A 49,683-nucleotide genomic window follows, 5' to 3' on the forward strand; every position below is an offset into this window, starting at 1 on the left:
GTAAAAGACATTGATGTTGGACTTATCGTTGACTCTGCAAACGATGTTATTGATATTGAAAGAGATCTTATTGAACCGCCGCCGGAAGTTGTTGATACGATTGAGGCAGAGTATATAAAAGGTGTCGCAAAAGTAGGAAGAAGACTTATTATGATGATTGATCTAGAAACTGTATTAAATCCGGAAGAGGTAAGTGTTTAAAGCAGTTGTTCACTAAATAACACACAGGGGTAAAACAATGGATTTCTTACAAAAAATTTCACATGTACATTTAGATGTTTTACGCGAAGTTGGGAACATAGGAGCGGGACATTCGGCTACTGCTTTATCAAAGCTTTTAAATAAAAAAATTGATATGACTGTGCCGAATGTAAAACTTGCCTCATTTACTGAGTTAACAGAATGGATAGGCGGTCCCGATGTCGTAATTGCAAGTGTTTTTTTAAGGATTGAAGGGGACGTGCCTGGTTCATTATTCTTCGTTTTAGATGTGAAACAGGCAGAGAGATTTATTCAGCAGTTAATTGGTGACCGTCAGTATTCCTTGGCGGATTTAGATAATCAGGAGTTGGGGTTTTCCGCTTTTCTAGAACTGGGAAATATTTTAACAGGATCTTATCTTTCCTCCTTATCTGATCTCACAAATTTAAATCTATATCCATCAGTCCCTTCTATGTCTATTGATATGTTTGGTGCGGTTATCAGCTACGGATTAATTGAGCTTTCAAAAGTAAGTGATTATTGCATTATTATTGATACAGCAATCATTGAGGAAGATGAGCCGGATACGACTGTTAAAGGGCATTTCTTTTTATTACCTGACCCGGATAGTTTTTCAGTTTTATTTAAAGCTTTAGGGGTCAATGCCAATGATTGAACAGAGAGATGTTATAAAAGTAGGAATAGCTGAATTAAAAGCAGTAAAAGCACCAAAATGTATTAGAACATCAGGGCTCGGTTCGTGTGTTGGTCTCATTATTTTTGATAAATACAGTGAAGTGGCAGGACTTGCACATATTATGCTGCCAGATTCGACCATTGTAAAAGGCGGGGACATTAATAGATCAAAGTATGCGGATACAGCTGTGAGCGATTTAGTAAAATCAATTATTACGATTGGAGGAAAACAGCGTTCTTTACGGGCAAAAATGGCTGGGGGAGCGCAAATGTTTCACTTCCATTCCCAAAATGAAATGATGCGAATAGGACCGCGTAATGTAGACGCAATAAAAAAACAATTGAAGGTTTTAAGTATCCCGCTAATCAGTGAGGATGTAGGGGGAAATAACGGTCGAACAATTGAGTTTGATCCAGTCACTTGTGATCTTGTTATTCGGACTGTTAATGAAGGAGTCAGGAAAATTTAACGATCGCTTTTGGAGAAAAACATGCTTTAGGGGGACTTCTTATGGAAAATACAATTTCAACAGAAGAACAATCGGTTTGGAAAAAGTGGACAACATCAAGAGATAAAGAAGCAGGCGATATCCTTATTAAACGTTATATGCCGCTTGTCACATACCATGTTCAACGGATTGCTGTAGGATTGCCCAAAACAGTCAGCAAGGACGATCTCATTAGCTTAGGGATGTTTGGTTTATACGATGCTTTGAAAAAATTTGATCCTAATCGTGATTTGAAATTTGATACGTACGCTTCATTTCGGGTAAGAGGAGCGATTATCGATGGATTGCGAAAAGAAGACTGGCTTCCCCGCAGTTCAAGAGAAAAGGCGAAAAAAGTAGAAGTAGCCATTGAAAAATTAGAGCAGAAATATTTGCGTAATGTATCTTCAACTGAAGTAGCCAAAGAGCTGGGTATCCCTGAAGATGAGGTTGTAAATGTTGTAAATGAAGGGTTTTTTGCAAATATATTATCGATTGATGATTATTTGCATGATCATGAAGACGGTGATAATATTGGCATCATTATTAAGGATGAAAAGCAGGAGACTCCGGAAGAAAGAATTCTTAAAGATGAATTAATCGGGCAGCTTACAGATGTTATTACAGAATTAAATGAAAAGGAACAACTAGTTATCAGTTTATTTTATAAAGAGGAATTGACACTTACGGAGATTGGACAAGTGATGGGCTTATCAACATCGCGTATATCTCAAATCCATTCAAGGGCTTTATTCAGGTTGAGAAAAATCCTTGAAAATATTGTTCATTAATTTAAACGGAGATTGGCTTATGTAAAGATAAGTATCTTTTCCATTAAGAGTTCCAGCACTCATAGTTATAAAGAGGAACTTCTGTCTATTATCTTTCCCTTTTAGATGGGAGTCTTGCCTGCCTATTAAAGAGCGGGATAAATGAAGGTGAAAAAAGAGAGGTAGTATATGACACCGATTCTATTAGTTTTAAGTTTAATTTTACATGTCATTACGTTTTATTTTCTAATTTTACTTTCGACTAAATACAGTTCGATGAAAGAAATTGCTTCTAATCAAGAGCGGCTGTTCGAAGAGACCGAACAGGCACTTTCAACATATTTAATTGAAATTAAAGAGGAAAATGAAAAGCTCATTAAGGAATTAAAAAATGGGAAAGAAGCTTTTGTTAAACGATCTGAACCGATACGAGAAGCAATAAATGAACGGAAGCATGAAAGCGCGGCGGAGGCAGAGCTTACAGAGGATGAACTGCCACCTCATTTACAGCAGTTAATCATACAAAATGATAGGCTCGAAATTAGTAAAGATTCAGCTGCTTTAGAAAAGAAAATCGTTCCCCTTTCTTTTGAAGCAGAAGTGATTGAACTTTATGAAAATGGACATACTGTTGAACAAATTGCGAAAAAGTTTAAAAAAGGCAAAACAGAAATTGAACTTCTATTGAAATTTAAGCAAAAGTAGTCATTTGTAACTTGATTGTCGGTTTTTATTATGTTATATTAATTTTCGGTGTTAATACACACGTTCATAGATTTAAGCATTGGTGCTGTTTGAATTTTTTCACATGACAGTGATGTTTGAAGATGATATGAGCGGAGGAGAAAAAACCATTAGGAGGAAACAAACATGTCAGTAATTTCTATGAAACAATTGCTTGAAGCTGGTGTTCACTTCGGTCACCAAACACGCCGTTGGAACCCAAAAATGAAACGTTACATTTTCACAGAGCGTAACGGTATCTACATTATCGATCTTCAAAAAACAGTGAAGAAAGTGGAAGAAGCTTATAACTTCACTAAAGGTCTTGCTGCTGAAGGCGGTACAGTACTATTCGTTGGTACGAAAAAACAAGCACAAGAATCTGTTAAAGAAGAAGCAGAACGTTCAGGTATGTACTATGTAAACCAACGCTGGTTAGGTGGTACATTAACGAACTTTGAAACAATCCAAAAACGTATTAAACGTCTAAAAGACATTGAAAAAATGCAAGAAGATGGAACTTTTGAAGTTCTACCTAAAAAAGAAGTTGTTCAACTTAAAAAAGAATTAGAACGTCTTGAAAAATTCTTAGGTGGAATTAAAGATATGAAGCAACTTCCAGATGCTTTATTCATTATCGACCCACGCAAAGAGCGTATTGCTGTTGCAGAAGCTCGTAAATTAAACATTCCAATCGTTGGTATTGTTGATACAAACTGTGATCCAGACGAAATTGATCACGTTATCCCTGCAAATGATGACGCAATCCGTGCTGTTAAACTTCTTACTGGTAAAATTGCTGATGCAATTTTAGAAGCAAAACAAGGGGAAGAAACAGCTGCTACTGAAACAACTACTGCTTAAGAAGAGTGAAAGGTGATAAGAGGGAGCTGCCTTTTATCACCTTTTTTAAAAAGTGATTTTAAAATTTACATAATCATATATGAAATGATTAAAGGAGGAATATCGTAATGGCAGTTACTGCACAAATGGTAAAAGAATTACGTGAAAAAACAGGCGCTGGAATGATGGATTGTAAAAAGGCGTTAACAGAAACAAATGGTGATATGGATAAAGCGATCGACTTCCTTCGCGAAAAAGGGATTGCTAAAGCTGCTAAAAAAGCAGACCGCATCGCTGCTGAAGGTTCAACTGTAGCAAAAGTAGAAGGTAATGAAGCAGTTGTTTTAGAAGTAAATTCTGAAACAGACTTCGTTGCAAAAAATGAAGGATTCAAAGAATTAACAGAAGGCTTAGCTTCACATCTTTTAGCGAAAAAACCTGCTAACTTAGAAGAAGCATTAGCACAGGAAATCGAAGCTGGTGTAACTGTTGAAGAATACATCAATGCTGCTATCGCAAAAATCGGTGAGAAAATTTCTTTACGCCGTTTCACAATCTTAACAAAAACTGATAACGATGCATTTGGTGCATATTTACATATGGGCGGACGTATCGGTGTTCTTACACTATTAGAAGGTACAACAGACGCAGAAGCTGCTAAAGATGTTGCAATGCACGTTGCTGCTGTTAACCCTAAATATGTGTCACGTGACGAAGTTTCTCAAGAAGAAGCAGATCATGAGCGCGAAATTTTAACACAGCAAGCATTAAATGAAGGTAAACCAGAAAACATCGTAGCGAAAATGGTAGAAGGCCGTTTAAGCAAATACTTTGAAGACATTTGCTTAAATGATCAAAGCTTCGTTAAAAACCCTGATTTAAAAGTGAAACAATTCGTTGAATCAAAAGGCGGAATTGTAAAAACATTTATTCGTTACGAAGTTGGAGAAGGTATCGAGAAACGTCAAGATAACTTCGCTGAAGAAGTAATGAACCAAGTGAAAAAATAATTAGCATTTAATTAAATTTAACTTATTCAATAGAAAAGGGAACACTTTCGTCGTGTTCCCTCTTTTTGAGAAGCAATGAAAGAAACTTCATTGGCTTTCTTGCACCAGTGGAGATGATGAATAAATAGGAGGTTATGATGAGCATTCCAAAATATAATCGAATTGTACTAAAATTAAGTGGTGAGGCACTTGCGGGTGATAACGGATTTGGAATTAACCCGACAGTGATCCAATCTGTTGCAAAACAAGTGAAAGAAATTGCTGAACTGGATGTTGAAGTTGCCGTTGTTGTTGGCGGCGGAAATATTTGGAGAGGTAAAATCGGCAGTGAGATGGGAATGGACCGAGCGACTGCTGACTATATGGGAATGCTTGCAACCGTTATGAACTCTCTCGCTTTGCAAGACAGTTTAGAAACATTAGGCATTCAAACAAGAGTACAGACATCCATTGAAATGAGACAGGTTGCAGAGCCCTACATAAGAAGAAAAGCAATTCGCCACTTAGAGAAGAAAAGAGTCGTTATTTTTGCTGCTGGTACTGGTAACCCTTACTTCTCAACAGATACGACAGCAGCACTTAGAGCGGCTGAAATTGAAGCTGACGTCATTTTAATGGCGAAAAACAATGTTGACGGTGTTTATAACGCAGATCCGAGAAAAGATGAAAATGCAACTAAGTATGATCATTTATCTTATTTAGATGTTATTAAAGAGGGTCTGGAAGTGATGGATTCAACAGCATCTTCATTATGTATGGATAATGATATTCCATTAATTGTTTTCTCTATTATGGAAGAAGGCAATATTAAAAGAGCTGTTTTAGGAGAAAATATCGGAACGATTGTGAGGGGAAAATAATTATGAGTAATCAAGTTATTAGCACAACGAAAGAAAAAATGGAGAAAGCAGTTGCTGCATATGGCCGTGAACTTGCTACTGTCAGAGCAGGCCGCGCAAGCGCATCTTTATTAGATAAAATTACTGTTGACTATTACGGTGCACCGACACCTGTTAACCAAATGGCTTCTATTAGCACTCCAGAAGCACGTCTTCTTGTGATCCAACCTTATGATAAAACGATTATCGGTGATATTGAAAAAGCTATTTTAAAATCAGATTTAGGCTTAACACCAACGAGTGACGGTTCAATTATTCGTCTTTCTGTTCCTGCACTTACAGAAGAAAGAAGAAAAGAGCTTGTGAAGTTAGTAAAAAAATACGGTGAAGAAGCAAAAATTGCTGTACGTAACGTTCGTCGTGACGGCAATGATGATTTGAAGAAATTAGAGAAAAATGGCGACATTACAGAGGATGAATTAAGAGGTTTAACGGATGATATTCAAAAGTTAACAGATAAGTTCATCGAGAATGTGGACAGCCTTACGAAAGATAAAGAAAAAGAAATCATGGAAGTTTAATAAAAAAATATGTACAATAGATAATGTATGAAAGACCCTCTATCGTTTACAGGGGGTTTTTTTGTTAATACTGTTAACAACTGAGCAGTATATAGAGATGATGAATTATCGGGTGATGGAGGAATCTCATGCTCAATCTATTAAAGAGATGGAATGGTAAAAATACACCTTCCATAGACAGGAAAGATTTAAAGGAAGAAATTAAAAAAGGTGAAATACCTTATCATGTTGCAATCATTATGGATGGTAATGGACGCTGGGCAAAAAAGCGTGCACTGCCGCGAATTGCTGGCCATCATGAAGGTATGAAAGTCGTAAGGAAAATTACAAAGCTTGCCAATGAATTAGGAATTGGTGCATTAACTCTTTATGCATTTTCTACTGAAAATTGGAAGCGGCCAAAAACAGAAGTTGATTATTTAATGAAACTTCCGCAAGAATTTTTAATGACTTATTTACCGGAATTAATCGAAGAAAATGTTCAAGTTCGAATTATTGGCGAAAAGGAGAGGCTTCCGCGCCATACACTTGGGGCAATTGAACAAGCGGTTAAAGATACGGAAAACAATGATGGATTAATTTTGAATTTTGCACTAAATTATGGAAGTCGCTCAGAAATTATTCAGGCTGTCCAGCATATTGCTGCTGATGTCAAAAGCGGCAAGATGGAGGAAGATGAAATTGATGAGACCACTTTTTCCAGCTATTTGATGACAGGAGCATTAAAAGACCCGGACTTGCTCATTAGGACGAGTGGTGAAATTAGATTAAGCAATTTTATGCTTTGGCAGCTTGCTTATACAGAGTTTTGGTTTACAGAAGTACTCTGGCCTGATTTTAATGAAAATCATATGCTGGAAGCTTTAAAAGCTTATCAACAAAGAGGACGCAGATTTGGCGGCGTATAGAAGGTGATGAAAAGAGAATGAAGCAAAGAATCATAACAGGAGTCGTAGCAGCAGCTGTATTTCTTCCTTTCGTTATGTATGGAAATTTACCGTTTACGATCTTCGTTTACGTATTAGGTGTCATTGCTCTTAAGGAATTATTAAGAATGAAGAAAATTCATTTATTATCTGTTCCAGGTTTTATTAGTTTGTTATTATTAACAATTCTACTAATACCGAGTAAATATATGACAATGTTAGGTGATTTAAATTTATCAAAAGTGGAAATTGCTCTTTTAAGTCTTTTGTTATTTTTAACATATACAGTCGTGACTAAGAATAAATTTACTTTTGATGATGTCGGTTTTTCTATTCTTTCTACAATGTACATCGGTGTCGGTTTTTATTATTTAATTGAGACGAGAACAGAAGGGATAGAATACATCTTTTATGCATTATTTTTAATATGGGTAACGGACTCTGGTGCCTACTTTGTCGGACGCTCTTTGGGTAAGAGAAAGCTTTGGCCCGAAATCAGTCCGAATAAAACGGTAGAAGGGGCTATTGGCGGGATTATTTGTGCCATTGTTTTTGCATGGATATATCGCATATTTACAGATTTGCCAATGACTTTTATTGAAATGACAATTATTACTGCTTTATTATCGGCTTTTGGACAAATTGGTGATTTAGTTGAGTCAGCTTTAAAGCGTCATTATCAAATTAAAGATTCAGGTACAATTTTACCAGGCCATGGCGGTATTTTAGATCGTTTTGACAGTCTTTTATTCGTCTTGCCGATCTTACATTTATTGCTTTTATTATTTAAGTAGTGATTGAGGGTGTCTTAGTGAAGAAAATAAGCTTATTAGGAGCGACGGGTTCAATTGGTGAGCAAACGTTGGATGTTATAAACAGCTACCGTGAGCGATTTGAACTCATTGCGATTTCCTTTGGCAGCAATATAGAGTATGGACGGAAAATTATTCAGCAATTTAAACCGAAATTCGTCGCTGTTAAAGAGAAAAAAACTTGTGAACAGTTGAAACTTGAATTTTTAAATGAAGGCATTACATTTTCTTACGGAGAAGAAGCTTTAATGGAAGCGGCTATGCTGGAAGAAGTGGAAATCGTCGTCAATGCGCTCGTTGGAAATGTTGGATTAGTACCAACACTAAAAGCGATTGAAGCGGGAAAAAAAGTGGCAATAGCGAACAAAGAACCGCTCGTTACTGCTGGTCATCTTTTAACAGAACATGCAAGGCGCTACAACGTTCCGCTTCTGCCGGTAGACAGCGAACATTCAGCGATCTTTCAATGTCTGCAAGGAGAAAACCCAAAAACAATTGAGAGACTGATTTTAACCGCATCTGGAGGAAGCTTCAGGGATAAAAGAAGAGATGAGCTCGACGGGGTAACTATTGAAGAAGCGTTAAGCCACCCGAACTGGTCAATGGGAGCTAAAATTACGATTGATTCAGCGACGATGATGAATAAAGGCTTTGAAGTAATTGAGGCACATTGGCTTTTTGATATACCTTATGAAAAAATTGATGTATTATTACATAAGGAAAGTATTATACATTCTTTAGTTGAATTTCAGGATACGAGTGTGATCGCACAGCTTGGAACTCCAGATATGCGTGTGCCTATTCAATATGCATTAACATATCCGAACAGGCTTCCTTTAACGAACACAAAGCAGTTAAAATTATGGGAAATCGGCCAATTACATTTTGCAAAAGTGGATTTTAACCGTTATCGTGCGTTAAAATATGCATATGATGCAGGAAAAATTGGTGGAACGATGCCGACTGTTCTTAATGCGGCAAATGAAGTTTGTGTGGAAGCCTTTTTAGCAAATCAAATAACATTTTTGCAAATTGAGGAATTGATTGAAAAATCACTTTCAAGACATGATGTTTTGCCACATCCAAGTCTGGAAGTTATTCAAGAGGTAGATATCGAAACGCGCCAGTTTGTTAAAAACTTAATTTCTTAAAGGTGGTCATACTTATGAACACGGTAATAGCGTTTATTTTGATTTTCGGTTCGCTTGTTTTTTTCCATGAACTAGGTCATCTTGTTTTGGCGAAAAGAGCAGGTATTTTATGCCGTGAATTTGCAATCGGTTTTGGACCGAAACTTTTGTCTTTTAAAAAGGATGAGACAGTTTATACGATCAGACTTTTGCCGATCGGCGGATTCGTTCGTATGGCAGGAGAAGATCCGGAAGTAGTGGAAGTAAAGCCGGGTTTTAATATCGGCCTTCTTTTTAATCGTGAAAATAAAGTGGAGAAAATTATTTTAAATAATAAAGAAAAATATCCACAGGCTAAAATTATTGAAGTGGAACATGCTGACTTAGAGCATGAAATGGTAATCACAGGTTTTGTTCATGGGGAAGAAGAGGAATCATTACAAAGGTTTGAAGTAAGTGAGGAGTCTTATTTCGTTTCAGACGGACAAGAACTGCAAATTGCGCCGTATAATCGCCAATTTGCTTCAAAAACATTAGGTCAAAGGGCAGCTGCAATTATTGCAGGTCCTGCGATGAACTTCATTTTAGCATTTTTCCTTTTAATCGCTTTAGGTTTTATTCAAGGTGCTCCAGTTAATGAATCAAGACTTGGAGAGTTAACGACCGACAGTGCTGCAACAAAAGCGGGATTAGTAGAAGGGGACTATATCCAGTCCATCAGTGGGCAAGAAACGAGTACATGGAGTGATGTTGTTAGCATTATTCGTGCAAATCCTGAAAAGGAACTGACATTTGTCGTTACGCGCGGAGACAAGACATTTGAAACAACGGTTGTACCTGCTGCAGTAAAAGAAGACGGGGAAACATTCGGCAGACTGGGGGCATACAGCCCTGTTGATAAATCATTTTTCGGCTCCATTAAATACGGATTTGTCGAAACATTTGTATGGTCAAAAGAGATTTTAGTTAATTTCGGTAAACTTATTACAGGCCAGTTTTCAATTGATGCACTTTCAGGTCCTGTCGGTATTTACGATATAACAGATAAAGTTGCTGAATCAGGAACGATTAATTTATTGCGCTGGGCAGCACTTTTAAGCATTAACTTAGGGATTGTGAATTTATTGCCAATTCCAGCTCTTGACGGCGGAAGATTACTATTTTTCCTTATTGAAGCTTTAAGAGGAAAACCAATTGACCGTCATAAAGAAGGACTCGTCCACTTAATCGGCTTTGCATTATTAATGCTTTTAATGCTTGTCGTTACATGGAACGATATTCAAAGACTATTTTTGTGAGGAAAATTGAGGTGCGCTAAAAATGAAACAAAGTATAGCATTTATTCCGACTCTTAGAGAAGTTCCATCTGATGCGGAAGTGAAAAGCCACCAGCTCATGCTTAGAGCCGGTTTTATTAGACAAAATGCAAGCGGTGTTTACAGCTATTTGCCGCTTGCTAAAAAAGTGTTAGAAAAAATCGAGAAAATTATTAGAGAAGAACTTGAAAAAGCAGGTGCGGTTGAACTTCTAATGCCAGCCCTTCAGCCTGCGGAACTTTGGCAGGAGTCGAGCCGCTGGTATTCATATGGACCTGAGTTAATGCGTATGAACGACCGCCATGGCCGTGAATTTGCTTTAGGAGCAACACATGAAGAGATGATTACGAGCCTGGTTCGTGATGAAATAAAATCATATAAACGTCTGCCTTTAACTTTATATCAAATCCAAACAAAATACCGTGACGAAAAAAGACCTCGCTTCGGTGTGCTGCGTGGAAGAGAGTTTATTATGAAAGATGCGTATTCTTTTCATGCAACAAAGGAAAGCCTTGATGAAGTATATGATAAACTTTTTACAGCATATCAAAATATCTTTACACGCTGTGGGTTAAACTTCCGTGCTGTTATTGCAGACTCAGGAGCAATGGGTGGGAAAGATACACATGAATTTATGGTATTATCTGATATTGGCGAAGACACAATCGCATACTCAGATACGTCACAATATGCAGCAAATATTGAAATGGCGCCAGTTGTTAATCAATATGAGAAAAGTAATGAGCCTTTAGCTGAACTTAGAAAAGTCGAAACTCCAAATCAGAAAACGATTGAAGAAGTTTCCGGTTTCTTAAAAACAGACAAGGAAAAATGTATTAAATCACTTTTATTTAAAGTTGATGATGAATTTAAACTTATCCTTGTTCGTGGCGATCACGAAGTAAATGATATTAAAGTGAAGAATTTATTGGAGGCTTCATCAGCAGAGCTTGCAACACATGAGGAAACAGAAGAAATAATCGGATGCGTACCGGGATTTATTGGTCCTGTCCATGTTTCTGAAAAGGTAGAAGTAATTGCAGATAATGCAGTTGCGGCAATTGTAAATGGTGTTTGCGGGGCGAATGAAGAAAATATTCACTATGTAAATGTAAATATGGACCGGGACGTAAAAATTTCTCAGTATGCTGATATTCGCTTTATTGAAGAAGGCGATCTTTCACCGGATGGAGAAGGAATCATTAAGTTTGCGCGGGGTATTGAAGTTGGACATGTCTTTAAGCTTGGAACGAGATATTCAGAAGCAATGGGTGCAACATTCCTTGATGAGAACGGCCGCTCACAACCAATGATTATGGGCTGTTACGGCATCGGTGTTTCAAGAGCAGTTTCTGCCATTATCGAGCAGCATCATGATGAAAATGGTATCGTTTGGCCAGAGCAAGTATCGCCATTCCAAGTACATGTCATCCCTGTTAATGTGAAAAATGAAGAGCAAAAAACATTAGGTACGGAGCTTTATGAACAGTTGAAAGAGGCTGGTTATGAAGTTCTGCTCGACGATCGTGAGGAACGTGCCGGTGTGAAATTTGCTGATTCGGATTTAATTGGTTTACCAGTCCGCATTACAGTTGGTAAAAAAGCTGCTGAAGGTATTGTTGAAGTGAAAGTTAGAAAAACAGGCGAGAGCTTTGAAATTGCTGTTGCAGAACTTCAGACAAAGCTTTCAGAAATGTTTGTTAAGTGAAAAAGCAGCTCATTTCATGGTATGATTAATTAGACAAAATGAGGTTGCCTATGATAGGGTCTGACTTCTCTTAGAGAAAAATCATCTTAGAGAGTCCGGCCCTTTTTTTGAAGAAAGGAGAGGGGAAATGAGTATTGCAAATATGAAGCTTGAAAAGTTTCAACTTCTGCTCCAGCAAATTAATCTGACGGAAAATGAAGTCGTTGATTATTTTCGCAATGGGTCAATCGCAAAGCTTATCGTTCATAAGAAAGAGAAGAAATGGCATTTTCAATTTCAATTTGAAAAAATTCTTCCATATGAAGTATTGCAATTATTTACGATGAGATTAAAGCAGGCATTTTCCCATATTGCTAATGTTACCTTTTCGATTGAAGTATCGGATCACGTATTTGATGAGAAATTAGTGCAAGATTACTGGTCGATATGTATTGAAGAATTAGATGGAATTGCACCGCCGATTTTATCTTTATTACATGAGCAGCGCCCACAAGTTCGAGGTGTGAAACTTCTTATAAAAACGAGAAATGATACAGAAGCTGCTTCTATTAAGAAAAAGTATGCACCGATGATTCAGGAAAGCTACCAGCAGTTTGGCTTTCCGCTCCTGCAGCTTGACACGGAAGTAAATATTTCTGAAGAAGAAATTCAGAAATTCCAACAGCAAAAAGAGCAGGAAGATAAAGAAAGAGTCATTCTCGCTATGACAGAAATGGAAAAACGCGAGAAGGAAAGTGATCAGATCCAAGTTACAGGCCCGCTTACGATCGGTTATACGATTAAAGGAGACGAAGAAATCCGTACGCTCGCTTCGATAGAAGATGAAGAAAGAAGAGCCGTTGTTCAAGGATATGTATTTGATGCAGAAGCAAAAGAGCTCAGAAGCGGGAGAACACTTTTAACCTTTAAAATTACGGACTATACGAGTTCCATTATCGTTAAGATGTTTGCCCGTGATAAGGAAGATGCTGCCCTTCTTGCAGCAGTAAAAAAAGGTATGTGGCTAAAAGTGAGAGGAAGCGTTCAAAACGATACATTCGTTCGTGATCTCGTCATGATCGCAAATGATATAAATGAGGTAAAAGCAAAAGGGCGCGAAGATAAAGCACCTGAAGATGAAAAACGTGTAGAGCTTCATCTTCATTCGCCAATGAGCCAAATGGATGCAGTCACTTCGATAAGCAAATATGTTGAACAGGCGAAAAAATGGGGCCATAAAGCAATCGCTCTTACCGATCACGCTGTCGCGCAGTCTTTCCCTGAAGCATATTCGGCGGGGAAAAAGAACGGAGTAAAAATCATTTACGGTATTGAAGCGAACTTAGTAGATGATGGTGTGCCGATTGCCTATAATGAAGACCATAGAAATTTAGTAGAAGCGACATATGTCGTCTTTGACGTAGAAACGACCGGTTTATCTGCTGTTTACGATACGATTATTGAGCTTGCGGCGGTGAAGGTTCGCGGCGGAGAAATTATCGATCGTTTTGAATCATTCGCAAATCCGCATCACCCACTTTCAGCGAAAACGATTGAATTAACGGGGATAACAGATGACATGGTAAGAGATGCACCCAATGTCGATGCTGTCCTGCAAAAATTTAAAGAGTGGATCGGAAATGATGTATTAGTTGCACATAATGCAAGCTTTGATATGGGATTTTTAAATGTCGGTTATAAAAATTTGCTGAAAACAGGAAAAGCGGAAAATCCTGTTATCGATACATTGGAATTGGGACGATTTTTATATCCAGAATTAAAAAATCACCGTTTAAACACATTATGTAAAAGATTCGATATTGAACTGACTCAGCATCACCGTGCGATATATGATGCGGAAGCAACCGGATATTTATTAATTAAAATGCTAAAGGATGCTGCTGAAAAAGGGATCGAGTTTCATGATGAATTGAATGATAATATGGGAAGCGGTAATGCATATCAAAGATCAAGACCGTATCATGCGATATTAATTGCTCAAAACGATGTTGGACTTAAAAACTTATTTAAGCTTGTCTCCCTTTCCCATCTAAACTATTTTTACAGAGTTCCACGTATCCCGCGTTCACAGCTGAAGAAATTCAGAGAAGGGATTTTAATCGGCTCTGCCTGTGACAAAGGGGAAGTATTTGAAGGAATGATGCAAAAATCTCCTGAAGAAGTCGAAGATATTGCAGCATTCTATGATTATTTTGAAGTCCAGCCGCTTGATGTGTATAAACATTTAATCGAGCTTGACTATATTAAAAACGTCGATGCATTAAAAGAAATTATTAATAATATTATTAAACTTGGTGAAAAACTGGAAAAGCCTGTCGTCGCTACAGGAAATGCACATTATTTAAATCCTGAAGACTATATTTACAGAAAGATTCTCGTTCGTTCACAAGGCGGGGCAAATCCTTTAAACCGATATGAACTGCCGAAAGTTCATTTCAGAACGACAGATGAAATGCTTGACTGCTTCTCATTTTTAGGGGAAGAGAAGGCGAAGGAAATCGTCGTAACGAATACAAATATGATTGCTGACATGATCGGCGAAGTAAAACCGATTAAGGACGATCTTTATACACCGAAAATTGAAGGTGCTGAGGAAGAAATTCGGGAAATGAGCTATAACCGTGCAAGAAACATCTACGGAGAACAATTGCCGGAGATTGTGGAAGCGAGACTTGAGAAAGAATTAAAAAGTATTATCGGCCATGGTTTTGCTGTTATTTATTTAATTTCTCATAAGCTGGTAAAAAAATCATTGGATGACGGCTACTTAGTAGGTTCACGTGGTTCTGTCGGTTCTTCATTAGTTGCAACGATGACCGATATTACAGAAGTAAATCCGCTTCCGCCGCATTATGTGTGTCCTAATTGCCAGCATTCTGAATTTTTCAACGATGGTTCTGTCGGTTCAGGATTCGATTTACCGAATAAAGACTGCACAGAATGTGGCGAGAAATATAATAAAGACGGCCATGATATTCCGTTTGAAACATTCCTTGGCTTTAAAGGAGATAAAGTTCCGGATATCGATCTCAATTTCTCCGGAGAATATCAGCCGCATGCACATAACTATACGAAAATCCTATTTGGTGAGGAATATGTGTATCGTGCCGGAACGATCGGTACGGTTGCTGAAAAGACGGCTTACGGTTATGTAAAGGGCTATGCAAATGATAATAATTTAATTATTCGCGGTGCTGAAGTTGATAGGCTTGTTCAAGGTTGTACTGGTGTAAAAAGAACGACTGGACAGCATCCCGGTGGAATTATTGTTGTTCCTGATTATATGGATATTTATGATTTCTCACCGATTCAGTTCCCTGCCGATGCGACAGATTCTGAATGGAAAACGACTCATTTTGACTTCCATTCGATCCATGATAATTTATTAAAACTTGATATACTCGGACACGATGATCCGACTGTTATTCGTATGCTGCAAGATTTGAGCGGAATCGATCCAAAAACAATTCCGACTGATGATCCTGAAGTAATGAAAATTTTTAGTGGAACAGAAACACTCGGTGTAACACAAGAGGAAATTATGTGTAAAACCGGAACGCTCGGTATTCCTGAATTTGGAACGAGATTCGTCCGCCAAATGTTAGAAGATACGAAGCCGACAACATTTTCTGAGCTCGTTCAAATTTCGGGGCTTTCCCACGGAACAGACGTATGGTTAGGTAATGCACAGGAGCTGATTCATAATAAAACATGTACATTAAGTGAAGTAATCGGGTGTCGTGACGATATTATGGTTTATTTAATTTATCAGGGATTAGACCCGTCATTTGCCTTTAAAATTATGGAATCTGTTCGTAAAGGAAAGGGCCTTACAGAAGAAATGGAAGCGGAAATGAATGATAAAGGTGTACCGAAATGGTATATCGAATCATGTCTTAAAATAAAATATATGTTCCCGAAGGCGCATGCTGCTGCATATGTTTTAATGGCAGTAAGAATTGCTTATTTCAAAGTACATCATCCGCTTTTATACTATGCTGCGTACTTCACAGTGCGTGCAGATGATTTTGATGTTGATGCGATGGTTGCAGGCTCGAATGCCATAAAAGCAAAAATTGATGAAATTAATCAAAAAGGACTGGAAGCATCAACGAAAGAGAAAAACCTTTTAACTGTTATGGAAATTTGTTTGGAAATGTGTGCAAGAGGGTTCTTCTTCCAAAAGGTTGATTTATATCGTTCAAGTGCCAATGAATTTATTATTGATGGAAATACATTAATTCCGCCGTTTAATTCTATTCCGGGACTTGGAACGAATGCTGCCTTTAATATTGTAAAAGCGAGAGAAGATGGAGAGTTTTTATCAAAAGAGGACTTGCAGAAGCGTGGTAAAGTATCAAAAACAGTAATCGAATACCTTGATAATCAAGGATGTTTAGAAGATCTGCCAGATCAAAATCAGCTGTCATTTTTCTAAAAAATACGAGTTACACAAGAGGACAACTTTTAACGAGTTGTCCTTTTTTGTTATAGAGATGTTGAATAATCGGTATTTTTAATCTTTTACACATAAATATCTCTTAATTGAATGAGGAGATAAGTTTGCATAAACTAGCCGGTTATGTTATGCTTCTAATGAAAACACTGACGATAAGCAGAGGAAAAGAGTGGGGAAACCCACTCTTTCGTATTGTAGTAGTTTTTAAAGGCTTAGATTTCATGTATATTCGCGAATGTTTATTTGTGTTTGTACGAACTTAAACTTTAATCCCCTGCTTATTTAAAAGCAGGGTTTTTCAGCACATAAGTGCTTTAGTTATTTTGGCTTTTCGTTCACAAGGAGGAAATTATGAGCAAAAAAGTGACGGAAATCGTTGAACAATTAGTCCAACCGATTGTTGAACAAATGAATTTAGAATTAATACATATTGAATATGTAAAAGAAGGAAAGAACTGGTTTCTTCGCGTTTTTATTGATTCAGAATCAGGCGTTGATATTGAAGAATGTGGAATAGTAAGTGAGAGATTGAGCGAAAAACTTGATGAATTAGATCCGATTACACATAATTACTTTTTAGAAGTGTCTTCTCCAGGTGCAGAAAGACCGTTAAAAAAAGAAGCAGATTTTACGAAAGCGATCGGCAAAAATGTCCATATTAAAACATATGAGCCGATTGATGATGAAAAACTGTTTGAAGGTGTGCTAACAGATTTTAATGGTGAAGTCGTAACGATTACAATTACTATTAAGACAAGGAAGAAAACAATCCAAATTCCTTATGAGAAGGTAGCGAGTGCAAGATTAGCTGTATCATTTAATTAGTCCTAATATGAGTAGTTTTGTTTTTTCACACTTCACACTTGTTTCTTCAAAAGGGTTAAATCAAAATCGAAGCTGCTTTCATTTATGTAAAAATTGCTTATTTATTTAAGGGGGAAGTCGTTAACATGAGTAGTGAACTGTTAGATGCCTTAACAATATTAGAAAAGGAAAAAGGTGTCAGTAAAGAAATTATTATTGAAGCAATCGAAGCTGCTTTAATCTCTGCTTATAAACGTAATTTTAGCCAAGCGCAAAATGTCCGTGTGGATTTAAACCGGGAAACGGGAACGATGCGTGTATTCGCAAGAAAAGATGTCGTTGATGAAGTATATGATTCCCGCCTTGAGCTTTCAATTGAGGAAGCGAAAAGCATTAATCCAAATTATCAAGTAAATGATGTTATTGAAATCGAAGTAACACCAAAAGATTTCGGACGAATTGCCGCACAAACTGCAAAGCAAGTCGTTACACAACGTGTACGCGAAGCTGAGCGTGGAGTTATCTATAGTGAATTTATTGATCGTGAAGAAGATATTATGACTGGTATCGTACAAAGAATCGATTCAAAATTCATTTATGTAAGCCTAGGAAAAATTGAAGCACTTCTTCCAGTAAGTGAACAAATGCCGAATGAACAGTATAAACCGCATGATCGTATTAAAGTGTTCATTACAAAGGTGGAAAAGACGACAAAGGGTCCGCAAATTTATGTTTCCCGCAGTCATCCAGGCCTTTTAAAACGTTTATTTGAAATAGAAGTTCCTGAAATTTATGACGGTACGGTTGAAATTAAATCTGTTTCAAGAGAAGCCGGTGACCGCTCGAAAATTTCTGTTCATTCTGATAATGCTGAAGTAGATCCGGTCGGCTCTTGCGTTGGACCTAAAGGACAGCGTGTTCAAGCGATCGTTAATGAACTGAAGGGTGAAAAAATTGATATCGTTCGCTGGTCGGAAGACCCAGTTGAATTTGTCGCAAATGCACTTAGCCCATCGAAAGTAATGGAAGTAATCGTCAATGAAGAAGAAAAAGCGACGACGGTTATTGTGCCGGATTATCAATTATCACTTGCGATTGGTAAAAGAGGTCAAAATGCGAGACTTGCTGCGAAGTTAACAGGCTGGAAAATCGATATCAAGAGTGAGACAGATGCTAAAAATGCAGGGATTTTTGAAGCAGCGGAGCCGATGCATTTCGATGAAGATGATATCGATGAACCGCTTCTGAAATTTGATGCAGATGATGTAACTGAGTAAGAGGTGAATTCATATGAATAACCGTAAAGTACCACTGCGCAAATGTGTTGTGACAGGTGAAATGAAGCCGAAAAAAGAGCTCGTTCGCATCGTTCGTACGAAAGAAGGGGAAGTCTCCATTGATTTAACCGGGAAAAAAAATGGGCGCGGTGCTTATCTTACGTTAGATGAACAATGTATTATTCAGGCGAAAAAGAAAAATATTTTAGCTACTCAGCTTAAAGCGAGTCTTGAAGATGAGCTTTATGAGGAACTCATACAGCTGGCCAAGAAGGAGAAACAGTAATATTGATGAATGATCAAAAGTGGATGTCCTTATTAGGTCTGGCAAATCGAGCGCGAAAAATTGTTTCAGGGGAAGAACTTGTTGTAAAAGAAGTAAGGCAGCAAAAAGTCAAACTCGTTCTCCTATCTCAAGATGCATCCAATAATACGGCAAAGAAAGTAACTGATAAATGCAAGTCATATCATGTGCCAGTCGTAACGGTTCAAGATCGTTATATATTAGGGAAAGCGATCGGAAAAGATGCAAGAGTAGTTGTAGCTGTTACAGATTTAGGCTTTGCGACAAAGCTTAAAACGTTGCTCGATTAATATTCTTGGAGGTGAACGTATGACAAAAATGCGAGTATATGAATATGCAAAACAACATAATCTTTCAAGCAAAATGATCATATCGGCATTACAAGAAATAAATATTGACGTAAATAATCATATGTCAACGATTGATAAAGATACGATGATGAAATTGGACGGTAAATTCAATGTAAATAAACAACAAAAAATAGAGAATCCTAATCAGGAACGGTCAGAACAAAAAGAAAAGCAAAAAGTAGAACAAATTAGACCGAGATCAGGAGAAAAAGAGGTAACTGTGACTAAACAAACGAATAACCAACAACCAACAAAGAAAAATGATAAAAAACAACAAGGTGCCAACAGACCAGTTAATAAAAATAACAACAATAATAATAAAAATCGCAAAAATAATAAAGGACCGGGCGTAAAGCAGGTTCCACAGCAACAGCCGAAAAAAGAATTGCCGAGTAAAATTACTTTTACTGGGAGTTTAACAGTAGGGGAATTAGCGGGTAAATTAGGGAAAGAACCATCAGAAATTATTAAAAAACTTCTTCTGCTTGGTGTTATGGCGACAATTAATCAGGATCTTGACAAAGATACAATTGAATTAATTGCTTCAGAATATGGTGTGGAAGTAGAAGAAGAAATTGTGTTTGAAGTAACAGAATTTGAGAAATATGAAGAAGAGGACCGTGAAGAAGATCAACAAATCCGTCCTGCTGTCGTTACAATTATGGGCCACGTTGACCACGGAAAAACAACTCTTCTAGACTCAATTCGTAATACGAAAGTGACAGCTGGTGAAGCCGGCGGGATTACACAGCATATTGGTGCATATCAAATCGTTGCGAATGATAAAAAAATTACGTTCCTTGATACACCTGGACATGCGGCATTTACAACGATGCGTGCCCGTGGTGCACAAGTAACAGATATTACGATTTTAGTTGTTGCAGCCGATGATGGTGTTATGCCACAAACGGTGGAGGCAATTAACCATGCAAAAGCAGCAGAAGTACCAATTATCGTCGCTGTTAATAAAATCGATAAACCGTCAGCAAATCCTGACCGCGTGATGCAGGAACTGACAGAGCATGGTCTTGTTCCTGAAGATTGGGGCGGTGAAACGATTTTCGTTCCAGTTTCTGCTCTTCAAGGAGAAGGAATCGATGATCTTTTAGAAATGATCTTACTCGTAAGTGAAGTGGAAGAGTTAAAAGCAAATCCGAAACGCCGTGCAACAGGTACTGTTATCGAAGCACAGCTTGATAAAGGACGCGGTTCTGTCGCAACATTATTAGTGCAGAACGGAACACTTCGTGTCGGTGATCCGATTGTTGTAGGTCATGCTTATGGACGTGTTCGTGCGATGGTAAATGATCTTGGCCGCCGTGTGAAAGAAGCAGGACCATCAACACCGGTTGAAATAACTGGATTAAGTGATGTTCCACAGGCTGGGGACCAGTTCATGGTATTCGGTGATGAAAAACAGGCACGCCAAGTTGGGGAAGCGAGAGCACAAAAGCAAATTGATGAGCAAAGAAGCAGTGGCTCAAAATTAAGCTTAGATGATTTATTTGAGCAAATTAAACAAGGTGAAATTAAAGATATTAATCTTATTGTAAAAGCAGATGTACAAGGTACTGTTGAGGCATTGTCAGCATCCCTTCAAAAGATTGAAGTTGAAGGTGTACGAGTAAAAATTATTCACTCTGGAGTAGGTGCGATCACAGAGTACGATATTATGCTTGCGGCAGCATCAAACGCAATCGTTATCGGATTTAATGTTCGTCCTGATAACAATGCAAGAAGTGCGGCAGATGCAGAAAAAATTGATATTCGCTTACACCGTATCATCTATAAAGCAATTGAAGAAATCGAAGCGGCAATGAAAGGTATGCTTGATCCTGAATATGAAGAAAAAGTAATCGGTCAAGCAGAAGTCCGTCAAACGTATAAAGTATCGAAAATCGGTACAATTGCCGGAAGTTATGTAACAGAAGGTAAAATAACACGTGACAGCGGCGTCCGCCTTATCCGTGACGGCATCGTTATTTTTGAAGGTGAAATTGATGCATTAAGACGATTCAAAGACGATGTAAAAGAAGTAGCAAGAAACTATGAATGCGGAATTACAATTAAAAACTTTAATGATATTAAAGAAGGCGATGTTATCGAGGCATTCATCATGCAGGAAATTGAACGCAAATGATCGGCTCTGTAGACTGTGAATATATAATCTATGACGCGGGGTCGCTAAAAGAGAAAAGAGCAGTCTTACAAAGGATTATGACGCGTGCAAAACAAAAGTACAATATTTCAATTTCAGAAATCGGCTTTCAAGATACATGGCAGCGGACAAAAATCGGTATCGTTGCCATTACCTCTTCGAAAATGGCAACAGAAAGAGAGTTAAATAATGTTTTAAAATTTATTGACTCTTTTCCTGAAATTGAGCGGACACAGTCTGTGTTCGAGTGGTTTTGAAAAATGAGGTGATAGTATGAGTTTAAGGTCCAACCGTGTCGGCGAGCAAATGAAGAAAGAATTAAGTGAAATTATCGGCCGTAAAATAAAAGATCCGCGTATCGGTTTTGTAACAGTAACAGATGTAGAGGTATCTGGTGACTTACAGATCGCAAAAGTGTATATTTCTGTTTTAGGCAATGAAGAGCAGAGAGAGAATACATTAAAAGGTCTTTCAAAAGCAAAAGGGTTTATCCGTTCAGAAATCGGCAAACGGATCCGTTTAAGAAAAACTCCTGAAATACAGTTCGAATTTGATGAATCGATTGATTACGGCAATCGAATTGAAACATTAATAAATGAACTAAATGTTCAGGACCGTCACGAAGATTAAAGAAAAGGATAGACATTTGTCTATCCTTTTTTAAGGAATAAGCGAAGGAGAAATGTCTGTGGAAGGTGTTTTATTATTACATAAGCCAATCGGCATGACTTCACATGATTGTGTTGCAAAGATGAGAAAGCTGGCAAGAACGAAAAAGATTGGGCATACAGGAACGCTTGATCCTGATGTATCAGGAGTATTGCCCCTTTGTATTGGCAGGGCAACGAAGATTGTGGAATATTTAACAGCGGAATCAAAGACATATGAAGCGGAAGTAACGCTTGGTTTTTCAACAACGACAGAAGATGCTTCTGGTGAAATTGTCTCTGAAAAAGCTGTGGACCGCGAGATACTTGCTGAGGAAGTGTTAAACGTTTTTTCAAACATGACAGGAGAAAGAGAGCAAACTCCTCCGATGTACTCCGCAATTAAAATAAATGGGAAAAAATTATACGAATACGCTCGTGCCGGTATTGAAATAGAAAGACCGACTAGGAAAATTACAATTCACGAGCTCATACTGTTAAGCGGGATTAATCAGGATGATAAAACAGTAAAATTTCGTTTTCGTGTCACGTGCTCGAAAGGCACGTATGTTCGGACATTAGCTGTTATGATTGGCGAACAGCTGGGATTTCCTGCACATATGTCCCATTTAATACGGACAAAATCAGGAGACTTCAGTTTGGAACAGTGTTTAACATTTTCAGAAGTAGAGCAGCTGGTGGAAGATGATCGTTTAGCAGAGTCACTTATTTCCATAGGAGAGGCATTGAAATATTTGCCGAAATGTATTATCCATGATAATCTAGCAGAGAAAGTGAAGAATGGTGCTGTGCTTCCATTACCAGAACAGTTTGTACATCTGCATTCGGGCGAACCGCTCATCATTTATGATGAAAATGATACATGCCTGGCGATTTATACAAAACATCCGGAGAAAATGCACTTAATGAAGCCGATAAAAGTCATTAAAAATGACTTTGTCTAAATACATGTTCTAAAGAAGAAAAAGGTGAAGTTACCCGTGAAAATAATTACACTTTCATATCCCCATCCATATGAAACATCCGATTTTGAAAGAATGGTATTAGCGTTAGGCTATTTTGATGGTCTTCATAAAGGACATCAAATGGTTATTAACAAGGCAAAGGAAATTGCAGCGGAAAAAGGATTAAAAAGTGCTGTTATGACTTTTGATCCCCATCCATCTGTTATTTTGAAAAAAGCCGATCAGCAGGCAGCTGCTATTATTACGTTGGATGAAAAGATCCGTCTCTTAGAAGAAATGGATATTGACGTATTAATTATTGTGAAGTTTACAGAACAGTTTGCAGCTTTAAGACCGCAGGAATTTGTTGATGAGTTTATTATCGGACTGAATGTAGAGCATGTCGTTGCAGGCTTCGATTTTACATATGGGCATATGGGCAAAGGAACGATGGAAACACTTCCTTTTCACTCGCGCAATGAATTTCTGCAGACGACGGTTGAAAAACAGACGGACCATGACCGTAAAATTAGCTCCACATTAATTAGAGAAGTATTAAGAAGCGGGGATGTGTCCTACGCAATGTGCTTGCTTGGAAGACCGCATTATGTAAAAGGCACTGTCATTCATGGAGATAAAAGAGGAAGAACAATCGGTTTTCCAACAGCAAATGTAGATGTCGATGAATCATATATTGTACCGCCGACAGGTGTGTATGCTGTTAAGATTGTGATTGATGGAACAGAGTATGAGGCTGTATGCAATATTGGATATAAGCCGACATTTAAGGAAGAAAGAGCAGTAAAACCAAGTATTGAAGTTCATATTTTTCAATTTGATTATGAAATTTATGGAAAAGAAGTCATTATTTCCTGGTATAAGCGAATAAGAAGTGAACAAAAGTTCCATAATGTAGAAGAGCTTATTTCACAAATTGGAAAAGATAAAGATGCAGCAGAGCAATACTTTATCGAAAATAATAAATAAAAAATCTTGCTTTTTTCATGTAAAAATAGTATTCTAATTGTTGTAACTAAAAACCATTGCTTGGCTTTGCGATTCACCAACGCTTGCTCGGTAATTGGGGCTTTTAACATAAGGAGGTGAATAGGATGGCTATCACACAAGAACGTAAAAATGAAATTATCGCGGACTTCAGAACACATGATTCTGATACTGGTTCTCCAGAAGTTCAAATTGCTGTCCTTACTGAGGAAATCAATACATTAAACGAACACTTACGCGTTCACAAAAAAGATCATCATTCACGTCGAGGTCTTTTAAAAATGGTAGGTAAGCGTCGTAACTTATTAACTTACTTACGTAATAAAGACGTAACTCGTTATCGTGAGTTAATCAACAGACTTGGTTTACGTCGTTAATTAGAAAAGCGGGATAATTCCCGCTTTTTTATCGTATTAAAAAGAGAACTTATTAGAAAAAATAGATCATTTTTTCTTTACATAGGGTAACAACATTGATATGTTGAAATTAATTGGTTCATACTATTTACATAGAAGTAAATTTTATCATTGTGTTTTGAGAGGAGTTTTTAATTTTTATGGAACAAGGCAAACAAATTTTCTCCATGGACTGGGCTGGCCGTAAGCTTTCTGTTGAAATTGGTCAACTTGCAAAGCAAGCAAACGGTGCAGTAATGGTTCGTTACGGAGATACTGCAGTATTAAGTACAGCAACAGCTTCAAAGGAGCCAAAGCCTTTAGACTTTTTCCCGCTCACTGTTAACTATGAAGAGCGTTTATATGCTGTTGGTAAAATCCCTGGTGGTTTTATTAAAAGAGAAGGCCGTCCAAGTGAGAAAGCAATCTTAGCAAGCCGTCTAATTGACAGACCGATTCGTCCGCTATTTGCTGACGGTTTCAGAAATGAAGTTCAAGTTATCAGTATCGTCATGAGTGTGGATCAGAACTGTTCATCAGAAATGGCCGCAATGTTCGGTTCATCACTTGCACTTACTGTTTCTGATATTCCATTTGAAGGACCGATCGCAGGTGTAATCGTCGGAAGAATTAATAATGAATATGTTATTAACCCGACTGTGGAAGAATTAGAAAAAAGTGATATTCATTTAACGGTAGCTGGTACAAAAGATGCAATTAACATGGTTGAAGCTGGTGCAGATGAAGTACCGGAAGAAACGATGCTTGAAGCGATTATGTATGGGCATGAAGCGATTAAGGAATTAATTGCGTTCCAAGAGGAAATCGCAGGAAAAGTTGGAAAAGAAAAACTGAGTATCGAATTATACGAGCTTGATAAAGAGCTGGAACAAGAGATCCGCAATACAGCTGAAAAAGATTTACTGGCTGCAATTCAAGTGCAAGAAAAGCATGCAAGAGAAGCTGCGATTAATGAAGTGAAGCAGGCTGTCGTTGCGAAATATGAAGAAGCAGAAGCTGCTGAAGAAGTAATGAAGCAAGTAAAACAAATTTTATCAAAACTCGTAAAAGAGGAAGTTCGCCGCCTTATTACAGAAGAAAAAGTTCGACCTGATGGCCGTAAGCCTGAGGAAATCCGTCCTTTATCATCTGAAGTAGGACTTCTTGCACGTACACACGGTTCTGGTTTATTCACACGTGGACAAACCCAGGCACTCAGCATTTGTACACTTGGTGCATTAGGTGATGTGCAGATTTTAGATGGACTTGGCATTGAAGAATCAAAACGTTTCATGCATCATTATAATTTCCCGTCATTCAGTGTCGGTGAAACAGGACCAATGCGCGGACCTGGCCGCCGTGAAATCGGTCATGGTGCATTAGGTGAGAGAGCGCTTGAGCCGGTTATTCCATCTGAGAAAGATTTCCCGTACACAGTTCGTCTAGTATCTGAAGTTCTGGAATCAAATGGTTCTACATCACAGGCAAGTATTTGTGCAAGTACACTTGCGATGATGGATGCTGGGGTACCGATTAAAGCACCGGTTGCAGGTATTGCAATGGGTCTTGTAAAAACTGGGGAACATTACACAGTGCTTACAGACATTCAGGGAATGGAAGACCATTTAGGTGATATGGACTTTAAAGTAGCTGGTACAGAAAAAGGTGTAACAGCTCTGCAAATGGATATTAAAATTGAAGGACTATCACGCCAGATTTTAGAAGAAGCATTACAGCAGGCAAAAGCCGGCCGGATGGAAATTTTACAATCAATGCTTCAAACAATCAGCGAGTCAAGAACAGAGTTATCTAGATACGCTCCAAAGATCTTAACAATGACGATCAATCCGGATAAAATCAGGGACGTTATTGGACCGAGCGGAAAACAGATTAATAAAATTATCGAGGAAACAGGCGTTAAAATCGATATTGAACAAGATGGTACAGTGTTCATCTCCTCTGTTGACCAAGCAATGAACGAAAAAGCGAAGAAAATTATTGAAGATCTAGTTCGTGAAGTTGTCGTTGGCCAAATGTATTTAGGTAAAGTAAAACGAATTGAAAAATTCGGATGCTTCGTTGAAATATTTACTGGAAAAGACGGACTTGTGCATATTTCTGAACTTGCTGAGGAACGTGTCGGCAAAGTGGAAGATGTCGTTGCAATCGGTGATGAAATTCTTGTAAAAGTAACAGAAATCGATAAGCAGGGCCGTGTTAATCTTTCCAGAAAAGCTGTTCTTAAAGAGCAGAAAGAAAAAGAAGAACAAAATTCATAATAAATCTATGATAAAGCAGCTTCTATGTGTTAAAGCGTAATTCGTATTATTATTAGATGAAACGGAGCTAGGGGAAACCCAGCTTCTTTTATTAACTTAACTACATGAATAACTTTATATCAAAGTTCTACCTTGTCCCTTTCCTACATATTTTTTACTAAAAAGGGGGAAGGATAGAATGAAGCGGAAAGTTATTCAAATTACCGGTTTTATTATTATGCTGTCACTTAGCATCGGATTCTTTCAAAATCCGTATACTAATTCATATGTAGATGATATGAAGCAAACGAGCGTGATGGTCGCAAATTATCAAAATGATTTATATCAAGAAATTATTGATAAAAAAATAGAACATGAAATTGCTGCCCAAGATGCTCAAATACATAAAATTTGGAAAGCGATACCCGGATATAATGGAATTGAGGTAGATGTCGATAAATCATATGAAAAGATGAAGAAAAAAGGGATTTTTAATGAAAATCTTCTTATCTACCGGCAAATAAAGCCGAAAGTTCATCTATCTGATTTACCGCCTGAACCAATTTACCGAGGTCATCCTGATAAGCCGATGGTTTCATTTGCCATTAATGTCGCCTGGGGAAATGAATATATTCCAAATATGCTTACAACTTTAAACAAGCATCATGTGAAAGCAACTTTCTTTCTTGAAGGCAGATGGGCGAAGGAAAACCCTGAGATGGCAAAAATGATCGTCGATGCGGGTCATGAAATTGGTAATCATTCGTACAGACATCCTGATATGAGTAAAATTACATCAGCAAGTATCAGGGAAGAGCTTGCAAAAACCAATGATGTCATTAAGGCAACGACAGAGCAGAAAGTTACTCTATTTGCTCCGCCAAGCGGGAGTTTCCGTAAAGAGGTCGTTGATATTGCAGCGGAAATGGATATGAAAACGATTTTATGGACAGTTGATACAGTAGACTGGCAAAAGCCTCAGCCGCATGTACTCATTGAACGGGTCGTTAGTAAGGTCCATAACGGGGCAATTGTTTTAATGCATCCGACTGATCCGACTGATAAATCTTTAGAAAAATTGATTTTATTAATAAAAGAAAAAGGTTATTCTTTTGGTTCAGTATCCATGCTTTTAGATGAGGAAAGACTGAATATAAATCTTAGAAAAGAGTCAAAAGAATGAATTATTATCATTTGAAGGCTGCTTGACAACTAGGAGGAAATAGTTTGATCAAAAAATATACTTGTCAAAATGGAGTAAGAATAGTTTTAGAAAACATACCGACAGTAAGATCAGTTGCAATTGGAATTTGGATTGGCACAGGTTCTAGAAATGAGAACAAAGAAAATAATGGAATCTCCCATTTCTTAGAGCATATGTTTTTTAAAGGTACAAAAACGAGGACAGCTCGTGAAATTGCTGAATCTTTTGATAGTATTGGTGGTCAAGTGAATGCATTTACATCAAAAGAATATACTTGCTACTATGCAAAAGTTCTTGATGACCATGCGAATTACGCACTAGATGTGCTTGCAGATATGTTCTTTCATTCTACATTTGATGAAGAAGAATTAAAAAAAGAGAAGAATGTCGTCTATGAAGAAATTAAAATGTATGAAGATACACCAGACGATATCGTTCACGATATGCTAAGCAGGGCAACATACGGCGATCACCCGCTAGGTTACCCGATTTTAGGAACAGAAAAAACATTAGAAACATTTAATGGTGATTCTTTAAGAGAGTATATGAGTAATAATTACACTCCTGAAAATGTCGTTGTTTCTGTAGCGGGTAATATTACAGAGAAGTTTATTTCTGATATTGAAAAGTTATTCGGTTCCTTTGAAACGAAAGGGAAAGAACAGACTTCTGAAAAACCAGTATTTATGAATGATAAGCTTGCACGTAAAAAAGAAACGGAACAAGCACATTTATGTATCGGTTTTAACGGTTTGGAAGTAGGGCACGAAGATATTTATGATCTTATCGTCCTGAATAATATATTAGGCGGCAGTATGAGTTCAAGGCTTTTCCAAGATGTGAGAGAGCAAAAAGGTCTTGCTTACTCCGTATTCTCCTATCATTCATCATATGAAGATAACGGGATGCTGACGATCTACGGAGGAACAGGTGCTAATCAGCTGGATGTTCTCTTTGAAACAGTTCAGGAAACACTTGCGAAGTTTAAAGGAGAAGGCATTACAGCAAAAGAGTTAGCAAACAGTAAAGAGCAAATGAAGGGCAGCCTTATGCTGAGCCTTGAAAGCACAAACAGCAGGATGAGCCGAAACGGTAAAAATGAACTTTTACTTGGTATTCACCGCTCATTGGATGATATTATTGAAAAAGTTAATCGAGTAAATGAAGAAAGTGTTCATACTTTAGCAGAAGCAATTTTCAATGATAATTACTCTGCTGCTGTTATTAGTCCAGAAGGAAAACTGCCTGCAGAACTTAATTAATTCGTACTTGCTAACAATCATTATAATTGTTAGCATTTTTTATTGTCTTCTTTCAATATGATAGTACAAAGGAGGAGGTCAATATGAGGCTTAGCGAGTTAAGTGGAAAAGAAATTGTTGATGTTAAACAAGCGGAACGTTTAGGAGTTTTAGGGCAGACAGATCTTGAAATAAATGAACAGACGGGGCAAATAACTACTCTTATTATTCCTTCATTAAAATGGTTTGGCTTAAGGAAGCAAGGAGAAGAAGTGAGAGTACCGTGGCAGCATATTAAAAAAATTGGAACAGAGATGATTATTTTAGAAATTCCTGATGAGAATATCGGCGATGACGACGTTTAAGACTAACCAATCTGGTTAGTCTTTTTTCATTTAAAGGAGTATTCACCTCTAGGTAATGATTTACATAGTATGTGGCAGTAAGATATTTAACTAATTAAAACGAACGTTGCAATCAGCTCAAAAAAAAGAAGGTGAATTTACAGCATGTTAACTGAATTGAACATAGCTGTCATTGGAGGAGATGCCAGGCAGTTAGAAGTGATAAGAAAACTGACAGAACTTGATGCGAAATTATTTCTCGTCGGTTTCGATCAGTTAGATCATGGCTTTGCCGGAGCTAATAAAGTGAAGCTGGATGAAATTTCATTGGAACAGCTTGATGCGATTATTTTACCTGTTCCGGGAACTGACCTGAATGGAAATGTGGAAACTGTGTTTTCTAATGAAACAGTCCTCTTAACGGATGAAGTTCTTTTAAAAACACCTGAACATTGTGTTATATATTCAGGTATTACGAATGATTATTTATCTAAAATCGTTGATAAAGCAAATCGAAAACTCGTTCAGCTGTTCGAGAGGGATGATGTTGCTATTTATAATTCCATTCCAACGGTTGAAGGAACGATCATGATGGTTATTCAGCATACAGATATAACGATTCATGGTTCAACTATAGCTGTTTTAGGTCTTGGCCGTGTCGGCATGAGTGTTGCAAGAACATTTTCAGCACTTGGAGCAAAGGTAAAAGTAGGTGCAAGAAAAACCGCAGATTTAGCACGAATTACAGAAATGGGATTGAAACCATTTCTATTAAAAGATATTGAAGAAGAAGTAACAGATTTGCATGTGTGCATTAACACGATTCCGCATATGATTCTCACGGCGAAAGTAATTTCAAGAATGCCGGCAAATACATTAATTGTTGATTTAGCATCAAAGCCTGGTGGAACCGATTTCCGTTATGCGGAAAAAAGGGGAGTGAAGGCATTGCTTGCACCGGGACTTCCTGGAATTGTCGCCCCAAGAACAGCAGGTCAAATTATTGCGAATGTATTATCACAAATCCTCGTTGAAGTTTTAGACAAACGAAAGGAGTCATCATCATGAGTTTAAAAGGAAAACGAATCGGTTTTGGATTAACTGGGTCACATTGTACGTATGACGCGGTGTTTCCACAAATAGAAAAATTAGTGGAAGAAGGCGTAGAAGTATTACCGGTTGTTTCACATACTGTTCAATCAACGACGACTAGATTCGGTGAAGGGGCAGAGTGGATTAAGAAAATTGAAGAAGCAACTGGCAATAAAGTAATTGATTCGATTGTGAAGGCTGAGCCATTAGGACCGAAAATTCCATTAGACTGCATGATTATTGCACCGCTTACTGGAAATACAATGAGTAAATTTGCAAATGCCATGACAGACTCTCCTGTTTTAATGGCAGCAAAAGCAACATTAAGAAATCAAAAACCAGTCGTTCTGGGAATTTCAACGAATGATGCGTTAGGATTAAATGGAGCCAATTTAATGAGATTAATGGCAACGAAAAATATTTATTTTATTCCTTTCGGGCAGGATGCACCAGATAAAAAGCCGAATTCCATGGTTGCACAAATGACACTTTTACAGGCAACAGTGGAGGCAGCGCTGGAAAATAAACAATATCAGCCTGTTATTATTGAAAAATATAAATATGAACAGTAAAATTGAATGAATTTTTAGACCAATTAACTTGTTTATGTGATACAATAATACGTAAAAGATTTTGTTTGTATATCAACATAGGATATACGTGGGAGGAGTTATAACAATGAACGCAAAAGGTTATCATGTAGCAGTAGTTGGAGCAACAGGTGCAGTAGGAGAGCAAATGCTTCAAACTTTAGAAAAACGTAATTTTCCAATTTCAAAATTAACACTATTATCTTCAGCACGTTCAGCAGGAACGAAGCTGACATTTAAAGGTGAAGAATATATAGTTCAAGAAGCAACACCTGAAAGCTTTGAAGGCGTACAAATCGCTTTATTCAGTGCTGGAGGCAGTGTATCATTAAAATTTGCGCCAGAAGCTGTAAAACGCGGCGCAATCGTTATTGATAATACAAGCGCATACCGTATGGATGAGAATACTCCGCTTGTTGTTCCGGAAGTAAATGAAGACGATCTTAAAAAACATAACGGAATTATTGCAAATCCGAACTGTTCAACAATTCAAATGGTTGTTGCTCTTGAGCCGCTTCGTGAGAAATACGGCTTAAATAAAGTAATCGTTTCAACATACCAAGCGGTTTCAGGTGCAGGTGTTCAAGCAATTAATGAATTAAAAGAGCAAGCGAAAGCACTTTTAGAAGGGGAAGAAATCAACCCTCAGATCTTACCGGTTGGAAGCGATGAAAAGCATTATCAAATCGCATTTAATGCAATTCCGCAAATCGATAAGTTCCAAGACAATGGTTATACTTTCGAAGAAATGAAAATGATTAATGAAACAAAGAAAATTATGCATTTACCAGAGCTAGAAGTTGCAGCTACTTGTGTTAGATTACCGGTAGCGACTGGTCACTCTGAATCTGTTTACGTTGAAATCGGTGCAGACGATGTATCGGCTGAAGAAATGAAAAACTTATTAAATGATTTTGAAGGTGTTACGCTTCAAGACGATCCATCACAGCAAATTTATCCAATGCCAGCTGACTGTGTCGGCAAAAATGACGTATTCGTTGGACGTATCCGTAAAGATTTAGACCGTCCAAACGGCTTCCATATGTGGGTTGTTTCAGACAATCTATTAAAAGGTGCTGCATGGAACTCTGTTCAAATTGCTGAAAGCTTAATTAAATTAAACTTAGTTTAAGTTTTAAAAAGAAGAGAGTATGGTTTTTTTAGCCCAGCTCTCTTCTCTCACGTATGAACATGAGGTGTTTCTATGAAAATTATCGTTCAAAAATTTGGTGGCACATCCGTAAAAAATGAACAAGGTAGAAGTATGGCATTAAAACATATAAAAGAAACTGTTCATGAAGGCTATAAGGTTGTCGTTGTTGTTTCTGCAATGGGCAGAAATGGTGATCCCTATGCGACGGATACGCTTTTAAACTTAATTTATGGAGATGTTCATAATATATCTAATCGCGAACAAGATATGCTTTTATCATGCGGTGAAATCATCTCCGCTGTTGTTTTTACAAGCATGTTAAATGAAAATGGTTTAAAAGCAGCTGCTTTAAATGGAAAACAAGCAGGTTTTATTACGAACAATGAGCATACGAACGCAAAAATAATTGATATGAAATGTGACAGATTAAGTTCGATGCTTGAGGAAAAAGACGTTGTCGTTGTCGCAGGTTTTCAAGGGGCACATTCCGAAAATGGCGATATAACGACGATTGGGCGAGGTGGAAGTGACACATCGGCAGCAGCGCTCGGCGCAGCACTGAAAGCTGAATATGTCGATATTTTTACAGATGTGGAAGGTGTCATGACAGCTGATCCAAAAATTGTAGAAAATGCAAAACCTCTTTCTGTTGTCACATATACGGAAATTTGCAATCTTGCTTATCAAGGAGCGAAAGTCATTCATCCAAGAGCCGTAGAGATCGCAATGCAGGCAAAAGTTCCAATTCGAATAAGATCCACATACTCAAATTCTTCCGGTACATTAGTAACGGCAGATTCTAGTGTTCATGAACGATTAATTACAGGAATAACCCATGTTACAGGTGTAACACAAATAAGAGTGTCTGCAAAAGAAGGACAATATAATGTGCAGCGAGAAGTATTTAAAGCGATGGCAAATGCTAATATAAGTGTCGACTTTTTCAATATCACGCCAAAAGGTGTCGTCTATACAGTGACAGAACAAGTAACAGATCTTGCGGTTACTATTTTAGGGGAATTTGGATATGATCCGGTTGTGAAGAGAAACTGTGCAAAAGTATCGACAGTTGGCGCCGGAATTAGCGGTGTTCCCGGGGTTACGTCGAAAATTGTAACAGCTCTGTCAGAACAAGGTATCCAGATCTTGCAATCGGCTGACAGCCATACGACAATATGGGTGCTCGTGAAAGAAGAAGATACGGAAATAGCAGTTAATGCTTTACACGAAGCTTTTAATCTAGCAAAATGAAAGAGAATAATAATGTTCGCGCATAATTATATAGCATTAGGAGTGAGATAGTTAATGAGTCAGTTTGGAAAAATTTCGACTGCAATGGTGACCCCATTTGATAAAAACGGAAATATTGACTTTCAAAAAACAACAAAGCTGATTGATTATTTAATTAGCAATGGGTCTGATTCTTTAGTCGTTGCTGGGACAACAGGAGAATCAGCAACGTTAACTTCAGAAGAGAAGCTTGCATTATTTAAACATACGGTAAAAGAAGTAAACGGACGCGTACCTGTTATTGCGGGTACTGGCAGCAACAATACAAAAGCGTCGATTGAACTAACGGAGAAAGCAGAAGAAGTTGGCGTCGATGCAATTTTACTCGTTTCACCTTATTATAATAAACCGAGCCAAGAGGGCTTATACCAGCATTTTAAAGCGATCGCAGAAAGTACAAAACTGCCTGTTATGCTTTATAATATTCCAGGTCGTACAGCTGTTAATATGTCTGTTGATACGATCGTGCGTTTATCTGAAATTTCGAATATTACCGCTGTGAAAGAAGCGAGCGGCAATATTGATGCAATGAGTGAAATTATTGAGAAAACTCGTGATGAGTTTGAATTATATTCAGGTGATGACGGTTTAACTTTACCGGTAATGGCAATTGGCGGAGTTGGAGTTGTTTCTGTTTCTTCTCATGTTCTCGGTAATGAAATGCAGGAAATGATTTCATTATTTGAGAGTGGAGATCTTGCTTCAGCTGCGAAGAAACATCGTCAGCTGTTACCTGTAATGAAGCAGATGTTTTCTGCACCAAATCCAACACCAGTAAAAACTGCTTTACAAGTAAAAGGACTTGATGTTGGACCAGTTAGACTGCCGCTTGTTCCGTTAACAGAGGCAGAACGCACTAATATATTAGATGTAATGAATAATTTTTCGAAATAAATATATTGCTGACCATCAGTGGGAAATATTAAAATTCCCGCTGATGGAAAATAAATCTCCTCAAAATTAATCCATTTCTTAAAATATCGGCTATTTTTCCGCATTTACATATAATCTACATGAATTTCCCTTGTATTCCATTTCTTCCATCAGTTATAATATTCCTAAGTGATATTGGACGGGTACATATTAAGGAAAGATAAAATACATTTAGCTTCCTTATAAATTATCGGGAATAATGGGCAGCAAGACCCGACTTCAAGGAAGTAATAGAGAAGAGCCTAAGTCGGGTATAAACTATCTAAAAACCCCGATTGGTTCATGCTAACCATCAGCAAGGGATATCACGAAAATCCTCACTGATGGGAGTTTCACTTTACAACAGCATTATTAAACATGAGTGCAAAGATATGTATAGCAATCTGATCAATTGAAAAGATTTCATACAATCTTTTAACAATATATAAAAAGAACAATAGGTAAAAAACGATGACAATCAGGGACTTAAATTAAAGGAGGTGCAACCCCTGATTACTTAAACTAACCAAGTAATGGACGTGTCTCCTTTCCTGATTGTGAGACAACTATATAGTTTTATTAGTTTTTAGTAATCAGGATTACATTGAACATTGAAAAGACAGAGAGTATTAAACTTATCGCCTTAGGGGGCGTTGGAGAAATCGGTAAAAACATGTTCGTGGTAGAAATTAATAAAGATATTTTCGTTGTAGATGCAGGATTAATGTACCCGGAGCGAGGAATGCTCGGCATAGATGTCGTTATACCAGACATTACGTATTTAAAGGAAAATATCAATCGGGTAAAAGGAATCTTCTTAACACATGGTCATGATGAGAATATCGGCGGGATCAGCTATCTTCTCCATCATTTAAATATTCCGATTTACGGAACAAAGCTTACATTAGCGCTTGTTAGTGAAAAGCTTAGAGAGCATGGAATGAAGCAGACGGTTATGGTAAAAGAAGTTTATCCTTCCTCTGTATTAACATTTGATTCCACAACGATCACATTTTTTAGAACAAATCACAGCATACCGGATTCGGTTGGAATTGCATTTCAAACGACAATGGGTGCGATTGTGCATACAGGTGATTTTAAATTTGATCAAACACCGGTTGGAAATCAATTCAGTGACATTGCAAAAATGTCCGAAATTGGGCAAAAAGGTGTTCTATGTTTAATGTCAGACAGTATAAATGCGGAAAAACAGGGTTATTCCGGGTCAGAAGCAATTGTCGGTGAAGAAATTGCAGATGTTATATACAATGCTCCAGGGCGGGTCATTATTGCTGTATTTGCATCAAATTTTAATCGTATTCAACAAATTATTGATGCAGCTGCAAAAAATAGCCGCAAGCTTGTAATTGTCGGGAAAAATATGAAAAATACGATTAATTTAGCAATTAAGCTTGGCTATATTTCAGTGGAAGAAGATTTCTTGATTTCTGTTAATGACATGGATAAGTATTCTCCACATGAAATTGCTGTTTTAACGACGAGCAACAAGGGGAATCCGCTTGCTGTTCTTGCAAAAATGGCAAAGCAAGCGAACAAGCATGTCAATGTAAATGAAGATGATACTGTATTAATTGCAGCGACACCAATTCCAGGACATGAATTAGCTTTCTCTAAAACGATTGATTTAATATGCAGAGCAGGAGCAAATGTTGTATTTGAAGAACGTGCGGTACATGTGTCAGGACATGGGAATCAAGAAGAGTTAAAATTAATGTTAAATATTATGAAACCAAAATATTTTATCCCTGTTCAAGGTGAATTTAAAATGCAAAAGGCACATGCTAAACTTGCAGCAGAAGTTGGAATTGCTAATGATCATATTTTCCTCGTTGACAAAGGTGATGTTATCGAGTTTAAAGAAAAGGAAGTAAGCACAAGCGGGAAAGTTCCTGCAGGTAATATATTAATTGACGGACTCGGTATCGGGGATGTCGGTAATATTGTATTAAGAGACAGACGGCTTCTTTCACAAGACGGTATTTTAATTGTCGTTGTTACATTGGATAAACGTAAGAAACAAATTTTATCCGGGCCAGAAATTATTTCCCGAGGCTTTGTATATGTTCGTGAGTCGGAAGGATTAATTGTAAAGGCAACCGACATTGTAAAAAATATTATCGAACGATCAATGGAAGAACATGTGATTGAATGGTCATCATTGAAATTAAACATACGTGAGGCATTAAATCAGTATCTTTTTGAACAAACGAAAAGAAAACCGATGATTTTGCCGATTATTATGGAGCAGTAAGTAAGAAAGGAGACGGCGATCGTCTCTTTTTTTAATTCCAAATTTTTAAGGTAATGAGTAAAAGGTCTTCCTTTCGAATGAAATATAAAGCGTAGTAAATACTACAATAAGACTCGTTTGAAAGGAAGGATTTTAAATGACAGATCATAGACATTATACAAATGATGAAATAAACGAAAATGAAGCTGCACCAGATAAACAAGAAGCGAAGGAAGGTTCGCTTATTGAGAAGATTCAGCAATTAGGACAAACGAATGTACCACAAATGGCACAAGATTCAAAAATTCATTGTTTAACGATTATCGGACAAATTGAAGGACATTTGCAGCTGCCCCCACAAAATAAAACAACAAAATATGAGCATGTCATTCCGCAAATTGTTGCCATTGAACAAAATCCAAATATTGAAGGACTGCTTATTATTTTAAACACTGTTGGAGGAGATGTAGAGGCGGGACTTGCAATTGCTGAGATGCTGGCATCATTATCTAAGCCGTCTGTATCAATTGTATTAGGGGGAGGACATTCCATCGGTGTACCGATTGCTGTTGCTTCCAATTATTCTTTTATCGCGGGTACAGCAACGATGACGATTCATCCAGTACGCTTGACGGGCCTTGTAATTGGGGTGCCGCAAACATTTGAATACTTGGATAAAATGCAGGACAGAGTTATTAATTTCGTTACAAGCCATTCCGGAATAAGCGAGGAAAAATTTAAAGAGCTTATGTTCTCAAAAGGGAATCTAACGAGAGATATCGGAACAAATGTCGTTGGGAAGGATGCTGTTGAATACGGATTGATCGATGAAGTCGGGGGCGTTGGTCAGGCGATTAAAAAGTTGAATGAGCTTATTGAACAAAATGGTAAGAAAGATGGGGTATTGCAATGATTCTTTATACGATGATGCCGGAAGAAATGGTTTTTCCAACTTTAGAATCAGAGTTTGGGAAGCAATCAATTGTTCAAGTAAATGATATGGAGCTTTTAGTAAGACAGACTGATACATCCGACTATGAAATATTACGAATATTAAGCAGTAACCCAAATCATTTTTTAAATGGGCAATATTGCCCAGGGCAAAAAATATCTGCACATCTCGTATGTGGCTCACAATAAAAGGATGTAGTATGATATAATGAAGCAAAGATGATTAGCAGCCAATTTCGGCTGCTTTCTACATTTATACATAGGTGATATAGATGCCAAAAACAAAACAACAGAAAAAGAAGGAAGACTGGAAGCAAATATTAAAGTTTGAGCTGATAGGAATAAGTTTATTGGCAATTTCTTTTATTGCAATTGCAAAACTTGGTTTCGTCGGCAATACACTTGTACATTTTGCCCGCTTTTTTACCGGTGAATGGTATATGCTCCTTTTAATCGGGCTGCTCATTTCCTCTCTCTTTTTAATTTGGAAAAGGAAACTGCCCCCATTTATTACGAGAAAGATGCTCGGCGTATATTGTGTTACTGCCGCTTTATTGCTGCTCAGTCATGTAACGCTGTTCAAAATGCTTTCGAACAATGGAACGTTCGCATCGCCAAGTGTTATTTCTAATACACTGGAAATATTTTGGATGGATGTAGAAGGAAAAGCACAGACACCTGATTTGGGTGGAGGAATGATTGGAGCGATTCTTTTTGCAGTTTCTTATTATTTATTCGCTGAAGCCGGTTCTCGAATTATTGCATTCGTTACTATCATTATCGGCATTCTTCTCATTACGGGAAGGTCTTTACAAGGTACTGTAGCGAAAATATTAGGACCAATCGGTCTCTTCATTAGAAATCAGACAATTGGTTTTTTTCAGGACATGAAAAATGTCGGTACGTCTATTGTGAAATCAGGCGAAGAAAAAAAAGAAAGACGCAAGCAGGCCAAGCGTGAACGTGATGAACAGAGACAAGAGGAAGAAGATGATCTAGAGGCTGCTGCAGTTGAACCTGAACCGATTAATATTTCCAGTTTTGCAGATGAAGAAGAACCTCCTGAACAAGAGATAATTATTAATACGATGGATGATGGCAAACAAGCTCAGCCTGAAGAAGAAATAGCAGAAAAGCAGAAGCAACCAGAAAAAGAAGAACCACCGCTTGCTCCAATAACATTTGTGGAAGTAGAAAATAAAGATTATAAATTGCCGTCGATTAACCTTTTAGCAAAACCGAAGCATAATGGACAGCTGCAAGATAAGAAGAACTTGAAAGAAAATGGAAAGAAGCTTGAGCAGACCTTCCAAAGTTTCGGTGTAAAAGCGAAAGTTACTCAAGTTCATTTAGGACCAGCTGTTACAAAATATGAAGTATATCCCGATGTTGGTGTAAAGGTAAGTAAAATTGTTAACTTAAGTGATGATTTAGCACTTGCACTTGCAGCGAAGGATATTCGGATTGAGGCGCCGATCCCTGGGAAATCAGCAGTTGGTATCGAAGTCCCGAATGCTGAAATTGCAATGGTATCATTGCGTGAAGTACTGGAATCAAAAGCAAATGCGAGACCTGAGGCAAAACTGCTTATCGGCTTGGGACGCGATATCGGCGGAGATGCTGTTCTTGCTGAATTAAATAAAATGCCGCATCTATTAGTTGCAGGATCAACAGGGAGCGGTAAAAGTGTGTGTATTAATGGGATTATTACGAGTATTCTAATGAGAGCAAAACCTCATGAAGTAAAACTGATGATGATTGATCCGAAAATGGTAGAGCTTAATATGTATAACGGAATACCACATTTACTCGCACCGGTTGTAACAGATGCGAAAAAAGCTTCACAGGCACTTAAAAAAGTCGTGAATGAAATGGAGCGCCGTTATGAGCTCTTTTCCCATTCAGGAACGAGAAACATTGAAGGGTATAATGATATCATCAGGAAAATGAATCAAACGGAAGAGGCGAAGCAGCCTGAGCTTCCTTATATCGTCGTTATCGTCGATGAGCTTGCTGACTTAATGATGGTCGCCTCTTCAGATGTGGAAGATTCGATTACAAGATTATCACAAATGGCCCGAGCGGCCGGTATTCATCTGATTATTGCCACACAAAGGCCATCAGTCGATGTTATTACAGGAGTCATCAAAGCGAATATACCATCAAGGATTGCCTTTAGTGTTTCCTCCCAGACGGATTCCAGAACGATTTTAGATATGGGAGGAGCGGAGAAATTACTCGGACGGGGAGATATGCTCTTCCTTCCAGTCGGTGCATCTAAACCTGTAAGGGTGCAGGGAGCATTTTTATCTGATGATGAAGTGGAAAAAGTAGTTGATTTCGTCATTGCTCAGCAAAAAGCACAATACCAGGAAGAAATGATGCCAAGTGATACACCTGAAGTTATGGAAGAGGTAAATGATGATTTATATGACGAGGCGGTAAAACTTGTTGTTGATATGCAAACAGCATCTGTTTCCATGCTTCAAAGACGTTTTCGTATCGGTTATACGAGAGCAGCCAGATTAATTGATGCAATGGAAGATAGAGGTGTCGTCGGCCCTTATGAAGGCAGTAAACCCCGTGAGGTGCTTCTATCGAAAGAACAGCATGAGGATGTTATTTCATAGTGAAAAAGGGGCGTAGTCGTCCCTTTTTTCATTACAAAAAATACAGAGCCGGGCTTCATTGAATGAATGTCTGTTTTCTACAAAAAATAAATTATCTATTTATCCGAGCTTTAAAGGGCAGTAGGACTCCTGATAATTCAAGGAAGTGTAAAGGTCTGAACAATAGAATACATGCTAAATTAGCCACTTCATGTGAGTAACGTATGTATGACATGCCTCGGACGGGTCTTAGTGGGGGATGAAAAACCTTCTCTACTGATAGAATTTTCACTTTATTTATATAATAAAAAGTGATATAGTATTTTATTAAAATAACATGTATAACATCAGATGTCTGATTTCTAATTATAATTCGGAATAATGGAGGTTTGCAGATGACGATAAAGTCAGATAATCGGCTTCTATACTTGCAAGTAATTGAACGAATAAAAAAGGATATTGAAAAAGGTGTGTACCGGGAAAGAGAAAAGTTACCATCTGAATTTGAATTAGCAAAAGATTTAGGAATTAGCCGGGCAACACTTCGGGAAGCACTTCGCATCCTTGAAGAGGAAAACGTTATCATTAGAAGACATGGTGTTGGTACATTCGTCAATTCAAAGCCGGTATTTAATTCAGGGATTGAACAGTTAAACAGTGTGACTGCGATGATTGAGCAAGCTAATTTGAAGCCTGGAACGATCTTTTTATCATCCTCGATCACAGATGCTTCTGATGAAGATTTGAAGCGTTTTAATCTTGATGAAGAAGATGAAGAGATCTTTTTGCTTGAGCGGGTTCGTACAGCGAACTGTGAGCCTATCGTTTACTGTATTGATAAGATTCCTCGATTTTTATTACCTGAAACATTTGATCATGAACAGGAGTCTCTTTTTAACTTAATACAGGAAGAAGCGGGAAGATACATAAGCTATGCGATCACCCATATTGAGCCAATCGGTTATCACGAAAAAGTTTCTCCTATTCTTCAATGTGATCCGGAAACAGCATTATTATTACTAAAACAGATGCAATATGATGAAAATGATGTGCCAGTTCTTTATTCATTGAATTATTTTAGAGCCGATCAATTCAATTTTCACGTCGTCAGAAAAAGATTATAAAATAAAAAACAAAAAGTCTGTTCTATAGATTATTAGACAATCTATAAGACAGGCTTTTTGTTTTTAAAGGTAAGGCTATCTATTTTGCTCATTTATTGAAGGAGCTATAATGTCGATTCGATTCGTCCATATGATGCCATTATAATTTTCGGGAAGTCGTTTTAAGTCCTCTTTTGAATCAAAACCTTCTGACCAGCCGCCATCTCCTGCTACAATAACTACTCGTGCATCAGCATTGTTCATCCGGTTTATGAACTTATTTGGCCAGCCCCATATGAAAGAACTGAATTTTTCCGGAAGATGGATTTGTGTATTTTCACAAGAAGAAGGAACATACCCTGTCCATCCCAGAGCAATATAAGGAAGCATACAGCTTTTCATCGTATCCATCGACATAACGCGGATTTTAGGGAGCTGTTCTTTTAACACTTTGATCGCTTCGTTTCCACCATAAACAGTTAATTGGTTTAGGCGTTCTTTTGGAAAGGAGGAAAGATATTCGGCAAGCTGCTCTCCTTCCTTTTTCTCATTTCCTTTTATATGAATAAGAAAGCTTTCTTTTGGAAAATGAGATAATACTTCGTTTAATGAAGGCATGAGCCCGACACCTTTGCCACGAAAAGGATATGTTTGTCCATTATCAGAAGTGTAGCCGTATCCTATATCTAATTGTTTTAATTGTTCCATTGTATGTCCCCTGGTGACACCTTTACCATCCGTTCTGCATTCTAAAGTCCAATCGTGGAAAACAGCAAACTGTCCATCTGTTGTTGGCTGGATATCAAATTCCACAATATCCGCTCCTGCTTTGAAGGCTGCTTCCATTGACGGAATTGTATTCTCCAAGTATGGATGTTCTGATTTATAAATTATTTTAGCAGTACAAGTATCATTACCGACACTTTCCATAGGAAATGGTTGAGCCATCCCTCTATGTGCGAGTAATAATGGAGTTTCATCGTTATCCTTAGTAAACAGGGAGCTGTTATTCACATACATGAAAGCTATTAAAATAAATAAGAATATAAATATCTTTTTTATATTTCTCTTAAATTTCTTCATATTTCCTCCGATGAAGTTTATTTAATTGATGGATTATCTCAATCTCTGTATAGAAACAGTAATCTTTGGACTGCATACTGAATTATAGCAAATATAATACTATTTTTCAGACTTTCCAAGCTGGAAAGCAAGCTATTTTAGGACGGGAGAAAAGCGGAATTGAACAGGACTAGCTATTCAATCTTTCTCTATCATTAAAAAGAGATCCATGTTCTTACATAGCAGGATATTGTTAGTGCATAGTAGAATATTGTTATTATGTGGAAAGGAGAGAAAGGGGGGAGAGAACAGATGAAGGTGCATAAAGCTTGTAAATTCCGTTTGTACCTCACAAATGACTAGGTAATGATAATCAACAAAACTATCGAGGGCTGCCGCTATGTTTTTTTAATCAGACATTAGGAGAGTATAATGTCAAGAATGTCTATCGGTAGATCGTACAGGAAATAGATCAAAATGGGCAGCTCAATAAAAAAGAATGGAAATCAGAATAGTTTCATGTGATTCAGGTACAAAAAGAGTGAACTATTTGGAAAAAGAACTCTATTGGCTGAAAGAAGTAGACTTACTGCTCTTCAAGACCTAGGAAAAGAGTTTAAAAGATATTATCAAAGGGAAAAAGGGAAAGCGAAATATAAAAGCAAAAAGAATGAGATTTAGTTTTATACCTCTAGATGTAGTTATACGAAAACAGGTCCAGCAATCGAAGAAAAAACAGCAGTTTTTTATGTTCGTCAATGGAAATGTTCGTACAATGCTATTTATCATCAGAATGGAAACGCTACCAATAATATTCTTCAGGAAGCAAAACGATTTCTAACCGCTGGACAGAGGGGGCTGGCCTAATGGCTGCCTTACAGAATATTTAAGGTACATTCTTTTGAACAAAAAATTCAAAAGGATGTAGGAAAACGTACAGCTCAGGCATTTTTGTCTTGCTGCTTTAGCTGTGTGAGTGTCGAATAAAAGACGGGCATAAAAAACATAATAACTAGCAATAGGTAAATTTACTAAAACAAGGTTTTTATTAAAAAGGGGGTCATTATGTTGAAGAAGAAAAATATTTTTTTCGTCATGTTTATTTTACTGCTCTCTACTATTTTAACGGCTTGTGGCGGCGGAGGAGGAAAGAATGAGGAAGGAAATGAAGGGAAGAAAGACGATCAATTCACTGTTGCAATGGTAACGGATGTAGGTGGTGTAGATGATAAATCGTTTAACCAGTCTGCTTGGGAAGGGCTGCAGGCATTTGGTAAAGCTAACGGTTTGGAAAAGGGAAGCAATGGATATGATTACTTACAGTCAAAAAGTGACGCGGACTATGCAACAAATTTAAATACATTAGCCCGCAAAGATTTTGATTTAATTTATGGAATCGGTTATTTGCTTCAGTCAGCTGTTGATGAAGTGGCACAGCAGCAAAAAGATACTCATTTTGCAATCGTTGACAGTGTCGTGGAACAGCCGAATGTGGCGAGCATTACATTTAAAGAACATGAAGGCTCTTTTTTAGTCGGTGTTGTAGCGGGTCTGACGACAAAAACGAATAAAGTCGGCTTTGTCGGCGGTGTGGAAGGCGATCTTATTAAAAAATTCCAAGTCGGTTTTGAACAAGGTGTAAAGGCTGTAAATCCGAAAGCGAAAGTAGATGTTCAATACGCTGGAGCTTTTGATGCTGCTGATAAAGGAAAACAAATTGCTTCAAGTATGTACGGCTCTGGCGCAGACATTATTTACCATGCTGCTGGTGCAACAGGTAATGGTGTATTTTCGGAAGCGATTGATTTGAAAGTGGAAGATCCTAACCGAGATATTTGGGTAATCGGTGTTGACCGTGACCAGCATGAAGAAGGAAATGGAAAAACAAAAGACGGTAAAGAATTTAACGTGACACTCACTTCTATGGTAAAGCGGGTAGATGTTGCTGTCCAGGATCTTTCTGAAAGAGCGAAGAAAGGTGATTTCCCTGGCGGTGAAGTAATTGAATATGGAATCGAAGAAGATGCAATAAGTATTGCGACGTCTGATGGACATTTATCAGAGGAAGTAAAAGGAAAAGTCCAGGAATATACGGATAAAATTAATAAAGGTGAAATTAAAGTATCAGCAAAATAAAGGGGATTTTCAGTCAGCGGGGGCTTTTACAAGCCCTCTGCTGATCGTTAGCAGCGCTCTGCCACTCACTAAAGGTAAACCTCTTCAAAATAGAGCGAGGAGCTTTACCTTTAGTGATTTAGTTTCATTCTAAATCATAGGAAGGAGTGAATGAGATGGAATATGTGATTGAAATGTTGAACATCCGTAAAGAATTCCCCGGTATTGTTGCAAATGATAATATTACGCTGCAATTAAAAAAAGGGGAGATCCACGCTCTTTTAGGTGAAAATGGCGCAGGAAAATCGACATTAATGAATGTGCTGTTCGGCTTATATAAACCGGAGAAAGGTGAAATTAAAGTAAGTGGGAAACAGGTAAACATTTCGAATCCGAATATTGCAAATGAATTAGGGATTGGAATGGTTCATCAGCATTTCATGCTCGTTGATACATTTACAGTAACAGAAAATATTATATTAGGAACAGAACCGACAAAAGGCGGAACAATTAATATTCGTGATGCAGAAAAAAGAGTGAAAGAAATTTCTGAAAAATATCATTTAGCTGTGGATCCTTCAGCAAAGATTTCAGAAATATCTGTCGGTATGCAGCAACGTGTGGAAATATTAAAAACATTGTACCGTGGTGCTGATATTTTAATTTTTGATGAACCTACAGCAGTTCTGACACCACAGGAAATAAAAGAGCTAATTCAAATTTTCAAAACACTGATCAATGAAGGAAAATCAATTATTTTAATTACCCATAAATTAAAAGAGATTATGGAAGTTTGCGATCGTGTTACTGTTATTCGTAAAGGAAAAGGAATTGGAACGGTCGATGTTCAGGAAACGAATGAAAATGAACTCGCCTCGCTCATGGTCGGCAGGGAAGTAACATTTAAAACAGAAAAAGCAGCTGCAAACCCAAAACATGAAGTGCTTAAAATTGAAAACCTCGTTGTAAAAGACAGCAGAAATATCACTGCTGTTGATCATCTGAATTTATCGATTCGTGCAGGCGAGATCGTCGGAATCGCAGGTGTTGATGGAAACGGACAAACAGAGCTAATAGAAGCTGTCACAGGGCTTAGAAAGGCGGAATCAGGCTCTATAAAATTAAATGATAAAGAAATAATAAACTTAAGTCCGAGAAAAGTAACAGAAACAGGAATTGGACATATACCACAGGACCGTCATAAACACGGGCTCGTCTTAGATTTCCCAATTGGGGAAAATATGGTGCTGCAAACATATTATAAACATCCTTATTCTAATAAAACTGTTTTAAATTTTAAAACAATTTATGAAAAAGCGAAAAAATTAATTGAAGAGTTTGATGTCCGTACTCCGAGCATTACGACATTGGCACGTGCTCTTTCAGGTGGAAATCAGCAGAAGGCGATTATCGGCAGAGAAGTTGACCGTGATCCTGATTTATTAATAGCGGCACAGCCGACGAGAGGACTCGATGTTGGGGCAATTGAATTTATTCATCGTCGTCTTATCGAACAAAGGGACAAGGGGAAGGCAGTTCTTCTTCTTTCATTCGAGCTTGACGAAATTATGAATGTAAGCGACCGGATTGCTGTCATTTATGAAGGGAAAATCAACGATATCGTTTTACCTCAGGAAACATCGGAACAGGAATTAGGATTATTAATGGCTGGAAGCAAACGCCGGGAAGCTGGTGCAGGATTATGAATCAGACTCGCTATATGAATATATTCGTACCTGTTGTCGCTGTTCTTTTAGGTTTGCTGAGCGGAGCTGTCATTATGTTGATTAGCGGTTATGACCCGATTGCAGGCTACAGTGCCTTATTATCCGGAATTTTCGGTGAAACATATTATCTTGGTGAGACAGTCAGACAATTAACACCATATATTTTGACAGGTCTTGCTGTTGCGTTTGCTTTTCGGACAGGTTTATTTAATATCGGTGTGGAAGGCCAAGTGCTTGTAGGATGGTTAGCCGCTGTTTGGGTCGGTGTGGCATTTGAATTGCCGAAATTCATACATCTGCCCTTATCAATTTTAGCAGCAGGTTTGGCTGGAGCATTATGGGCTTTTGTACCAGGGTATTTAAAAGCAAGATTTAGAGTTCATGAAGTAATCGTATCTATTATGATGAATTATATTGCTTTGCATGTGACAAATGCTCTTATCCGTTTCGTTCTTACAGATAATGCTGATAAAACACAAAATATTTATCCTAGCGCATCGCTCCGTTCTGAATTCTTTTCATCTGTAACCGATTATTCAAGAATGCATAATGGGATATTTCTTGCGATTATTGCAGCGATTGTTATGTGGTTTTTACTTGAACGGACGACGAAAGGATTTGAACTCCGTGCTGTTGGCTTTAACCAGCATGCTGCACATTATTCAGGGATGAATGTGAAACAGAATATTATTTTATCAATGGTTATTTCCGGAGTTTTTGCGGGTGTTGCTGGTGCAATGGAAGGTCTTGGGACGTTTCAATTTGTCTCTATAAAAAATGCTTTCACTGGTATCGGCTTTGATGGAATTGCCGTTGCTCTTATCGGAGGAAATACTGCAATTGGTATTATTTTTGCTGCTATTCTGTTTGGAGGATTACAAGTAGGCGGTTTAAACATGCCATCTGAGGCCGGTGTTCCGACGGAGCTTGTGGAGATTGTAATCGCTCTCATAATTTTCTTCGTTGCCTCCAGCTATATTATTCGAATCTTGCTATTTCGACTTAAGAAGGAGGAGAAAAAATGAGTGTTTTACAAATGTTGAATATTATTATCCCAACTGCTCTATTTGTCGCTGCGCCACTCATTTTCACTGCATTAGGCGGAGTATTCAGTGAACGGTCCGGTGTTGTAAATATCGGTTTGGAAGGCCTGATGATTATCGGTGCATTTGCCGGAATATTATTTAATCTTACATTCGCTGATGTGTTTGGAAATATGACACCATGGCTTTCTATTTTGGCTGGATTAGTTGCGGGTGCGCTGCTATCTGTTCTTCATGCGGTTGCTTCGATTACATTTAAGGCAGATCAGACAGTAAGCGGTGTTGCAATTAACTTTCTCGCTGCGGGATTAGCGATCTTTTTAGTAAAACTCCTATATGACAAGGGTCAGACAGATAGAATCCAAATAAGCTTTAATAAATTCAATGTTCCCATTTTAAGTGATATTCCAATCATTGGGAAGATGTTTTTCCAAGGGGGATATATTACATCCTATATTGCGATTATTGTTGCATTTATTGTCTTTTTTATCTTGTATAAAACACCGTTTGGACTGAGAATCCGTTCCGTTGGTGAGCATCCGATGGCAGCCGATACGATGGGAATCAACGTTGTGAAGATGAGATATATTGGTGTTATTTTAAGCGGAGCATTTGCAGGCGTGGGCGGCGCTGTCTATGCAATGATTATTTCAAGGGATTTCAGTCATGCGACAATTAGCGGGCAGGGATTTATGGCACTTGCTGCCGTCATTTTTGGTAAATGGCATCCATTGGGTGCAATGGGGGCAGCGCTTTTTTTCGGACTTGCTCAAGGATTGAGCATTATAGGCGGGACGCTTCCTTTTCTGAAAAATATTCCGGCTGTTTATTTATTAATCTTGCCGTATGTTTTGACAATTCTTGCTTTAACCGGATTTATCGGACGCGCGGATGCACCGAAAGCCTCCGGTATTCCGTATATAAAAGGGAAAAGATAGGAGAACCTCTTTTTAACAGTATAGAAACATTGTTTTTAAGGCAAAATTTAAACGTTTATTAAAAAATACAGATAGGTGGATGAAGTGCTTGTATAAAGAGAAAAAACTTGATTTATTAGCATTATCTTCCGTTCCGCTCGTAATGACATTGGGGAATTCGATGCTCATTCCGGTATTGCCGCAACTCGCAAGTCAATTAAATATAAGTGCATTTCACGTATCTCTAATTATTACTGTTTATTCTATTGTTGCGATTCTGCTCATTCCGGTTGCCGGATATTTATCCGACCGGTTCGGGAGGAAAAATGTCCTTGTTCCATGTCTTATTATTGCTGGAATTGGCGGTGCTATTTCTGCTTTTGCGTCATGGAAGCTTGATGATCCCTTTAATATGATTATTGTCGGAAGAATTTTACAAGGGATTGGTTCTGCCGGTTCTTTCCCGATCGTTCTTCCATTAGTCGGTGACATGTTTAAAAAAGATACGGATGTAAGTGCGGCACTAGGATTGACAGAAACATCAAATACAGCGGGGAAAGTACTGAGTCCGATCGTTGGTGCACTATTAGCTTCTTTTTTATGGTATCTTCCATTTGTATTTATCCCGATCTTTTGCTTAATCAGTGTGCTGCTAGTCCTTTTTCTCGTTAAAACACCGAAAAAGCAGGTGGGGGAAAAGCCGGCATTTAAGGAATTTTTTGCTGGAGTAAAATCAACCTATCGAAAAAATAATAAATGGCTGAACTCCATTTTTATTGTCGGATGTCTTATTATGTTCGTCTTATTCGGCATCTTGTTTTATTTATCCGATATATTAGAAAAGGACTATAATATTGACGGTGTATACAAAGGAGCACTGCTTGCTATTCCGCTGCTTGCTCTATCGTTATGTTCCTATGTAGCGGGGAAAAAAATTGGACAAAATAAAAACGCGATGAAGATTATTACAGTAATAGGGATGGCTTTATTAGCAGGGTCTTTCGTTTTGCTCAGGTTCCAGCATTCATTTATTTTCCTTCTTTCCTTGCTTGTGTTTAGTGGAATTGGTATCGGTATTGCCCTTCCGTGCCTAGATGCGCTCATTACAGCAGGAATTGAGAAAGAGGAAAGGGGAACGATTACCTCTCTATATAGTTCTATGCGATTTGTTGGTGTTGCGAGCGGACCACCGATATACGCATATATTATGTCTGTTTCAGAGCACTTGGTTTACTACGTTTCAGGTGCGGCAAGCCTACTTGCTCTTTTAATCGTCATGTTATTTATTAAACCTGAAAAAGAGAAGAAAAAAAATCAGATAAAAAGGGTTCCGCGCCTTGTATAGAAAAAAGACTGCTTCGTTTAAGGGAAATAAGCGGCAGTCTTTTTTTATCCCAGCCTTAACAGGCAGTAA

45 protein-coding genes (1 of these 45 cut by a window edge) are annotated in these 49,683 nt (G+C 37.8%); 44 read left to right on the forward strand and 1 reads right to left on the reverse strand.

Translation table 11 applies throughout. From position 1 onward, the window contains the following. From BFA01S_RS02615 to BFA01S_RS02805, 39 genes are all read left to right on the forward strand, one after another. Window positions 1–201, forward strand: partial view of a chemotaxis protein CheW gene (locus BFA01S_RS02615; protein ID WP_066225440.1) — the end only. 252 nt of this gene lie to the left of the window's left edge; the window shows 201 of its 453 coding nt (coding positions 253–453); its start codon lies off the left edge, out of view; the stop codon is at window positions 199–201. Between the two features lie 37 nt (window positions 202–238). Then, window positions 239–877: a chemotaxis protein CheC gene (locus BFA01S_RS02620; RefSeq protein WP_066225442.1), complete on the forward strand. Its 639-nt coding sequence runs from the start codon at window positions 239–241 to the stop codon at window positions 875–877. Continuing rightward, window positions 870–1,367, forward strand: a complete 498-nt coding sequence (locus BFA01S_RS02625) for a chemotaxis protein CheD (protein WP_066225443.1) — start codon at window positions 870–872, stop codon at window positions 1,365–1,367. The genes BFA01S_RS02620 and BFA01S_RS02625 overlap by 8 nt, the downstream gene beginning before the upstream one ends. A 41-nt stretch (window positions 1,368–1,408) precedes the next feature. After that, window positions 1,409–2,176: a FliA/WhiG family RNA polymerase sigma factor gene (locus tag BFA01S_RS02630; protein WP_066225444.1), complete on the forward strand. Its 768-nt coding sequence runs from the start codon at window positions 1,409–1,411 to the stop codon at window positions 2,174–2,176. A gap of 168 nt (window positions 2,177–2,344) precedes the next feature. Beyond that, window positions 2,345–2,860, forward strand: coding sequence for a hypothetical protein (locus BFA01S_RS02635; RefSeq protein ID WP_066225446.1), 516 nt, complete (start codon window positions 2,345–2,347; stop codon window positions 2,858–2,860). 165 nt (window positions 2,861–3,025) lie between these two features. Continuing rightward, complete coding sequence (gene rpsB / locus BFA01S_RS02640; protein WP_066225448.1) at window positions 3,026–3,742, forward strand: 30S ribosomal protein S2; 717 nt, start codon at window positions 3,026–3,028, stop codon at window positions 3,740–3,742. 107 nt (window positions 3,743–3,849) lie between these two features. Next, complete coding sequence (gene tsf, locus BFA01S_RS02645; protein ID WP_066225450.1) at window positions 3,850–4,731, forward strand: translation elongation factor Ts; 882 nt, start codon at window positions 3,850–3,852, stop codon at window positions 4,729–4,731. 137 nt (window positions 4,732–4,868) lie between these two features. Next, on the forward strand, window positions 4,869–5,591 hold the full coding sequence (gene pyrH, locus BFA01S_RS02650) for a UMP kinase (RefSeq protein ID WP_066225452.1): 723 nt from the start codon (window positions 4,869–4,871) through the stop codon (window positions 5,589–5,591). A gap of 2 nt (window positions 5,592–5,593) precedes the next feature. Then, window positions 5,594–6,151: a ribosome recycling factor gene (gene frr / locus BFA01S_RS02655; protein ID WP_066225453.1), complete on the forward strand. Its 558-nt coding sequence runs from the start codon at window positions 5,594–5,596 to the stop codon at window positions 6,149–6,151. Window positions 6,152–6,279: 128 nt separating this feature from the next. Continuing rightward, complete coding sequence (uppS, locus tag BFA01S_RS02660; protein WP_066225455.1) at window positions 6,280–7,059, forward strand: undecaprenyl pyrophosphate synthase; 780 nt, start codon at window positions 6,280–6,282, stop codon at window positions 7,057–7,059. Window positions 7,060–7,076: 17 nt separating this feature from the next. Further along, window positions 7,077–7,871, forward strand: coding sequence for a phosphatidate cytidylyltransferase (locus BFA01S_RS02665; RefSeq protein ID WP_066225457.1), 795 nt, complete (start codon window positions 7,077–7,079; stop codon window positions 7,869–7,871). Window positions 7,872–7,888: 17 nt separating this feature from the next. Beyond that, a complete protein-coding gene (gene dxr, locus BFA01S_RS02670; protein ID WP_066225461.1) occupies window positions 7,889–9,040 on the forward strand; it encodes a 1-deoxy-D-xylulose-5-phosphate reductoisomerase in 1,152 nt (383 codons plus the stop codon). Window positions 9,041–9,054: 14 nt separating this feature from the next. Next, window positions 9,055–10,317, forward strand: coding sequence for an RIP metalloprotease RseP (rseP, locus tag BFA01S_RS02675; protein WP_066225463.1), 1,263 nt, complete (start codon window positions 9,055–9,057; stop codon window positions 10,315–10,317). A gap of 22 nt (window positions 10,318–10,339) precedes the next feature. Further along, a complete protein-coding gene (locus BFA01S_RS02680) occupies window positions 10,340–12,043 on the forward strand; it encodes a proline--tRNA ligase (protein WP_066225465.1) in 1,704 nt (567 codons plus the stop codon). A gap of 127 nt (window positions 12,044–12,170) precedes the next feature. Continuing rightward, the gene (locus BFA01S_RS02685) at window positions 12,171–16,481 is read left to right on the forward strand and encodes a PolC-type DNA polymerase III (protein WP_066225466.1); all 4,311 of its coding nucleotides are present in this window, start codon (window positions 12,171–12,173) and stop codon (window positions 16,479–16,481) included. Between the two features lie 372 nt (window positions 16,482–16,853). Next, entirely contained in the window at window positions 16,854–17,327 is a 474-nt protein-coding gene (rimP, locus tag BFA01S_RS02690) for a ribosome maturation factor RimP (RefSeq protein ID WP_066225468.1), read from the forward strand. Window positions 17,328–17,452: 125 nt separating this feature from the next. Next, window positions 17,453–18,583 (forward strand): transcription termination factor NusA, encoded by a 1,131-nt coding sequence (nusA, locus tag BFA01S_RS02695; protein WP_066225470.1) that lies wholly within the window; start codon window positions 17,453–17,455, stop codon window positions 18,581–18,583. A gap of 13 nt (window positions 18,584–18,596) precedes the next feature. Further along, complete coding sequence (gene rnpM, locus BFA01S_RS02700) at window positions 18,597–18,869, forward strand: RNase P modulator RnpM (RefSeq protein WP_066225472.1); 273 nt, start codon at window positions 18,597–18,599, stop codon at window positions 18,867–18,869. A 5-nt stretch (window positions 18,870–18,874) separates the two neighbouring features. Next, complete coding sequence (locus BFA01S_RS02705; RefSeq protein WP_066225528.1) at window positions 18,875–19,177, forward strand: YlxQ family RNA-binding protein; 303 nt, start codon at window positions 18,875–18,877, stop codon at window positions 19,175–19,177. A gap of 19 nt (window positions 19,178–19,196) precedes the next feature. Further along, on the forward strand, window positions 19,197–21,377 hold the full coding sequence (gene infB, locus BFA01S_RS02710; RefSeq protein ID WP_066225476.1) for a translation initiation factor IF-2: 2,181 nt from the start codon (window positions 19,197–19,199) through the stop codon (window positions 21,375–21,377). Beyond that, on the forward strand, window positions 21,374–21,652 hold the full coding sequence (locus tag BFA01S_RS02715; RefSeq protein WP_066225478.1) for a DUF503 domain-containing protein: 279 nt from the start codon (window positions 21,374–21,376) through the stop codon (window positions 21,650–21,652). Before infB ends, BFA01S_RS02715 begins: the two co-directional genes overlap by 4 nt. A 16-nt stretch (window positions 21,653–21,668) precedes the next feature. Beyond that, window positions 21,669–22,025 (forward strand): 30S ribosome-binding factor RbfA, encoded by a 357-nt coding sequence (gene rbfA, locus BFA01S_RS02720; RefSeq protein WP_066225480.1) that lies wholly within the window; start codon window positions 21,669–21,671, stop codon window positions 22,023–22,025. A gap of 58 nt (window positions 22,026–22,083) precedes the next feature. After that, window positions 22,084–23,007, forward strand: a complete 924-nt coding sequence (truB, locus tag BFA01S_RS02725; RefSeq protein ID WP_082799825.1) for a tRNA pseudouridine(55) synthase TruB — start codon at window positions 22,084–22,086, stop codon at window positions 23,005–23,007. A gap of 36 nt (window positions 23,008–23,043) precedes the next feature. Next, on the forward strand, window positions 23,044–23,994 hold the full coding sequence (gene ribF, locus BFA01S_RS02730; protein ID WP_066225483.1) for a bifunctional riboflavin kinase/FAD synthetase: 951 nt from the start codon (window positions 23,044–23,046) through the stop codon (window positions 23,992–23,994). Window positions 23,995–24,119: 125 nt separating this feature from the next. Continuing rightward, complete coding sequence (gene rpsO / locus BFA01S_RS02735; RefSeq protein ID WP_066225484.1) at window positions 24,120–24,389, forward strand: 30S ribosomal protein S15; 270 nt, start codon at window positions 24,120–24,122, stop codon at window positions 24,387–24,389. 179 nt (window positions 24,390–24,568) lie between these two features. After that, on the forward strand, window positions 24,569–26,686 hold the full coding sequence (pnp, locus tag BFA01S_RS02740; RefSeq protein WP_066225487.1) for a polyribonucleotide nucleotidyltransferase: 2,118 nt from the start codon (window positions 24,569–24,571) through the stop codon (window positions 26,684–26,686). A 178-nt stretch (window positions 26,687–26,864) separates the two neighbouring features. Continuing rightward, window positions 26,865–27,848, forward strand: coding sequence for a polysaccharide deacetylase family protein (locus BFA01S_RS02745; RefSeq protein WP_066225489.1), 984 nt, complete (start codon window positions 26,865–26,867; stop codon window positions 27,846–27,848). Window positions 27,849–27,892: 44 nt separating this feature from the next. After that, window positions 27,893–29,131 (forward strand): M16 family metallopeptidase, encoded by a 1,239-nt coding sequence (locus BFA01S_RS02750; RefSeq protein ID WP_066225491.1) that lies wholly within the window; start codon window positions 27,893–27,895, stop codon window positions 29,129–29,131. Between the two features lie 83 nt (window positions 29,132–29,214). After that, on the forward strand, window positions 29,215–29,475 hold the full coding sequence (locus BFA01S_RS02755; RefSeq protein WP_066225493.1) for a YlmC/YmxH family sporulation protein: 261 nt from the start codon (window positions 29,215–29,217) through the stop codon (window positions 29,473–29,475). 144 nt (window positions 29,476–29,619) lie between these two features. Beyond that, entirely contained in the window at window positions 29,620–30,522 is a 903-nt protein-coding gene (gene dpaA, locus BFA01S_RS02760) for a dipicolinic acid synthetase subunit A (protein WP_066225496.1), read from the forward strand. After that, window positions 30,519–31,118, forward strand: coding sequence for a dipicolinate synthase subunit B (locus BFA01S_RS02765; protein WP_066225498.1), 600 nt, complete (start codon window positions 30,519–30,521; stop codon window positions 31,116–31,118). The genes dpaA and BFA01S_RS02765 overlap by 4 nt, the downstream gene beginning before the upstream one ends. A 106-nt stretch (window positions 31,119–31,224) precedes the next feature. Then, entirely contained in the window at window positions 31,225–32,268 is a 1,044-nt protein-coding gene (asd, locus tag BFA01S_RS02770; RefSeq protein WP_066225501.1) for an aspartate-semialdehyde dehydrogenase, read from the forward strand. Between the two features lie 72 nt (window positions 32,269–32,340). Then, window positions 32,341–33,540 (forward strand): aspartate kinase, encoded by a 1,200-nt coding sequence (gene dapG / locus BFA01S_RS02775; protein WP_066225504.1) that lies wholly within the window; start codon window positions 32,341–32,343, stop codon window positions 33,538–33,540. Window positions 33,541–33,594: 54 nt separating this feature from the next. Then, a complete protein-coding gene (gene dapA / locus BFA01S_RS02780) occupies window positions 33,595–34,473 on the forward strand; it encodes a 4-hydroxy-tetrahydrodipicolinate synthase (protein ID WP_066225506.1) in 879 nt (292 codons plus the stop codon). Window positions 34,474–35,095: 622 nt separating this feature from the next. Next, window positions 35,096–36,763 carry a ribonuclease J gene (locus BFA01S_RS02785; protein WP_156483509.1) on the forward strand — a complete coding sequence of 556 codons (1,668 nt, stop codon included), beginning with the start codon at window positions 35,096–35,098 and terminating at the stop codon, window positions 36,761–36,763. Window positions 36,764–36,899: 136 nt separating this feature from the next. Beyond that, window positions 36,900–37,655, forward strand: coding sequence for a ClpP family protease (locus tag BFA01S_RS02790; RefSeq protein WP_066225507.1), 756 nt, complete (start codon window positions 36,900–36,902; stop codon window positions 37,653–37,655). Further along, window positions 37,652–37,882 carry a YlzJ-like family protein gene (locus BFA01S_RS02795; RefSeq protein ID WP_066225508.1) on the forward strand — a complete coding sequence of 77 codons (231 nt, stop codon included), beginning with the start codon at window positions 37,652–37,654 and terminating at the stop codon, window positions 37,880–37,882. The genes BFA01S_RS02790 and BFA01S_RS02795 overlap by 4 nt, the downstream gene beginning before the upstream one ends. Window positions 37,883–37,965: 83 nt before the next feature. After that, entirely contained in the window at window positions 37,966–40,323 is a 2,358-nt protein-coding gene (locus BFA01S_RS02800) for a DNA translocase FtsK (protein ID WP_066225510.1), read from the forward strand. A gap of 374 nt (window positions 40,324–40,697) precedes the next feature. Beyond that, window positions 40,698–41,426 (forward strand): GntR family transcriptional regulator, encoded by a 729-nt coding sequence (locus BFA01S_RS02805; RefSeq protein ID WP_066225513.1) that lies wholly within the window; start codon window positions 40,698–40,700, stop codon window positions 41,424–41,426. Between the two features lie 75 nt (window positions 41,427–41,501). Here BFA01S_RS02805 and BFA01S_RS02810 read toward each other — a convergent pair whose 3' ends face one another. Further along, complete coding sequence (locus tag BFA01S_RS02810) at window positions 41,502–42,488, reverse strand: glycerophosphodiester phosphodiesterase family protein (protein ID WP_066225515.1); 987 nt, start codon at window positions 42,486–42,488, stop codon at window positions 41,502–41,504. Window positions 42,489–43,532: 1,044 nt separating this feature from the next. On the opposite strand from BFA01S_RS02810, the gene BFA01S_RS02815 reads away from it, so the two are divergent. The 5 genes from BFA01S_RS02815 (at window position 43,533) to bcbE (ending at window position 49,614) form a co-directional block, all read left to right on the forward strand. Beyond that, a complete protein-coding gene (locus tag BFA01S_RS02815; protein ID WP_156483510.1) occupies window positions 43,533–44,603 on the forward strand; it encodes a BMP family lipoprotein in 1,071 nt (356 codons plus the stop codon). Between the two features lie 155 nt (window positions 44,604–44,758). After that, the gene (locus BFA01S_RS02820) at window positions 44,759–46,288 is read left to right on the forward strand and encodes an ABC transporter ATP-binding protein (protein ID WP_066225517.1); all 1,530 of its coding nucleotides are present in this window, start codon (window positions 44,759–44,761) and stop codon (window positions 46,286–46,288) included. Then, the gene (locus BFA01S_RS02825; RefSeq protein WP_066225521.1) at window positions 46,285–47,334 is read left to right on the forward strand and encodes an ABC transporter permease; all 1,050 of its coding nucleotides are present in this window, start codon (window positions 46,285–46,287) and stop codon (window positions 47,332–47,334) included. Before BFA01S_RS02820 ends, BFA01S_RS02825 begins: the two co-directional genes overlap by 4 nt. Beyond that, window positions 47,331–48,290, forward strand: coding sequence for an ABC transporter permease (locus tag BFA01S_RS02830; protein ID WP_066225523.1), 960 nt, complete (start codon window positions 47,331–47,333; stop codon window positions 48,288–48,290). The genes BFA01S_RS02825 and BFA01S_RS02830 overlap by 4 nt, the downstream gene beginning before the upstream one ends. Window positions 48,291–48,378: 88 nt before the next feature. Next, entirely contained in the window at window positions 48,379–49,614 is a 1,236-nt protein-coding gene (bcbE, locus tag BFA01S_RS02835; RefSeq protein WP_066225524.1) for a bacillibactin exporter BcbE, read from the forward strand. The last annotated feature ends 69 nt before the right edge of the window (window positions 49,615–49,683 follow it).

It is taken from the genome of Metabacillus fastidiosus NBRC 101226 (genome assembly GCF_001591625.1).
GTDB classification, from domain to species: domain Bacteria; phylum Bacillota; class Bacilli; order Bacillales; family Bacillaceae; genus Metabacillus; species Metabacillus fastidiosus.

Excerpts from the sequence above, each read along its gene's own strand:
- BFA01S_RS02620 (WP_066225442.1), top strand. The coding sequence starts at position 239 with ATGGATTTCTTACAAAAAATTTCACATGTACATTTAGATGTTTTACGC.
- BFA01S_RS02625 (WP_066225443.1), top strand. The coding sequence starts at position 870 with ATGATTGAACAGAGAGATGTTATAAAAGTAGGAATAGCTGAATTAAAA.
- BFA01S_RS02630 (WP_066225444.1), top strand. The coding sequence starts at position 1,409 with ATGGAAAATACAATTTCAACAGAAGAACAATCGGTTTGGAAAAAGTGG.
- BFA01S_RS02635 (WP_066225446.1), top strand. The coding sequence starts at position 2,345 with ATGACACCGATTCTATTAGTTTTAAGTTTAATTTTACATGTCATTACG.
- rpsB (WP_066225448.1), top strand. The coding sequence starts at position 3,026 with ATGTCAGTAATTTCTATGAAACAATTGCTTGAAGCTGGTGTTCACTTC.
- tsf (WP_066225450.1), top strand. The coding sequence starts at position 3,850 with ATGGCAGTTACTGCACAAATGGTAAAAGAATTACGTGAAAAAACAGGC.
- pyrH (WP_066225452.1), top strand. The coding sequence starts at position 4,869 with ATGAGCATTCCAAAATATAATCGAATTGTACTAAAATTAAGTGGTGAG.
- frr (WP_066225453.1), top strand. The coding sequence starts at position 5,594 with ATGAGTAATCAAGTTATTAGCACAACGAAAGAAAAAATGGAGAAAGCA.
- uppS (WP_066225455.1), top strand. The coding sequence starts at position 6,280 with ATGCTCAATCTATTAAAGAGATGGAATGGTAAAAATACACCTTCCATA.
- BFA01S_RS02665 (WP_066225457.1), top strand. The coding sequence starts at position 7,077 with ATGAAGCAAAGAATCATAACAGGAGTCGTAGCAGCAGCTGTATTTCTT.
- rseP (WP_066225463.1), top strand. The coding sequence starts at position 9,055 with ATGAACACGGTAATAGCGTTTATTTTGATTTTCGGTTCGCTTGTTTTT.
- BFA01S_RS02680 (WP_066225465.1), top strand. The coding sequence starts at position 10,340 with ATGAAACAAAGTATAGCATTTATTCCGACTCTTAGAGAAGTTCCATCT.
- BFA01S_RS02685 (WP_066225466.1), top strand. The coding sequence starts at position 12,171 with ATGAGTATTGCAAATATGAAGCTTGAAAAGTTTCAACTTCTGCTCCAG.
- rimP (WP_066225468.1), top strand. The coding sequence starts at position 16,854 with ATGAGCAAAAAAGTGACGGAAATCGTTGAACAATTAGTCCAACCGATT.
- nusA (WP_066225470.1), top strand. The coding sequence starts at position 17,453 with ATGAGTAGTGAACTGTTAGATGCCTTAACAATATTAGAAAAGGAAAAA.
- rnpM (WP_066225472.1), top strand. The coding sequence starts at position 18,597 with ATGAATAACCGTAAAGTACCACTGCGCAAATGTGTTGTGACAGGTGAA.
- BFA01S_RS02705 (WP_066225528.1), top strand. The coding sequence starts at position 18,875 with ATGAATGATCAAAAGTGGATGTCCTTATTAGGTCTGGCAAATCGAGCG.
- infB (WP_066225476.1), top strand. The coding sequence starts at position 19,197 with ATGACAAAAATGCGAGTATATGAATATGCAAAACAACATAATCTTTCA.
- BFA01S_RS02715 (WP_066225478.1), top strand. The coding sequence starts at position 21,374 with ATGATCGGCTCTGTAGACTGTGAATATATAATCTATGACGCGGGGTCG.
- rbfA (WP_066225480.1), top strand. The coding sequence starts at position 21,669 with ATGAGTTTAAGGTCCAACCGTGTCGGCGAGCAAATGAAGAAAGAATTA.
- rpsO (WP_066225484.1), top strand. The coding sequence starts at position 24,120 with ATGGCTATCACACAAGAACGTAAAAATGAAATTATCGCGGACTTCAGA.
- pnp (WP_066225487.1), top strand. The coding sequence starts at position 24,569 with ATGGAACAAGGCAAACAAATTTTCTCCATGGACTGGGCTGGCCGTAAG.
- BFA01S_RS02745 (WP_066225489.1), top strand. The coding sequence starts at position 26,865 with ATGAAGCGGAAAGTTATTCAAATTACCGGTTTTATTATTATGCTGTCA.
- BFA01S_RS02755 (WP_066225493.1), top strand. The coding sequence starts at position 29,215 with ATGAGGCTTAGCGAGTTAAGTGGAAAAGAAATTGTTGATGTTAAACAA.
- dpaA (WP_066225496.1), top strand. The coding sequence starts at position 29,620 with ATGTTAACTGAATTGAACATAGCTGTCATTGGAGGAGATGCCAGGCAG.
- BFA01S_RS02765 (WP_066225498.1), top strand. The coding sequence starts at position 30,519 with ATGAGTTTAAAAGGAAAACGAATCGGTTTTGGATTAACTGGGTCACAT.
- asd (WP_066225501.1), top strand. The coding sequence starts at position 31,225 with ATGAACGCAAAAGGTTATCATGTAGCAGTAGTTGGAGCAACAGGTGCA.
- dapG (WP_066225504.1), top strand. The coding sequence starts at position 32,341 with ATGAAAATTATCGTTCAAAAATTTGGTGGCACATCCGTAAAAAATGAA.
- dapA (WP_066225506.1), top strand. The coding sequence starts at position 33,595 with ATGAGTCAGTTTGGAAAAATTTCGACTGCAATGGTGACCCCATTTGAT.
- BFA01S_RS02790 (WP_066225507.1), top strand. The coding sequence starts at position 36,900 with ATGACAGATCATAGACATTATACAAATGATGAAATAAACGAAAATGAA.
- BFA01S_RS02795 (WP_066225508.1), top strand. The coding sequence starts at position 37,652 with ATGATTCTTTATACGATGATGCCGGAAGAAATGGTTTTTCCAACTTTA.
- BFA01S_RS02800 (WP_066225510.1), top strand. The coding sequence starts at position 37,966 with ATGCCAAAAACAAAACAACAGAAAAAGAAGGAAGACTGGAAGCAAATA.
- BFA01S_RS02805 (WP_066225513.1), top strand. The coding sequence starts at position 40,698 with ATGACGATAAAGTCAGATAATCGGCTTCTATACTTGCAAGTAATTGAA.
- BFA01S_RS02810 (WP_066225515.1), bottom strand. The coding sequence starts at position 42,488 with ATGAAGAAATTTAAGAGAAATATAAAAAAGATATTTATATTCTTATTT.
- BFA01S_RS02815 (WP_156483510.1), top strand. The coding sequence starts at position 43,533 with ATGTTGAAGAAGAAAAATATTTTTTTCGTCATGTTTATTTTACTGCTC.
- BFA01S_RS02820 (WP_066225517.1), top strand. The coding sequence starts at position 44,759 with ATGGAATATGTGATTGAAATGTTGAACATCCGTAAAGAATTCCCCGGT.
- BFA01S_RS02825 (WP_066225521.1), top strand. The coding sequence starts at position 46,285 with ATGAATCAGACTCGCTATATGAATATATTCGTACCTGTTGTCGCTGTT.
- BFA01S_RS02830 (WP_066225523.1), top strand. The coding sequence starts at position 47,331 with ATGAGTGTTTTACAAATGTTGAATATTATTATCCCAACTGCTCTATTT.